The organism is Mediterraneibacter agrestimuris (genome assembly GCF_943193195.1).
In the GTDB taxonomy this organism is placed as follows: domain Bacteria; phylum Bacillota; class Clostridia; order Lachnospirales; family Lachnospiraceae; genus Schaedlerella; species Schaedlerella agrestimuris.
This window is the reverse complement of sequence record NZ_CALPDG010000008.1, coordinates 57672-111589: the sequence shown is the minus strand read 5'-3', so window position 1 is coordinate 111589 and position 53918 is coordinate 57672. Positions and strand designations below refer to the sequence as shown.

Sequence of the window (53918 nt, the reverse complement as noted above, 5' to 3'; positions counted from 1 at the left end):
AAAATGTAAAGCGGTTGAAAACACAGTAACTATACGGGTTTTTCCATAATTGGTACCGCCAGCGTGAATAATTCAGGCTAATCCTGACTTCTCTGAATATTATGATAATGCAATTAGCTTTTTTAATTTTTCCAACGGACATGAAAACTGGTATGAAGAAATAAATAGGGATGGCATTAGCGATATTATTGATTATTATAAAAAGACTGAGGAATGGTTTAAATCTGTTACATAACTTTGCACATTATGAAATGAGCCGGAAATCCTTCTCTTCAATCTCGGCTCTTACTTTCTCATGCAATTCCACCGGGATCTTTCCGCATATGTTTTTCATCTCTGCCATCTGCGATTCCCCTTTCGTTTTGTTATACACAACATACTCCAAAGTTTGAAAGAAATCCATTCACAATACCCACTAAAGAATCCATGTCAAATGTTCCTGAAACCCAAGCATATCCAACAATTCCATATTTTCTGTATCCATAGGCCTCACCCCCTTTACTCCTGTTCCATCTGAAACAAAAAATCTAACATTTGATTCGGAATTTCTTCCCGTTCCTGTGTTGCAGATTGTTCCATTCCGCCACTTTTCAGTTCTTCTCGAACAGTCTCCTGAATCAATTGCCGCAAGGTTTCCCGCTCTTCCTTTTCCAAGATTACATCCACCAGATACTGATTCCTCTGCCCTGCCGGAACATCCATGAGGATCTTCCACGCTTTTTCATGTTCTGGTTTCTTCACATTGGGACGGAAGGAAAAGACTGGGCGGCTCACAGTGTCCTCATCTGCCCCACAATCCGTTCATATCCGGCTACGTTGGCATGGACGTCCGTCAGGTAAATCGGGCGGCACAGGCGGTCCTGTTCGCTGATACGGTGCTGAAAAATAGTCGCACCGCCTCCCATAAAAACGGAAGGAACTGCCCGCAGGTCAAAGCCTGCCTCGGTAATCGCAGACAGAATTTTCTCAATATAAATCCTGCCCTGCTTCTCAATCAAAGACACCACTTCCGCAGGCATACTACAGGGTTTCCCATTTAAGACACGCTCAATCTGTGTCTCTGTCACCGACAGCCCTGCATTTCTCCTTACCTGTTCCATGATCTCATCCATGCACCGAATAATACCCAGTTCCAGACTTCTGCAGGTAGCTGCATTCGGAACAGCATTATCTAACCGCATCAAGTCCACCGTCCAGCCCCCGATATCAACAAGAAGAACAGACGGTTCATCTTTTAAATATTCCGGATAAAGAGCTAGGGCAGAATACCCTTGAGGGAACAGTTTCACATCTTCTATCTGGATTTCATAGCGTTCCCCTTCATAAAGAAAGCGGATCGGCTACTCCTTTCGGAACAGATACTCCTTAAACTTCTGCTTCTCCCTGCCAAACCCGGTAAGAGGAAGCCCGGCTGCAAGAACAACCTTTGCAGTTTTCTCTCCTTTTCGCTTCCTGATCTCCTGTGCCAGTGCCGACAGCGTCAAAAGATAATAATTATCATTGGCAGTCTTGTCCTTTACTAAAGTCTGCCGCCCCGTCCCGCACACATAATAGTTGCCCCCATACTGGAGAACATTCTGCATGGTATAGGGTTCATACGTGTACCGCATCAGCCCCGTTGGGAAACACACCTGTTTTGTTTTTATGGCATAATACCCATGATCGATTCCAATGATCATCACTTACCACTCCCTTCTTTCTTGTTCTGTGAAAATCTCCGGCGAAAGAATCCCGGATCCCAAACAGCGCACCCGCGCACATTTCTTCTTTCCAGCCTGTTATTTCTCTCTGCCTATAATTTCAGAAAAATGCATAGCTGGAAGATAATGCAGATGCCCTTCCAGCACGAGAGCCTGTTTTTGAAAACGCAGGACGCCTTGATTCTGTAAATCAATCAGTTCCAGGTATGCTTCCTTTGTCAAAAAGTAACGATGGTACGCTCCCTTTTCTCCGAACCATTCATTTTCCTCCAATAATAAAAACTCCACCATATGTCTAATATCCGGCAAGAACCGTTTCTCACACAACATGCTATCTCCTTGTACCGCCATCACACCTTCGGATTCCCTGGCTACTGCCAGTAATTCATGAATACTGATACACACGTTTTCTATCACCTCCCTTCGATGCCTTTTCCCTTTTTGATATGTTCATGCTTTCCTTTTCCGTATTTTTCTGCGAAAAAAAGACAGGCGCCTACACGATGTCTGTCTCTGTGGGATCTATCATTCCTTTTTCCTGATACTGCTGTTTTAGAATCCGTTCCAACCGCTTCTGGCTTTTCCTATATATTCATTTCAACATCCACACAATAATTTGTTCTTATTGTATATTTCTTTATTTTATAAATGACTTGAAGAATCCTGCTTTCCAAGTTAACATACAAGCACTTCATATTGAAAGACGAGGGGGTGATAAAATGCGTTCTGCTAAATTATATACTGAGATTTGTCATCTCTTAACTGACTATGATTCTGGCGAACATGATGTTTCTATTGAAGACTTCTATTCTCTCCTTGTAAAAATTCAAAATGACTTGGAATATATAACTGCTTGTGATTATGAAATTTCTTAGACAACGTATGTTTCATCCATACTGCAGCAAGATTTGACACCTGCAAAGATATTAACTGAGACTGTAGATATTTCTTGCAAATATCTCATTGAAGAAAAGAAGAGTCATTTCCGTTCTCGGAACTATGACTCTTCTTTTAGTTTGAATATCATTCTTTCTGTAATTTCGCTACTGATTCCTGAAGTATTAACTACCTGCAACTCGGGACGTACATCTCCAACTTTCTACTTCTATAAAAAAATGGGCGCTTACATAATATCTGCCTCTATAGGATCTATTATTCTGCTATTCGTAATTCTATTCAAATAATCCCTTTAATTTATCGTTGACTTTCACTCTATTCTTAATTCGAAGTTCTCCGCAAAACATATAGCACATTTTTAATATAAACCACCATGTATATAAAGCATTATAAGACTGAAATTGATTATCTGAAAACAAGCCATGGGCAACGCTATTTCTCATATTAAATCCAAATTTAGAACAAAAAATAGTTTTTAACGCTAATAAAAAATCATCATCCAATCTCTCTTTAACGCCCTCTAATTCTAAAATCGCATGCATTGTTTTCAATTCCTCAATTCCATCTTCCTTCAGATTGTAGATCGGCTCACCACATTCTATAGCCAATTCTCTAACTGAATTTTCTACTTGAGGAATTAAAATATATAACGCTGTTAAAAAGTCTCCAGAAAATCCTGACATTATTCCTTTTACATACGCTTCTCTCCGATCCACCGGAACAATAACACTATTTTCAACAATTGTTCGAATATCCGTTTCTTCTACTTTAAACTTTCTCCGAATATAATTTAATGTATTACCTATCATAATCTGAGAAATGCAATTCATATATTCAGCTGTTTCATGCTCTAACTTATTTTGAAGTGCAACTTCATCAATTGCATTATTGCTTTTTTTAATAGATTTACTTTTTGCAATAGTTTTTCCATCATTACCTAAAATTCCTATTGGAAAAAGTTCACTGAACAAATCTTGTGAATTAATTACTGTTTCTTCTCTTCTTTTTTGGCAAAGGTATAAATATAGCAAAATAACAAATAGCTTCTTCTTTGTCCAATATTTCCAATTGTCTAATTAATTGTTGTACTGCTTCACTACTATCTTGCTTTAATTGAATTACAGGCATACCTGCAATTATCCTCTTTTCCAATTCATCTATTTCTTTAAGTAACTCTTTTCTTTCTGACTCTGTACCAGTAATAGTTTTCAATATATTTACAATTTCTTTTAAATGATGAACTCGCCGCATAATATCCGACACATTTGAAGAATTTGTGCAATCTGCAACTCTCATGATGGCTCTAACTTTACGCATACGTATCTCTATCAACTTCGGTTCAGTAATACATTTTTTATTTTTCCACTTATTTTTTTTACAATAAAGAATTTCCAATAAATCACAGAATTTTCCAATAATTGTAAGATCGTAACTGTCGTCTGGGTATGACTCCAACACCTCTTCAGTGCATTTAATCATATAATCTGTTTCAACATTTTCTTTTTCAGCTGTTTTTAATAAAGACAATATTTTCCCATGATCTGTATTATCATATTGCCCTAATATTTTTATGAGTAAACGTTCTCTTGTCGATGAATCTGTCTCTTTGCTATTTATTTTCTTAGATATGTATATCAGTCGATTGATTGCCATAAAATTATGGGCAAATACCTGTGCATTTTCTAAATGTTTCCGATAAGACGCTTCAGCCGCTTTCGCAGCATTATAATCATTTTCTACAACCCATAAAAAATCATTAATTTTTGCTCTATTTATTTCTGCAATCGGATGTTCCAATACTTGTTTAAGCAAAGTCTTATTCCCTTCTACATCTGTTTCTTTCATTTCCCAAATATTTCTAGCAAAACGGAAAGGAATATCTTGTGGGCTATATACCCATCTTTCACAAATAATATCATACAAGTAATTCTCTAATCCAAAACTATCCAAACCATCAACCTCATTTAATTCATCAGCTGCAACCTCAAAATTTTTTTCTTTTAAAATATCCGCAACTTTATCTACTAATGAATTATTCATCGTATCACCTCCTTATCTATTATAAACAATAAAAACTGCTATGGGAACCTCCATTCTCATACCAGCTTTTATTATTTTCTTCCTACTGCATACACGTTATATACACCTATCACATAAGGTTCAGTTTACGTCACACAAAAGCAGACTTGGTGTTGCTGCTATCGCTCTGGCAATGGCAGCTCTCTGCTGCTGTCCGCCGGAAAGAGTTCTAGGAAGCGCCTCCCTTTTCTCTTCTAACTGAAGCACTTCCATAATCTCCTTTACAAATTTCTTATCCACACGTTTCCCATCCAATTCAATAGGAAGTATAATATTTTCATATACGTTCAGATCCTGCACCAGATTATAGCTCTGGAACACAAATCCGATTTTCCGCCGATGGAATATTGCCAGCTGTTCTTTCGTAAGCCCTGCCAGATTCTTGCCTCCCACAATTACTTCTCCGTCTGTAGGCATATCCAGACCCCCGATCATATGTAACAGCGTACTCTTACCGCTTCCCGATTTACCGATGATCGCTACAAACTCCTCTGCTTTTACCCGGAAATCCACTCCATCCAGAGCTTTTACCGTATTCGCTCCCTGCTGATAATATTTTTTCAGATTTTTCGTCTCTACAATCCAAGATTCCATTTTCCTATCCCCTTTCGATACCTCTTACACTTTAGCCAGATGGTATGTTATATAACTTATCATGTACATTTCTAAGCTCATGTTCATCATAGCAAGAAAAAATCACAATCCTGTCACAATCTAACATTGTCACAAAATTGTGATATTCTTTACTGATTCGGAAGAAACATACAAAACTCAGCGCCTTTTCCAATATCGGAACGCACCTCTATATACCCATTCTGTAATTCCAGTATCTTTCGTGTCAGATATAGTCCGATTCCCACTCCGGTCTGCCCATGCACTTCCGGCTCCCGATAAAATCTTGTAAAAATTTCTGCCTGCCGTTCTGGCAGGATTCCTTTCCCGTTATCCTGAACACTGATTTTAGTAAATATCTCCTGTCTCGTTGCTTTCACACGAATTCTTCCACTGGATTCTGTATATTTCACTGCATTGTCCAGCACATTAAAGATTGCCTCTTCTGTCCACTTTCTGTCATGTTCTAACATCAAATCTTCATCACATTCAACATAAAGTTCGATTTCTTTCTGAGCTGCTGCCGGAACGATCTGGCTAACTGCTGTCGTCAACGTCTGATAGAAACTTCTCTTCTCTTTCTTTATCTGAATGATTCCGTTTTCCAATCTTGACATCTTTACCATACTCTGCATGAGAAAATCCAATTTGTCAGTCTGCTCTCCCAGCCGGTTCAAAAACTCCCGTCCTTTTTCCGACAATTCTTCTTCCTGCAAAAATTCCTGATATAGCTTCATATTTGCAAGCGGTGTTTTGGTTTGATGGGAAATATCTGAAATCAGAGTTTTCATCCGCTTTTTCTCACGCAAAGCATCTGTTTCTTTTTGATTCCACCCCTGATACAACTGCCAGAACCGCTCTCCGCACTTTCCCCACAGGCTATCCTCTGTCACTTCCTCGGTTTCTTTCAATTTTTCACCTGACAATATCTGCTTTATCGTTTCTTCTACCTGATTTGCAAACAAATCCACTTCTTGCTTCATTTTCTTTGCTTTCCATACAGCGCCTGCTGCCACAACGATAGAAAGAAGAACGAAAAAACCGCCGGTTCCAGTCACCCAATCCATTGATATCCCATCCCATACACATTTGAAATATATTTATGATCCGCATCCTCCAGCTTACGCCGAAGCCGGTTGATATTCACTGCCAATGTATGCTTATCGACAAACTGACCGTCACAATCCCACAACTGTTCCAGTAAAATATCATAAGTCAGCAGTCTTCCCTGATTTTCCGCCAGTATTTTCAATAAGCGGAATTCCGTAGGCGTTACTGCGCATTCCTTCTGATTTACAGCGATTTTTGCCCGTTCCCAGTCAATTTTCAGATTTCCATCATCATATCCTTTTGTTTGTTCTGGTTGCGTACGTTTTAAAATAAGCTCAATCTTCCGTAGTAATATTTTCATAGAAAAGGGCTTTGTCACATAATCTTCTGCCCCCAAATCATAACCCTTCAGTACATCTTCTTCCAAATCCCTTGCAGTCAGAAAAAGAACAGGAATCTCCTGTTGGTTTTTTATCCACTGACAAAATACAAAGCCTTCTCCATCCGGTAGATTCACGTCCATTATCACAAGCTGTATCGTATCTTTCCCCAGATATTCCTGATATTTCTCCCTTGCTTCCTGTATAGAAAATGCAGCTACTGTCTCATATGCCTGTCTTTTCAGTGCATAACACAGTGCTTCATTTAATTCTCTGTCATCCTCAACAACCAGAATTCTGTACATAATGTTCCGCTCCTCGCCACACGAAAAAAGGTTACAATCCCGTTTTACAGTTATAAAATATGTCCCCACATCATTTCCAGCTATATCGCTTTTGGGTTATACTTCGTTCACCCAGAACCTTATCGCCGCCTCCAGAAATTCCGCACATCCGGCAACTTCCTTATCATAATATAATTTGAACCGCTCATCACTGATATACATATTTCCGATCGCTGTATGCGCTTCCCTCGTATACTGTTTCCAAGTCTTTCCCAGCCATTCTTTATGAAGTATGACAATCCGTTTTCCACATTCACTCTCCGGGTTCTCCCCCGCCAATACTGCCTCTTTCAGCCGGGTTTTGATTTCCTCACCAAGATTCTGAAATCTTTCATACTCCTCTTCTGTCAGATTCAACATCTTCCGGTTCGCGGCATCCATCTCTTCATCTCCATACTTCTCCCTGATTTCTGCCCCGTGTTTTTCTTCATTTTCACGAACAATTCTTTCCTTAAATGCTTGAAATTTCTCTTTATCACTCATTTCATATTCTCCTTTCATTGACCGTATCGTCTGTTCCACTGTCCGGATCAGAGACTCCGTGTGTCTCCTTTTCACTTCTAATTCCTTGAGATGTTCTTGTAAAGCACTCATAATATCAAAATCGTCCTGATATACGATCTTTTGAATCTGCTTCAGATCCAGACCTCTCTCCCGATAAAACAGAATCTGCTGCAACAATGTCAGTTCATATTTTCCGTAATACCGATATCCGGCTCCGCTAACCTCCAGAGGTTTCAAAAGACCGATTTCATCATAATAGCGCAGAGTGCGTGCACTCACTCCGGCAAGTTCTGAAACTTCTCTGATGCTGTACTTCACAATTTTCACCTCCGTCAAAATCTTAAGCTGACAAGCTTTTTATTTTTCTTATCAACTTAAGAGAATCCTATCAATTGACGTTACGTCAAAGTCAAGAGAATTTTTCAAATTTTCCATTTTTCACTTTTTATATCAGTGAAAATGATTTTAGATATTCCGTTATTTCTCCAAAATCAATCGTACATTCCCCACCAAAAATCCCTACCGGTATCATTGAATCCGTACCATAGAGGACAGGATAATTATCATGTTCAAAATCATACACCAGTATCTTCATCTTATCAAAATCTACCATCCAATACTCACGCACTCCGGCATTCATATACTTATTCAGCTTAATAAACATATCCTTCTTCTTTGTTGATTTAGAAAGTACTTCTACAATGAAATCCGGCGCTCCCGTAATCGTATTCCCGGATAATCTGCCTGTATCACACAATACAAGAACATCCGGCTGAACAATGGTCTTATCATCGCAGTCTAACTGTACATCGATAGGAGAATACATCGGCAGACATTTGCCCCTTTTCTTCCGGATATGCTCCCGCAGAACCGCATAAATTTCTCCCCCGACAATCTGGTGAATCCCTGTAGGCACTGCCATATCATACAGAACACCATCGATCAATTCCATTCTCTGATCATCCGGCAGGGCGCGGTAATCCTCTACCGTATATTCCCCTTGCTTCTTCGTACCATAAACCACCGCTTCTCTGACAAATAGCTCTTCCTTCTTCTGAAAAACCTGCTCCAACGCACGCAGCGTATCATAGCGCGGAGACGCAGTTGCTCCACTGAATACCTTCTGTACTGTCCCCAAAGGTACGCCCGAAAGCTCTGCGATCTGCTCGTATGTGTACCCCAGTTCCCGTTTCCGTTCTTTCATCTGCTCAAGATTCATACGACCCTCACCTTTCCAAAATCGTCTTTTGTTTCCTATGAATCCATCCTAGCATATTTTATTTCCATTTTCAATCCTTTCTTTCCACCTTGTTTCTTATTTTCAACCGTTTATGTTATTTTGCAAATTATTGTTTTTCTATTTTCATCCACAAACTCACCTCTCCGCCTCCTGTCTTTGCGGAATTTCGCAATCTCAAGAAACCTCCCTGTGCTTCCACAAACCGCTTCGCAATAGACAGCCCCAGTCCCTGATGGCTTCTGTCATGACGGCTTTCATCCCCACGGTAAAATTCCTCCGTGGCATATCGAAGCTCTTCCTCAGAAAATCCCGGACCGTAATCTGATATCTGCACACACAGATACCAATTTCCGTTTTTTTCTTCCTCGGAAATGTGTACATCGATTCCCTGTTCTTTGTCAGTGTATTCAATTGCATTGCTCAACACATTTCCCCATGCACGCTTTAACTGTTCCAGATTCACCTGCATCGCTCCTTTTGCACCGCGGCACCGAATCATAAGCGGAATATTCTTCGCAGAAGCCATCTGCTCTGCCTGCATTTTCAATTGTTTCTGAAATCCGGTACAGGAGATACCTATTTCTTTATCTGCATCTACAGTCTTTTGATGCTGTAAGATCAAGCGCATTTTATCCAGATACTGCTCAATCTCTCCTACATACTCCAGAATCTGCCGTTGATTACTGTCTATACCGTTCAGTGACCTTATTGCCTTTGTATCTTCCATTTTCTCAGCCGGCTGACTTTTTATTTCTGTACCTCCTGCATGCCCCGTTTCTTCCTCTGTGCCTGATGAAGCTGACATTTCCTTGCACATCATTTCAATATCCTCTGCCGCCAGTTCCGCATTCCCCCTAATAATCGTAAGTGGTGTTTTGATATCATGTACTAAAGCACGCATCTGACGGTTCTGCTCTGTCTCCATATCCCATTGTTTTTTCAAAGAAATCTGCAGCGCTTCCTTCATCTGCCCAAGTGAATAAAACACATCGTTGATTTCTTTAATATCCGATGCCCCTACAGAAAATTCCAAATCATTTTCCGAAATTTTCTGCGTCACATTCTCCAACTGCTCCAATCGTTTTTTCAGATTCTTGGAAAATCTGCCCGCCAGCACAATTGCCTGAATGATAAACAGAACTCCGATTACAAGCGGCAGCAGCATTTCCGGATTGGGCAATAACCTATTTAGTTCCGGGAAAGCATACCGCATACGGAAATAATATTTCACAATACACACATCCCCGTTTTCACGCACAAAAAAGCGATAAAATCCACTTACAGCGGACATATCCTGTTTTTCATAGCCTTCCCATGTCTTTATCCTGTCCTCTTCGGCTATAGTACCGTAGAGCCATTTCCCAACTTTCGTATAAACGCCGTACCTGCTGTCCTCCGGAAACTCCAGATCACTGATATCTTCCAGCGTACGGATCGCAGTTTCATGTTCATTGATCCACTGCTCCGTATAATTTGCCGGAAGAATCTGTGCCATTTCCGATAATGCCACCAAGCCTCCGAAACTAATACCGCATATGATAATTGTATTCACACAGAATATCGCCATATATTGCAGAAACATACTGCGCAGTGTTTTTTCTTTTACTCTGATTTCCATCGATAACCAATCCCCCATACCGTTTCTATCGGTTCCAGTCCCAGATGTTTACACTTTGCACGGATATTCTTCACATGCTCCGTGATCGCCGATGCATCACTTTCCCCGTCAAACCCGTATACCGCTTCATAGATCCGCTCCTTCGAGAACACCTGTCCCCGGTTCACCGCCAGGTACTCACAAATTGCATACTCACTCTTTGTCAGAGGTACTTCAGCATCTTGCCAGGACATTTTCTTAGCCTGCAGACGAAACTGCACTCCGGCCACTTCCACCAGATACTTCCGTTCTCTGCTCTCCCTGCGTAAATGTGCCGCCGCACGGGCACGCAGTTCTCCAATCCCAAAAGGTTTCCTGATATAATCATCACCGCCCACACCAAGCCCTTGCATCAAATCACGTTCTTCGCTCTTTGCCGTGAGGAACAATATGGGACAGTCCACCCTCTCCCTCAGTTCTTTGCACAGGGTAAAGCCATCCATTTCCGGCATCATCACGTCCAGCAGGATTAACTGATACTGCTCTAATTTTTTATTTAAGACTTCCGTAGAATCTGAAATTGTATCTACAAAATAACCCTCATGTTCCAGCGCACGGCGAATCAACTCTAATATTCCCTTATCATCATCTACTGCCAATATATGGATCATTGTCATTCCTTCCTTTCAAAATATGCTCTGGATCTTTGTAAATCCATTATTCACGGTCTGTAAAAGCTACTGTGTCCCCCCACAGATAAAACCATAAGAAAATTATTGCACAGATCCCCATACTGATCAATAAACAGATATAGCCCAGATTTTCCAGAAATATTGTTCCAGACAGGTATCTCCATGTACTCAGATCATATACTGCTCCTTCTGCCATCGCCTTCTCCGAGAATGCAAATGCTTTCATCGTTGTCCATACCAGCCGAATGCTCCACGAACTTGGCACAAACTGCCACAATCCCTCTCCCAGACCGGTGATCAGAAGTCCCGCCATCACAGACTGTGCCACGCCGATTCCCATAGAAACGGATTTTGAGAACCGCATACCAAAGAAAAAATGTATCGGATACAAAACAAGACTTCCCAGCCACAAGGCAGCTGCCGAACTAAAATAAGCAAAGCACGGAATATCGCAATTTCCTAAGAGAACTCTTTCTCCCAGTGCAAAGGAACTAATTCCGATGCTGACTGCTGCCAGTCCAAATAACTGCAAGACTACGCATTTCGCCAGTAAAGAAGGTATCCGCCCCGTATTACCGCCTAAAAATGTCTGGTAATGGTTGCCTTCTTCCAGTTCCACAGAACGGGAAACAATAAAACTTATGAGAACCGGAAACAACAATCCTATGATCTGCGTAAAACCGGAAAGCTGAACCATTCCCGTCCAGTCTCTTCCTTTATAATACAACAGAAATACTGCGCTGCCCAGCAGCGGAATCCCCATATGGATCACGGGGATCATCGTATGCCGCATTTTATACCGCTCCGCACGGCACAACCGTACAAACTTCCTCATACTCTCTCCACCCTTCTTCGATACCATTTTCTTGTAACTCCCCACAACAGCAGCAGCCACAAGGCGGCTGCCAGTATTCCGACCGGAATGCTGGACGGATCGATCAGTCTCGGCGCATATGTCACTTCTCCTGCCTGCGCCGGAAGTCCGTTTGGCATCACTTTTAAAATAACACACATCATCCGCGGCCCAAGTGCCCCCGGAAAAAACATGTATGCCGGTGACAGTGACATAATAACTGCCATCAGACTATAAGCGGTAAAATGAAGAATCAACATGGGAATTCTTCCGATTGTCTGTGCCAAGAATAAACACCACGGAATCTGCCAGCAAAAAGACATCCACAGAAGGACTCCCGCCGCCAACTGCATTGGTACAGAGAGACGGATAATAAAGTCCACATGCATCACTGCTTCCAATAAAAACGATATGATAATTGTTGCTCCGGTGTGTAAAAGCACTGCAGCCCCTGTCATTTTCATTCCATACAATACTTTAGAATCCCAGATCCGTCCCATGTCACAGGGAAGAGACCAGACTGCACGATTTCCGAGTTTCCTGTCCTTTTCACTGATAATCCCACAAAGAAGTGAAATATATCCCGCTGCAAACCCTGTATACCACCAGTTAAAACTGTCTACCGCAAAATATACATGCGTCAGAAATGCCGACATCATAACACAGATTACAGGCATAAGAAGTGTCAGCTTTCCGACTGTTCCATGTTTGTATTTCAATGCCTCTGCATGGAGATAGCCCTGATCTCCTGTCTGCTTCTTACTTCTCATCGGATTCCCTCCCTTCTCTTTTTCCTCACAATATCCATAAATAAAGCTTCCAGGTTCTCACATTCGTGAATGTTTCCTTCAAACTGCACTTCTCCCTCTACAATGATACCGATATGATCCGCAGTATTCTCAATCTCGCTCAAAATATGGCTGGACACAAGCACCGTAATCCCCGCTTTCGGAAACTCCTGTATCAACTCCCGTAACTCCTGAATCCCTATCGGATCCAGACCATTGACCGGTTCATCAAGCACCAGCAGCTTCGGGTGATTTAAAAGTGCAATCGCGATCCCTAACCGTTGTTTCATTCCAAGCGAAAACGCGCCTGATCGTTTCTTATCTGTATTTGCCAGACCGACCAACTCCAGCACTTCCCGAATCCGGCTGTCCGGCACTCCCAGAAGAAGCGCCCGCACCTTCAGATTTTCCCACGCACTTAGATTTTCATAAATAGGAGGCGTCTCCACCAGTGCTCCGATCTCATTTAAATCCTCTCTTGACCACACATGCCCGCCAAACTGGATTTCTCCCTCTGTGGGATTCATCATTCCGGTCAGACACTTCAAAAGTGTAGACTTCCCCGCCCCATTCGGTCCCAAAAGACCGTACACACTGTTTTTCGGTATATGAAGAGATACCTGGTTCAATACTTTCTGTTTACGGAATACTTTGGTGACTTGTTTTATTTCCACCAGATTTGTGTTAGAAATTTCCCTATGTTTTTCCTGCATTGCATTTTCTTGCATTATGTTTTCCTCCTTCTCTTTTCTGATATCAAAGATACAATGAAATAATAAGGAAATTATAAGGAGAAAAAATTTTTATAAAATTTGCAGGAAGGTACAATACCGGAATATCCATATAAAATATCAAAAAAATGTTGGATATGCATAACTACATATCCAACAAAACTCTTAAATAAAGACACGATTTTTACTTAATAACACGATGTGACAGTCATCTCTTATATTTCTTCAATCTTCTGCCATTCCTATCAGATCAAATTTTTCAGTGGAAACGATGATGCTAAACTCCTGTTTTTCTGGCTTTGGACATTTTATCCAAACAGTACGGTCTGACAGATCATAATACCATCCGGCTTCTGCTTCTTCCCAGTTTTCTTTGATAATAAACTGTGGAATCCTCTTTCCGTCTGCCGATACCCAGAATGCACCTTTCTCCTTGCTTACCACCCGAAGAACCAATCTCTTGACAGTCTGTTGATAACTGCCTTCTGTACGAAATGTAATTGCTGTCTGTTCTCCGCTTTCTACTTGAATCTCCGTACGGGCATAGATACCTTCTTTATAATCTTCTGTGTGCCCGTCATCATCATAAAGTGTAAATGACGTGTTTGTTTCCGCTGAAATCAGAAAATCAAGCTGCTCCATTTTATCGCGCAAAATATGTTTTACATCTTCCGTAGTCACATAGACTGCAGAACCACGGAGAAACATCGGAATGGAACCGAGATCCACGGGTATTTCTATTGTCCGCCCGCCTTGATACTCTTTCAAATTATCGTTCATATCATACCATTTGCATCCCGCCGGCAAATAAAGTTTCCTGATTTTTGCACCTTTTTCAACGACACTGGCAACAAGAATGCTTTTTCCGAACATGAACGTCATGTTCGTATCGCTATAACATGCTGTATCCCCCGGAAATTCCATAAACAGCGGGCGCCATACAGGCATTCCGTTTTGGTTTGCCTCGTACATCAGACTATACAGATACGGCAGCATCCGGTATCTTTGGGCATAAGCCTCACGGATATACGGGAGATTTTCCTCATACATCCACGGCTGTGTGACTGTATTATCGTTATTTGCTGAATTCAGGCAAAATCTTGGTTGGAAGATTCCATTCTGGATCCATCTCAGAAGAAGCTCCCCTTCCGGTGCCGAACCTGCAAATCCGCCAATATCACATCCCATGTTTGCACACCCGGACAATCCCATTCCAAGAATAGTAGCAATATTAAACTTCAGTGTACGCCAATCCGTCAGATTATCTCCGCCCCATACCTGTGCATAACGCTGGATTCCGGCAAATCCGGCACGGTTGATAATATACGGACGCTCCCCCGGATAAACTTCCTTCAGTGCCTTTTTTGCAACATAGGCCATCAGGTTGGAATGTAAGATTTTAAGTTCTGCCATGGTGCCTTTTTTGCCTTCAAAATCACATTGTGCATCCCGATCTTCCACACCGTCCATTTCACAGTTATCATTCCATACTGTCTTAGTTCCCATTTTCAGTATGTTTTCTTCTAACAGCTGCTTCCATGTATTACGTCCTGATTCACTTGTAAAATCGATGAATCTACCCGTGCCGCCCCACCAGCGGCCATAGTAATCCCCCTGCCCGTCCGGTGTCTTGATAAAGACATCATTCTTCTCAAACAAATCAAGATACGGATGCCTCTTTAAAATTCCCGGCTTGAGATTTGGGATTACATTGATCCCTCTCCGGTTCATTTCTTCAAAAAATGATTTTGGATCCGGAAACCGTTTTTTATTCCAGTTAAACACATAACGCAGATTATCTTCCTCACCGCTTGAATATCCGGAAGCCAGCCAGAAATTGTCGATCAGAATTTCTTCTTTCTCATGCTTATCTATAACCTTATATATCTCCTGATCACAATTTTTCTCCAATTCCGTGTAGTACATCGTGGAAGCACAATATCCCAGAGACTGCTTTGTTGGCAGAATACTCCGTCCGGTCAGCCAAGTATAATGTTCAAGCACTGCTTTTGTCTTCGGACCGTTCAGCAAAAACAGATCGATATCTCCGCCGTCCGTCTGGTAATAACAATACCTGTCCCAGTAACCTGAAATCTCTTGTCCCATATCAAACACACAATCATAGGAGTTGTGATAAAACAGCCCCAGTGCATGCTTCTGCTCTTCATTGATTCGGATATAAAATGGGATATGCTTATACATCGGATCTCCGACTTCCGGATCATGTCCGATTGCGTCTTTCGGGCTCATGCGCATTCTCCGTCTTTTTTTATCCAGATACCCTGTTTTTTCCCCGAATCCATAAAAATGATCCTGTTCTGTATTGATTTTAGAATAATGGCTCAAGCGTCCCAATTGGTCAATTTCATAGGCTCTTTCCCGTAGATCCTGATAGATGATTTCTCCATCCGCGTTTGTGAGCATAAAGGAAAACGGTTCTTTACACAAGTGCAGACACAGTGTCTTCGTGAAAAAACAAATTTCCTCCTCTGTTTCTTCAAAACGAACCTCCAGCGGGGGAATCCGTTTCCGTTCCCCTGTCAAAAGAGGATCCATCCGGTCTGCCCAAGCTGTGGTAACCAATGTATATGACTCTTCTTCAAATTTACGATCAAAGGATACGCGGATCCGTATTACATCATCACTCATAAAAATCAACATTGCATCTGCTGTATCTCCATGTATCAGATATCCGTTTTCTATTTTTTGAAGAGCTTTATACTCTCTTAGCAACATCCCTTTTTCCTCCTACATACCTATCAAGTCAAAGTCCTCATAGGAAACAATCAAAGTTGTATCCTGTTTCGGATTTGCATATTTTATCAAAACAGCCCGCCTTGTCTGACTGTAATACCAACCGCTTTCTGCTTCTTCAAACTTCCGGCGGTTCAGGTAATGCTCCATCTTCCGTCCACCCAGCTGAATCCAAAACGGGCTTTTATCCCTGCGGATCATTTCAACCTCGATTGTTTCTATATGATCTTCATAAGAACCTTCCGACGTAAAAGCTACCTTAACTACTTCTGTTCCTTCCACATGAATCTTTGTCTTATGGAACACACCGTCACAATATGCATTGCTTACCCCATCGTCATCGTACATTGTATAATCTCGCTCCCCATTCGGCACCAGAATCAAATGTAGTTTCTTCACATGGTCACGCTCCATATTCATCAACTGGTTTTCCGCTATCGGAATCACCGCTCCTTCACGGATGAACATCGGGATGGTGTCGATCTCAACCGGTACTTTGATTGCCTGTCCGCCTTCATAGCAGTAAAAATCATCGTTCCAGTCATACCATTTACAACCAGAAGGCAGGTACACTGTCCGGCTTTTTGCCCCCTTTTCAATAACATTTGCAACCAAAAGATCATGCCCGAACATATAAGTAAAGCTTTCATCATAAACATTTGGATCATTCTGAAACTCATATACAAGCGCACGCATAATCGGTGCTCCTGTCTCCGATGCTTCATGCTCTGCCGAATACAGATAGGGCAGCATCCGATATCTGAACAAAATCGCTTTCCGTATAATATCCGCCGAATTACGGAACATCCAAGGTTCTGTCACCGTATTGTCATTGCTTGCCGAATGAATGGAAAATCTAGGTTGAAAAATCCCCTGCTGCACCCAGCGTACAAACAACTCCTCATCGGGTGCGGGACCCGCAAAGCCTCCGATGTCTCCCCCTTCATTTGGCTGACCGGACAGTCCCATTCCTGTTATGATCGGAATGTTATATTTCAGGCTGTGCCAGCTTGTATAATTATCTCCGCACCATGTCTGTGCATAACGCTGAATCCCTGCACTTCCGCTTCTGCACACCGAATATGGGCGCACATCAGCATGATATTCCTTCACGGCATCATTACTCAGCTTACACATCAAAGTAGACATAATCGGCTTCAATTGTCCGATCGTTCCGCCTTTTCCGTCAAAATCACAAATACAGTCTTTGTCCATCAGACTGTCATATTCACAGTTGTCATTCCAGATGGAATCTGTGCCGACGGCAATTACATTTTCGGTCAGGTATTTTTTCCACACCGTTCTGGCTTCAGGTTTTGTATAATCCCAAAACGCTCCGTCACCGCCCCACCATTTTCCGACTCCATACATATCCGGATTTTTACTGTCCTTTACAAACACATCCTCTGCATCGAATTGATCAAACCATGGATGGCAGAGCAGAATTCCGGGTTTTACATTCGGCACATTCTGCGCACCTTTCTCATTCATTGCCGCAAAATATCCCTCCGGCGATTTGAATCGCTCCGTATTCCACGTAAACACACACCTTTTGTTATCATAACTGGTATATCCGGATGAGAGATGGAAACCGTCAATTGGAAATCCTTCTTCCTTAATGGTATCAATAAACTCCAGAACAGCATCATCACTGTCCTTTTCCAGTTCTGGATAGTACATAGACGAACCCTGATACCCAAGCGCACGTTTCGGTAAAAGCATAGGACGACCTGTCAGAAATGTATAATTATCCAGAATACGCGAAATCAGGTTACCGCCGATTAAAAACAAGTCTACATCCCCGCCGTCTGCCTGCCAATAGGTATATCTGGGCCAGTAGTTACTTTTCTCGCAGCCCATATTGAATACAGACTCATAGAAGTTATGGTAGAACAGACCGACTGCTTTTTGAGAATCCCTGTCAAGACGGATATAAAATGGAATATGCTTGTAGAGCGTGTCCATTTTCTCCGCGTCATAACCGAGAGCATCTGTCGCACGTTCTCTGAGAAACTTCTTATTTTTATTCAGCACACCTGCTTTTTCTCCAAATCCGTAGAAACAATCCTCTTCCTTCATACGGCTGTAAGAAACAACTCTTCCGTTGCTGTCCTTCACAAACGGGCATCCCGGCACACTGCTGTACAATTCTTCTCCCTCTGCATCAAACATCTGTATGCAAAGCGGATCTTTCTTTATAACAAGCTTCAATTCCCTTGTTTCCATTGTCACTGCATTCTCATCTTCCTGTACTTCCGCCAATACCGGAGCCACACGAGTCCGCTCGCCTTCAAATACCCCATCCAGACGATCTTCCCACGCAGTTGTCATCAATACATAAGACTCTTCTGCAAACACCTTATCAAAAGAAGCTCTGATGCGGACAATCTCTTCCGTCACAAAGCAGATTTTTATATCTGCGGCATCCGTATGTGCCACATAAATGCCATTCTCCTGCTTTATGCAGGTCAGTTTTGAACATATATCCATAATCTCTTTTCCTTTTCTTTCAATGATAGCACCGGTATATAAGAGAAATACTTTCCCATACACCGATGCCACTTTATTTATCATATCAGAACTGCAATAATTTCCTGCTTAAATCAAACCGCAGAGCTTTGGTATCAGCAAGGATAACTGCGGGATATATACTACCAGCATCAGGGCAACAACCATTGCACAGAACATTGGTACAATATATTTCGTGACCTTTTCTACCGATACGCCCCCCACATTACAGCCGACGAACAATACTGAACCAACTGGCGGTGTTACAGAACCAATAGCCAGATTCAGAATCAACATAATACCAAAATGTACCGGACTCATTCCGAAGCTGGTGGCAATCGGCAGGAAAATCGGTGTGAAGATCAAAACTGCCGGTGTCAGATCCAAAAACATTCCCAGAACAAGCAGAAATACATTCATGATCAGCAACAGGATATATTTATTATCCGTAATTCCCATCAGCGTACTGCTCAATGCTGCCGGAATACCTGAATAGCTCATTGTATAAGACATAATATTCGATGCTGCGATCAGGAACAGGATAACCGCCGTATCCATCATACAATCACTCATCAGACTCCAGAGCTGTTTTATAGTCAGTTCACGGTAGGCAAATCCAAGAACGATACAATACAGACAGGCTACCACTCCTGCTTCTGTCGCTGTAAACCAACCGAGCAGAATACCGCCCATAACAATAACCATCATGAAGATACTTGGTATCGCATCGATCAGCACTTTTCCGATAGAGTCCTTTTCTTCCACAGTGGAACCTGTATAGCCTTTTTTCTTTGCAAGGAAAATGGCTACTGCCATAACACATACCCCAAGCAATACTCCGGGAATATAACCGGCCATAAACAGTGCGCTGACGGATACACTTCCGGCTGTGATCGAATAGAGAATCAACGGACCTGACGGCGGGATGATAACTCCTGTAGGTGCGGAACATATATTAACGGCTGCAGAATAGGCATCCTCATATCCTTCATCCTTTTCCAATGGTCCCATGATTTTTCCTACAGCGGAAGCCGCTGCAACAGAAGAACCTGAAATTGCCCCGAAGAACATATTTGTCAGAACATTGGTAGCCGCCAGATATCCTGGAATTTTACCCACAAAAAATCTTGCCAGCCGTACAAGCCTCCGGGCAATACCGCCCTTATTCATTATACTTCCTGCCAGCATAAAGAACGGCAGTGCAAGAAGTGCAAAAGAGTCAATTCCTTTAAAGCATCTCTGTGCTACTACATACGCAAGAACTCCCGGCTCGAAGCCTGCGAACAAAACAATGATGGAAGCACATCCGATACTTACGGAAATCGGCACTCCGATAAACATCAATCCAAAGAAAACGAGAAACAACAAAAGTGTTGCCTGCATTATAGTCATGCTTCACTGCCTCCTCTCTCCACCTTTTTCTCTTTATACATCGAAAGATACCGCAATAATTTTGAAAGAATGACAAACACTCCTGAAACCGGAAGACATCCATAGATCAAGCTCATCGGCAAACGCAGTACAGCTGTCAATTGAGTCATGTTTGCACTCATCATCTGCATACCTCCATAGATATACACATAAACAACAAATACAATTACGATAATTTCATCAATTACAGATACTACCATCAGCGGAACACCATGCAGACGGGAAGTCAGCAATGTCAGTTTAACATGTTTATCATGAAAGAAACAATACGCAGCCCCGATCATTCCTGCCCAGATTAACAGATAACGAAGTAATTCCTCTGTAAACGTAGACGGATTATTCAATATCCAACGGGTAAAGATCTGCCATGTACCGAATATAATCAGTACCAGCATAACAGTTGCCATAATCGTGCTCATGGCTACATCTAACGCTTTTTCCAGTTTTTTCAACTTACTGCCTCCTCATTAATATTCGTAGTTTTGAATCTTTTCACATACTGCCCATACATCCGGTTCCTCTGAAGCCAAACGGTCATAGATCGGCTGTACTGCTTCCTGGAATGGTGTCAGATCTGGAGTATAAAATGTAACTCCCATTTCTTCTGCTGCTGCCACAGATTCATCTATAGCCTCGTTCCATGCAACTTTATAAGCTTCTTTAGCGTTGTCTGCTGCTGTCTTTACAGCTTTCTGCTGGTCTTCGGACATGCTGTTCCAAATAGAGGTTGCAATTACGAGAATATCCGGGATCTGTGTATGCATATCGTAGCTGTAGCATTTTGCAATCTCACCATGTCCTCCGGTTGTCAATGCTGTTTCATTGTTCTCTGCCCCGTCAATAACACCGGACTGCATAGCAGTGTACACATCACTGATCGACATTGTTGTTGCAGAACCGCCGAAGCAATCCATCATCTCAAAAGCCAACGGGGAATCCATCGTGCGGATCTTCAGTCCTTTCAGATCCTCCGGTGTATTGATCGGGGTATCCACTGTATAGAAAGAACGTGCTCCAGAATCAAACCATGTCAGTGCAATAAATCCGTCATCAGAAGTAGATTTGTAAACTTCTTCTGCTTCCTCACTGTCCATGAATGCATAGTAATGGTCTTTGTTATCAAAAATATATGGTACGGAAAATGCTTCATATACCGGTGCAAAAGTTTCAAGAGACGCTGCCGATACTTTCGCCATATCCAGTGCACCGATCGGCATCTGCTCCAGATTATCTTTTTCACTTCCAAGAGTTGCATTCGGGTAAATCTCAACGGTAATTGCTCCATCTGTACTTTCTTTTACTTCATCTGCAAACTGCTCCAATGCCGCCTGGATCGGATGCTCCTCAGAGAGTCCATGGCTTAACTTCAATGTAACACCTGATACCCCCTCACCGGAAGCACCTGCACCATTTCCGCCGATCTTTGCGGAACCCGCATCTCCACATGCTGTCAGCATGAGTGCAGACATACCTAATACAGCAGCCAAACGAAAAATTTTATTTGATTTCATCATTTCTTTTTCCTCCATCTCAATTCCATTCTTATCCAATCATCCAGTCCAGTATCTTGTTGATTTCCTTATCCCAATAATCCCAATTGTGCATTGCCCCGGAAGTCTCAGAATATGTAATCTCTGCTCCCATTTTAATCAGCCGCTCTTTTGCATCCAGATTCATCTGATACAGGAAATCCGCAGTTCCACATGCCTGATATAGTTCCGGCACGATTCCCTTTTCTTTACATCGGCGATATAATTCAAAAATATCTTTGTCTGTACCTGCAAGAGAGTTTGGATCAGCAAATGCATCCTTCCACGGAAACGGTCCGTCAATCGTTCCGTCCAGACATCCCTTAGCCAGTCCGTCAATATCCATTGCTGCAGACATTCCGGCAATTTTACTATATCTTTCCGGATGGGAAAGACCCAGATACCATGCACCATATCCGCCCATAGAAAATCCGGCAATATAGGTATCCTCTCTTTTCTTTGAAACCGGGAACAATGTTGTAATATATGACGGCAATTCTTCCGTCATATAGGTAAAATACTGGTTGCCATGCACCATATCCTGATACAGACTGTTTTCAACCGAAGCTGCAACAGCAACAATATTATGTGTCTGGGCATACCGCTCAATATTACTGAAACGAATCCAACTGCTGCAATCTCCGTAAGCACCATGCAGTAAATATACGACAGGCAGTCCTTTTTCATACTCATAACGCTTCCCGGTTCCCTGCTCCGTAATCTGTTCTTTTCCTTCCGGAGTCGGAATTATTACATTGATCTCTGTGTTGTGATTTAAAACTTTACTAAAATAATGACAATTCAATAACATCTTTCTTCTTTCCTTTCTACATATTTATTTTCTGTTCAAAAGTTTCTTTAGTCGCAGCCGTCCACCGTTTTTCCTCCATTTTTTATTCGTTTTTTTCTCCATAAAACTCCGGAAATCATCCAAACGGTTCGGCCGCAATCCTAGTTTCGGCACCATAACCGCCGACTGCCGGTCTTTAAAAATGTAATAATAATCCGTATCCTCTACCAGTTTGTCCACCTCTTGATATGAAAAAATCAACTTGCTGTCTCCATATATCTCCAAATCTGCAAACCTCAAGCTTACATTACTGGAGATGCCGCCACGCTTTTCCAAAACTCCTTCTGCCTGAACCCTGCTCGCAAAATCTCGGCATGTAATCAGCCAGCAGCCTGCAAACAGACATAATACCTTCACCACATCCGGTATTTTCGTAAATACTGCAAGCAAAATCAACACGGCAGCGATGCAAAGCCATGTCAGCCGACGCATAGGTTTATATGTATCATATTCCATACGGAACATCCGGCGAATCGCATCATCATCAAAAACCATAACAGCGCAATAATTTACTTTTGAACTCAATTTCATTCACCTCCTCTTCTTTTTCTTACATATCACATCTTGCATTCTTTTTTTGCACATAAACTTGCACTAGTATTGTGCATATTTGCTAATTTTATTTCATATTTTTTAGCAAATTTGTTCAATATCGCATCGCTTGCTTATATAATACTCATTTTACATTCATTTTTCCTGTCATTTTGCACTGTAAATCTTGCAATTTGTGCTAATTGTGGTACACTTACCTTAAAAATGTATGTGAGGGAATCTTTTATGATAAAAAAATTAGAACATCTTACGGATTTTGTATTGACGCAAGAATATGCCCGGGAACAATTAAACGGGGGGCAGATCGTTGTTACATGGTATACCAATAAAGACTATACCTATTCCGTTGTCCACTCCCATCCCTTTTATGAAATCGTTCTCTCCATCAGCGGTGGTATTGTAACCTACTCTTCCGGCGGAGATTCCTACTCCCTGCATCCAGGCGAAGTGATTATTTTTCCGAAGGAAAACTTCCACTCTGCAAAATACGGGTCCCAGCAAGAGGCTTCTGAGCGCCTCGTCGCACAAATTGACGGTGACTTCTGGTCAACTACAGCGGCAATGCTCGGGATTGGAGATGCCGGTTGGAACCACTCTGTTACAATTCTAAATGCAGATGCAGCAAATGCGTGGAATCTACGCGGTCTGTTAGAGCGAATGAGTTCCAACGCCGCTTTAGAAAAAGAATTTAAGCCTGTTGCATTCCAAAGTAATCTCAGTGAGTTTTTTATGATAATATGTCAGATTGCGGCAAAGAGCAGTGTATATACTCCCACTGCCAGAAATACAATCGTAGAAAAGGCTGTTCAATATATTCAAGATCACTATACAGAGCCTGAATTAAATGTGGCACAGATTCTGGACTACACTTACACAAGCCGCGGTCATCTCTCCCGTATATTTAAAGAATACACTGCCTTAAGCATTCACAGCTACATTACCGACCTGAGAATGCAGCACTGCCGCCGGGCAATCGCCGACGGCAAGTCGATTCTAGAAGCCTGCAATGAAAGTGGGTTTTCAGATTACAGCAGCTTCCTGAAAATGTTTAGAAAACTTTACGGAATCACTCCGTCTAAGTTCCGTGCAAAATGCTCCAAATAATTCAAGATTGATGGTACACATAATTTCAAACTTAAAACAATCCACCGAACTATTTTATCACATTCTTGTCAATAAAAAAGCACCGCAAACCGGTTATTTAAACCAGTCTGCAAGTGCGTCTTTTTAGACATTTCCTAACACAGTGGATATTTCTCTGTCAGCTCTGCTGCCATCATCTTTGCCTTTTCCACATTCTCTTCTCCGGCAATCACAAGCGAAATGATTTCTGCAATCTTCTCCATATCCTCTTCCATCATACCCCGGCTTGTTACCGCAGGTGTGCCAAGTCTGATGCCGCTTGTCACGAACGGAGAGCGTGGATCATTCGGAATGGTATTTTTATTTGCAGTTACATGGGCATCATCCAGACGCTTCTCCAGCTCTTTTCCGCTGATATCTGTTCCGGTCAGATCCACCAACATCAAATGATTATCTGTATCATCAGACACGATCTTAATTCCATGTGCTTTCAAAGCATTGCAAAGCGCCTTTGCATTCTTCACAACTTGCTCCATATAAATTTTGTATTCCGGCTGCAATGCTTCATGAAAACAGACTGCCTTTGCTGCGATCACATGCATCAGAGGTCCTCCCTGGATTCCCGGGAACACTGCCTTATTGAAGTTGAACTTCTGATTCATTTCCTCACTGCACATAATCATACCGCCGCGGGGACCGCGCAGTGTCTTATGTGTTGTTGTAGTTGTCACATGAGCATACGGAATCGGACTTGGGTGAAGTCCTGTTGCTACCAGACCTGCGATATGGGCAATATCCACCATTAAATATGCCCCTACTTCATCTGCAATCTCACGGAATCTCTTGAAATCAATGGTTCTTGCGTAAGCGCTTGCACCTGCAACAATCAACTTCGGCTGATATTCCTTTGCGATTCTCAGAACTTCATCATAATCGATCACACCGTTCTCGTTTACACCATAAAACCGTACCTGAAAATATTTTCCGGACAGATTGACCGGTGAACCATGCGTCAGATGCCCGCCGTGATCTAAGTTCATTCCCATGATCTTGTCGCCCGGCTCCAGCATCGCGAACATTGCCGCCATATTTGCCTGTGCACCTGAATGCGGCTGAACATTGACATACTCGCAGCCAAACAATTTCTTTGCACGCTCACGCGCCAGCTCCTCTACTACATCTACACACTGACAGCCGCCATAATAGCGCTTTCCCGGATATCCTTCCGCATACTTATTAGTCAAAGGGCTTCCCATTGCTGCCATAACCGCCTTGCTTACCCAGTTTTCAGACGCGATCAGCTCAATATGGGAATTCTGACGGTTCATCTCCGCCTGAATCGCCTCTGCCACCTCAGCGTCTACATTCACAATTTCATCAAAATCGTACATTATACCTTACCTCCGTTTCTGATTTCTCACAGACATCTCATATGATTCAAACTATATATTGCATATAGACTGTTTTCAGTCTACCATATGGGCAGTTTAAAGGCAAGTATGCACTTTAACAAATTATCAGTTTAAAGTGTATTAGAAAATATCGATCACAATAACATACTCAATTCATGCATTCAGTATTTCTAATAAATCTTCTTTTGTCAGCTCCGCCGCAGAAATTCCTTCTCCCTCCAGAACCTGACTCGCAAGCTTTTGCTTTTCCTCCTGCATACGTACAATATTTTCTTCAATCGTGTCCTTCACGATCAGTTTAAATACCATTACCTGCTTCTCCTGTCCAATCCGGTGTGCCCTGTCTGTTGCTTGATTCTGCGCTGCTAGATTCCACCATGGATCAAAATGGATTACGATATTTGCCGCTGTAAGATTTAATCCTGTTCCGCCTGCCTTTAATGAAATCAGGAAGACCGGCACATCATTCTGATTGAATTCCTCTGTCATCTGCATACGTTGTTCCTTCGGAGTCTGCCCTGTCAAAATATAATATGATAATTTCATTCGTTTCAGATGTTTTTCCAGAATTGGGAAAACACTTGTAAATTGGGAAAAAATCAAAACCTTATGATTCCCTTCTACTGCCTGATTGATCAATTCCAGACAAGTTTCTACCTTGCATGCATCATACTGATAATCTTCATAGACAAGTTCAGGGGCGCAACATATCTGACGCAGTCTGGTCAGTTCAGCTAAAATCTGCAGTTTTCCTGTCCGAACCTCTTCCTCACTCTGCTGCTTTAGTGTTTCCAGCATTCTGTTTACATGTGCCTGATACAATTTTTTCTGCTCTGTTTCCATCTCAGAATGTACGACCTGCTCAATCTTATCCGGCAGTTCCTTCAACACATCGTTTTTTACCCTGCGAAGAATAAACGGAAGTATCATCTTCTTGAGCTGTTCTGTCTTCTCCCGATCCTGTTCACGCATGATCGGCTGCTCATATTCCTTCCGAAACCGTTCATGGCTTCCGAGAAGTCCCGGCATCAGATAGTCAAAAATACTCCACAGCTCACTCAGCCTGTTTTCGATCGGCGTTCCTGTCAGCGCAAATTTCACCGAAGCCTGAATCTGTTTCACAGCCCGTGCTGCCTGTGTTCCATGGTTTTTGATATTTTGCGCTTCATCAATCACTTCCACATCAAATGTAGTATCCCGATACAACGCAATATCTCTTTTAACCATATCATAAGATGTAATCCAGACATCACCGTTCTGATCCTTTGTAAGCAGCGCTTCTCTCTGCTCTGCATCACCGGCCATCAACTTTACCTGCAGTTCCGGGGCAAATGTTTCCAACTCTTTTTTCCAGTTATACACAAGAGATGCCGGACAGATGATCAGACTTTTTAAAGTTCCCCGTTCTTGTTTTATCGCTAACAAACAAGCTATCGTCTGCAAAGTCTTTCCCAATCCCATATCATCCGCCAGAATTCCGCCGAATCCTAACTTCTCCAATGTCCGAAGCCAGCGATATCCCGTTTTCTGATAACTTCGTAATATAGATTCCAGGCTTCCCGGCACGGCAAAATCACTATCTTCTATATTTTTCATATTTCGGATCATTTCTTTATAATCCGAATTTCTCTTAACTTGGATCTGATCTTTCCTCTGCAAGACCTGGTCGATATATAATGCCCTATATTTCGGCAGTTCGATCGTCTCCTCTAAAATCTTTCCTTTCGCCAGCGCCAGACCATCCAGAAGTTCCGCAGCCGTTTTGGCAGCATCTTCCTCCAAATTCAGAAAATCTCCGCTTTTCAGCCGGTAATATTTCTTTTTCTTACGGTAAGCGTCTAAAATTCCGATCAATTCCTCTCTGGAAAATGTATCCGAATCCACAGACAGTTCCAGCAGTCCGCTGTGCAGCGAAACGCTGACCTGTGTTTTTGAATTTCGGACGATATTCCTCATCTTAATTTTATCTGTTGCAAATACTTCGCCCCACGCTTCCAGCTGCCGGATTCCGGTATTCAGTAATTGATACATGGCATCTTCATCTTTTGATTCAAAATAAAGAATTCCTTCACCGTATTCTTCCTGTTTGAAATATGCCTTCGCTGTACCAATCACGGCCCTTTCCTTTCCCAAATTCCTGCACTGATAAGATGAAAACGGCGTATCCAGTAAATTATTGACTTCCTCTCCATAAACAACTTCGGATTTTAATGTAACATGTCCGGCATCCTCATCCATATAAAAACGAAACTTCGCCTCCTCCGGCTGATACTCATCCAGATTTATCCCTTTTTTATCCACTGCTTTTTCCTGTTCCAACACTTCCAACACTGTACTGCAAAAAGCCGGCATATCTTTCTTGGAAATAATAAGATTCTGTTCCTTTTCCTCCGATGAAAGCTGTGAGATCACATCTGCTGCTTTCTCAAATCCATCTTTACAATAATATACTTTATTCCTGATTTTAATAAACAAATGCGGTCCGCCTTCAATTCTCTCCAAAACCGGAACAGAAAGCTGAAATGAATCCTCCGCTTCTTTTAATTTACACTTGATCGGCGGGTTTTTATCTAAGACTTGAAGCGTTTTATTCCGTTTTCCATTGTACTCGTAATTAATTTCCATTCCAAGGCTTATAAACAGAATACCTGCAAACAAATCCTCATTCAACTCAATTCTTTTTCCCAATCGCTGATAATGTGCATCATAATATGCCGCCGTTCCCATGATATACTGCACATATTTCCACGCCCTCTGCGTAAACGCACTTTTGCAATGCACGAAAGAGAGCTGTTTTCCGTAACTGACCTGACGTTCTTCTGCCACAGCCTCCACAAAGTCTGAAAGATTTTTCAGAACATATTTTCTATCGTTTCCAATACGAAATGACAAATATCTTTTGCGGGGAAAATAATAACCGCCGCTTTCTTCCTGAATCTCCGGAATCAATTCAATAGAACCATCTGCTTCCTGCTCATTCATCCGTTTCTCCCAAGCCAGCATTTCCATCACATCTATGATCGTCTGATCTGTCATGGTTCTTTGTACACCAAGCCGGAATCTATCCTTTTCCTGCGCTGTTTCTTTATGGTCTTCTAAAAACAGCAAGGCTGCTGCCGCACAATGCTTGCACATCCCTTCATAAGATGCATATGCCGGGCATTCACAATAATACTCTTCTATATCATCATTGTCGTCACATTGAATCTGAACTTCATATTCATTCGAATAGGTTCCTTCTGCAACTGCATCAATAACTAATTTCCCCTCTCTGTCACGCCATGCCGATTGAATTTCAACCATACCATATTTTGCAAGTTCTTTTGCTTTTCCATAGGTGGAACTCAATGCACACCACTCTCTGATCTCCTTATTTGTAAACATATTCTGTCTCCTTGCCATTCATATGCAGATTTTCCTGCTTTTCTCTTTTTATCACATGCCCGGTACACCCAAAAACGTCCAAATGACCATATGGCAAGACATCTTTGTTTTTGATATTCATGATTAAAGAGCATACACTTGTTGCAGCTGACCAGTGATTTTTCCTTCTTAAATCTTCCGCCAGCCCTAATGAACATTTAAAAAAGGGAGCTTTTCGCTCCCAAATATGTATTATAATGTACTTCCGAAATCTGTCGCAATGCTCTGTCCGGTAATTGCTCTGGATTCATCACTGGCAAGGAACAATAAGATGTTTGCAACATCATCCGGCATACAAGGCTGTACTTTCAAATCACCATGTTTTGCCATCTGTCCAAACATATCTGCATCCATATTTGCCGGATTCATTCCCGCTACCATCGGTGTTACAATTGTTCCCGGGCAAACAGAGTTACAACGGATATTTGTTCCGGCAAATCGAAGAGCTGTATGTCTGGTAATACCCACAATAGCCGCTTTACTGGATACATATGCAGCTCCGCCGCAGCCCATTAATCCGGCAATAGAAGCTACGTTCACGATAGAGCCATATCCTGTTTTTGCCATTTCAGCACTTACCTCACGGATGCAGTACATAGTACCTTTCTGGTTAATCCCGAGGATCTTGTCCAAATCTTCATCTGTAAAGCGGTCAATCGGCTTCAGACCTTCCTCAAGTACACCGGCATTGTTTACCAAAATATCAATTTTTCCGTATGCTTTCAGTGTTTCTGCAACTACCTTCTTTACATCTTCTACTTTAGAGATGTCTGAAGTCACTCCCAGCACTTCACCGCCTACTTCTTTAATCTTTTCGGCAACTTCAAGAAGCGGTGCTTCTCTACGTGCAGTAATGACTACTTTTGCACCTTCCTTGGCAAACAATACTGCTGTTGCGGCGCCCACCCCAGAATTGCCACCCGTGATGATTGCTACTTTACCATCTAAACGACCCATAATTTCTTACCTCCTACGTTTATGTATTCTTATTGTTTTTATAGTACTATATTACCAGAATTAAATCAATGTAAAATGGACTGAATACTGTTACGCAAAATCAAACAATGACAACTGGTTACTCTGCGGCAGATCTCCAAACATCCCCAAATCCGCCATCAGATCCACCACTGTCTTACTCACCTTCGTCCTCTGGCGGAAATCATCCAACGACAGATACGGTCCATCCTGTGATGCTATCTCTACCGCCTCGGCAGCCTTCTCTCCCATTCCTTCAATACTTGCAAAGGATGGCATCAGCTTCCCGTCGATAATCTGAAACTGCTTTGCTTTGGCTTTGTACAAGTCAATAGGCATAAACTCCAGTCCTCTTGCATACATTTCCTGCACAAGGCGCATATCCTTCAGCGTATCCTGTTCCTTATTCGTCAATGAATCAGCACGCCGCTTATAATCCTTCATATAAAAATTCAGTTTTTCCTTCCCCTGACACATCAGCTCATAGGAAAAGGCATCCGCACGGATACTGAAATATGCTCCATAATAAGCCAGCGGATAATTGATCTTACAGTATGCGATCCGGTATGCCATCATAACATATGCCGCTGCATGTGCTTTCGGGAACATGTAGCTGATCTTCTTACAAGATTCAATGTACCACTCTGGTACGTCTTTCTCCCGCATTGCCGTTTCCCACTCTGGTTTCAAACCTTTTCCCTTACGGACACTTTCCATGATTGTAAAGGACAACGCGCTTTCCACTCCCTGATTGATCAGGTAAATCATAATATCGTCACGGGTACAGATTGCCGTAGAAATGGTTGCCTTCCCCGCTTTGATCAGTTCTTGTGCATTTCCCAGCCACACATTTGTTCCATGGGATAGCCCGGAAATACGGATCAGATCAGACAGAGACTGCGGATTCGCATCCTGTACCATCTGGATAACAAAATCCGTACCAAACTCTGGAATCCCCAGACTTCCCAGCGGGCAGCCGCTGATATCTTCCGGCTTAATTCCCAATGCACTCGTATCGTGGAACAAAGATATTACACTTCGGTCATCCAGCGGAATATTTGTAGCAACAAATGGATTTTCCTCATTAAATTCATTTTCCAGCGCATCGGATGTAATATATTCTTCCAGCATACGGATCATAGTCGGATCATCGTGTCCCAGAATGTCCAGTTTCAACAGATTATGATCTATAGAATGATAGTCAAAATGCGTCGTTGTAATGTCCGTTGTCATATCATTTGCGGGATGCTGTACCGGAGTAAATTCATTGATATTATGACCGTGGGGCAATACAACGATCCCTCCGGGATGCTGCCCCGTACTTCGTTTGATTCCGGTACATCCCATGCTGACACGCTCAATTTCACAGCGGCGCTTCCGCATGCCCCTCTCTTCATAATAATTTTTCACATAACCATAAGCTGTTTTATCCGCCAGTGTTCCAATTGTTCCTGCCTTGAAGGTATGTCCTTCTCCAAACAGTACCTCTGTATATTTATGCGCTTTCGCCTGATAATCTCCCGAAAAGTTTAAGTCAATATCCGGTTCTTTATCTCCTTTAAATCCTAAAAATGTCTCGAAAGGAATATCAAATCCTTCTTTTACCAAAGGTTCACCGCACACCGGACAATTTTTATCCGGCATATCGAAACCGCAGCAGCCTGCATATGTACGCACTTCCTCGGAATCAAAATCGTTATAATGACAATTCCGGCAATAATAATGAGGACTCAGTGGATTTACTTCAGTAATTCCCGCCATGGTCGCTACAAAGGAAGAACCGACTGAACCACGCGAGCCGACTAAGTATCCATCCTCATTGGACTTCCACACTAATCTCTGGGCAATGATATACATCACCGCATATCCATTGGAAATAATAGAGGTCAGCTCCCGCTCCAGCCGCGCCTGCACTGGTTCCGGCAGATTTTCTCCGTAAATCTCATGGGCACGGTTATAACAGATATCCCGAAGCTGCTGATCCGAATTTTCAATGATCGGTGGACATTTGTTCGGATTGACCGGAGAGATCTTCTCGATCATGTCTGCTATCTTATTGGGATTCTCAATGACGATCTCCTGCGCCTTCGCAGACCCCAGATATTCAAACTCCGCCAGCATTTCTTCTGTCGTGCGCAAATACAGCGGCGCCTGATTATCCGCATCACTGAACCCTTTACCTGCCATAATGATTCTTCGGTACACCTCGTCTCCCGGATCCAGAAAATGGACATCGCAGGTGGCAACAACAGGCTTTTTAAATTTTTCTCCCAGACCAATAATCTGCCTGTTAATATTCATCAAATCTTCTTCCGTATTAATATCAGAAAATTTATCGCTTTCCAACATAAACTGGTTATTTCCCAAAGGCTGAATCTCATAATAATCGTAAAAATCCGCCAGTTTGGCAATTGCCTCCGGTGACTTGTGATTCAAAACCGCCTGATACAGCTCTCCTGCCTCACATGCGCTTCCGATGATCAGTCCCTCCCGGTGTTTATTTAGCAGACTCTTCGGAATCCTTGGTCTTCTCGCAAAATAAACCAGATTGGATTCCGAAACAAGCTGGTACAGATTATATCGTCCGATATTGTTTTTTGCCAAAATAATAATGTGGTATGTAGGCAGCTTGCGGATCGCATTCGGATTCATATCACCAAACTGATTCATTTCCTTTAAGGTCGTAATATTCTGGTCTTTCAGCATTTCCACAAATTTAACAAAAATCTCTGCGGTTGCTCCCGCATCATCCACTGCACGGTGATGATTCTCCAGAGAAATTCCCAAAGCCTTTGCCACTACGTTCAGCTTATATTTAGACAACGTAGGAAGCAGCACTCTTGCAAGCGCTACCGTATCCACATAGACAAACTCTGCATCAAGATCCTGATACCGGCAATTCTGCTGAATGAATCCCATGTCAAATCCCGCATTGTGGGCAACCATCACCGCATTTCCTGCAAATTCCAAAAATTGCGGCAGAATCGTCTCGATCGTTGGATAATCCATGACCATCTGATCTGTGATTCCGGTCAACTGCGTGATCTCAAATGGGATCGGACGTTCCGGGTTCACAAAGGTACTGTAAGAATCCACAATCTCTCCATTCACTACCTTCACTGCGCCAATTTCGATAATCTTATCCTTGATAGAACTGAACCCTGTTGTCTCCAAGTCAAACACGATATATGTATCATCCAGATGCTCTGCTCCCGCACCGACTGCAATTTCCGTCAAGTCATCTACTACATAACCCTCTACGCCGTAAATAATTTTAAAAGGATCCGTCTTGTCCAAACGCTCGATGTAATGATTCGCATCTGGAAATGCCTGCGTGATACCATGATCAGTAATAGCAATTGCAGGCATTCCCCAGTCATGTGCCCGGCGTACAATATCCTGTACCTCGGATACACCGTCCATATCACTCATCTTTGTATGACAGTGCAGTTCCACACGTTTTAACGGACTCAAATCCTCTCTCTTCTCAGTAAAGTCTCCAATTTTCTTGATGCCGGTAACAGAGCCGATCGTCAGTTCTCCATCATATTTATCAATGGTCGTAACACCCTTTATTTTTACATAGGCTCCCTTTTTTAAATCTCCCAGAAGCTCCGCAAGCTGGTCGTTTCTTGCAAACATTTTCACCATGATCGTATCGGTAAAATCACTAACTGCAAACATGATGATACTCTTCTCGTTACGGATTTCTCTTGTTTCAAAACTGATGATCTTACCATGAGCAGTAATCTCTCCCATCTCTGTAACAACCTGATCGAGACAGATTGGCTCATCATCAAAATTTCTTCCATATATCAGATTTGGATCGTCTCCCTGTTTTAACGGACGGACAAACTCTTTCTTAAACTCCTTTTTTAATCCTTTCTTGCCGCCCATAGCCGGAGTCTTCTCTTTCGTACTTTCTTTTTTCACCGAACTATCCATACCACGCGCAGGTTCTTTCTCCGTGTTTCCTGCCGCTGCCTCTTCCACATGTACCTCAGCTTCTTCATGAGCCTTTTTATTCCGTGCAAAAATAGCGTCAATCTCTCTCTGTACTCTCTGTTCATCGTATTCTCTTGTCTTACTTTCTTCCTTTTGCTTGTAAATAACGCGGATATCCGTCTGGATTCCAAAACGGTTCTGGTATATATCCTCCAAAAGATTTACAATCTGTTCTTTTCGTCCTGAAGAAACAATCGTGTCTGTCAGCTCCAGACACATCACCGGTCCGTCAAAGGTAATCTCTGCCTGCTGAAACATATTTGCCGCAAGCACACTGATCTTCTTTAATTCCAAAACAATACTGTTTTTATATTCTGCCATCAAAGCTGCTGGCGTGTATTGCTCAGACAGGGCATACCGCTCTATAATACGGATTTTAATATTTGCCGTGCCAAACAACTGCTCTTTCACCTTAAGCTCCATCGCCCACACATGTCTTTTTTGAATTACATGCCTGCTGAAAATATGTATGTGAAGAAAATCTCTTTCTGGATTTGTGGTTACTTTCCTTACTCCCACATCCCCGAACAGCATCTGCATATCCTCATCCACTCTCAGCGTGGGAAAAACATCATAAAATGCTTTCAGTGTTCCTACTTGTTCCAATTTATCAACTCCTGACGAAGTGTCTCTAACAACTCTTCTTCCTTTACTTTTCTTACGATTTCACCCTTTTTAATCAATAATCCTTCTCCGATTCCTCCGGCGATTCCTATATCTGCTTCTCTGGCTTCTCCCGGGCCATTTACAACACATCCCATAACAGCCACTTTGATATCCAGCGGAAATTCCTGTACCATCTGCTCTACCTGGTTGGCAAGCTCGATCAAATTGATTCTCGTTCTGCCGCAAGTCGGACAGGATACCACCTCAATCCCTCCTGTTCTCAGTCCCAGTGTTTTCAAAATCAACTTTGCACTTCGGATTTCCTCCACTGGATCTCCTGTTAGTGATACACGGATTGTATTACCGATTCCTTTATGAAGCATAATCCCCAATCCGACAGATGATTTGATATTTCCAGAATATACCGTTCCAGATTCTGTAATTCCCACATGAAGCGGATACGGACACTGCGGCGCTAACAGTTCATGAGCTTTAATACACATCATAACATCTGAAGATTTGATGCTGACCACCAGCTTATCATAACCAAGCTCTTCAATCATTCTCACCTTATCCAATGCACTTTCCACAATACCTTCTGCAGTCACGCCGCCATACTTCTCTAAGAGCGGCTTCTCCAAAGACCCACTGTTTACTCCTACCCGGATTGGCACGTTGTACTCTCTTGCTTTATCAACTACCGCCTTTACCCGCTCCTTAGAGCCAATGTTTCCCGGATTGATGCGGATTTTATCTGCGCCATTTTCAATAGCTGCAATTGCCATCTTATAATCAAAATGAATATCCGCTACCAGTGGAATATGAATCCGCTTCTTTATCTCCTTCAATGCTTCTGCTGCTTCTATGGTAGGAACAGTACACCGTACGATCTCACAGCCTGCCGCCTCAAGACGAAGAATCTGTTCCACAGTAGCCTCCACATCCTCTGTCTTTGTGTTGGTCATAGACTGAATCGCTACCGGGTGCTTCCCGCCGATTACAACATTCCCAATACGCACTTCCTTCGTTTCATTTCTGAACATACTAATCCCTCACTTTCTTCTTATTATTTATCCTATATCGATTCTGATACTGCTGTGTTATTTCTTTTATTCATATTTTGTAAAAAGAAACAGGGAAAACCTTCCCTGTCTCATTTTACTTCTTCATAAATACCATCTGCTCGCCATATTCCCGCTCTGTCAGCGTCATCTGACGCCGCTCGATATTATAATCATAACTTCCTTCCAAAGATGAGATTACAGAATCAGCTTGTTCGTCAGCTACAACTCCTCCCGATTTTTCAACCGCAGCTTTGACTGCCGCTTCGTCCTTATGCAATGTAAATATCTTTGCATCCTTATTGACATCATACTGCATCTCTATACTCAAATCTGACCCTTCAAATTCATCCGGCCACTGAATTACTGCCGTTCCATTATTTTTTACCTGAATTATCAGATTACTGTCCTCGTATGCCCATTTTCCTTCCATCGGGTTATCAGTAAACAACTTGATAAAGAAAAATGCTGCAATTACAATAATCAGAACTGAAGACACTGATATCGTTGTTCTCCACAGTATACTTCTTTTATGTTCATCGTTTTTTGCCAACATAAATCTATTCCTTTCTAACCGCCTCATACTATTACTGCTCACAGCAACGTACAAAAATTCATGCAAAAACCTTACACTACCTTTATTATAAGAACTTTCTGAAACAGTGTCAATGGATTTTAATCTCTGTAAACAGTAACGCTTAAAAAGTTACTGTTTACACGGCACCTTGCACTGTGCTGCAAGGTGTCCGCCAATGAAGTGATGACAGCAATATATCCAGCCCCTCGCCGAAGGCGATTTAAAATGGGCTGGATACTGTTACTGGAGCACCCATAGGGTGTGAACAGTAACGCTTAAAAAATTGCTCCCAGTACTCCGTAAGACAGCACATTCATCAAAAATGCCGCCAGGAACACACCGATGATAACCGCCGGGAAAGATTTGCGGAAACGGATTCCCAGCAGCGCCGCAATTAGTGAACCTGTCCATGCGCCTGTTCCCGGAAGCGGAATCCCTACAAAAAGTACCAGTCCCCAAAACTCGTACTTTTCAATATTAGCGCTTTTACTGTATGCTTTCTTCTCCAGTTTTTCGACAATCGGTCTTAATTTTTTCGTCCCCTTCATCCAGTCAAAAATCTTTGTGATCAGCAACAGGATAAATGGAATTGGGAGCAGGTTTCCGATAATACAGATAACCGTTGCCTGAAGCTGCGGCAGATTAAACCATGCCGGTCCGGCTGCCAAAAGTCCGCCTCGAAGCTCCAGGATCGGAAACATTGAAATGATAAACACGATCATCTCAGGTCCAACTTTACCTCCCAGATTTTCCGCAAAAAATGAAATTAATGCTTCACTCATAAATTTTAGTTTCTCCTTGTTTCATTTTAAATATGTAATCATTAGCTGCAAATCTTTTCCAACACTGTAAACAGTTTTTCCATCTCTTCCCTTGTTCCTACCGTAATCCGAAGATACTGTGAAATACGCTCGCTGTTCCAGTGTCTCACATATATCTGTTCTTTCTTCAAGGCTTCAAACAATTCCCCTGCATCATATTTCGGATGCTTTGCAAAAATAAAGTTTGCTTTTGCATCAGGAAATTCAAATCCAAGCTGTGCAAGCTTTTGCTTCGCCCACTCTCTTGTCTCGATAATATGCGATGTTGTTTCCTCAAAATATGCCCTGTCTTTCACTGCAGCCACACCGCATACCAAGGAAAGCTGATTGATCGTATAAGAGTTAAAGGAATACTTCACATCATTTAAATACCGGATCAACGCCGGGTTACTGATTGCATAACCAATACGCATGCCCGCCATAGAACGGGATTTGGAAAAGGTCTGCACCACGATCAGATTGTCATATCTATCTATCAATTCTACAGCAGATTTTCCCGCAAAATCGATGTATGCCTCATCTACAATGACAATGACGTCACGGTTATGCGCCAGAATTTCTTCTACAAAAGACACGTCTTCATAGATTGCCGTCGGCGCATTTGGATTCGGGAAGATAATTCCTCCGTTTTCCCGATCATAATCCTCCTTTACAATCCGAAAATCAGAATCCAGCTTGGGACATTCATAAGGAATCCGGTATAACTCTGCCCACACTTTATAGAAGGAATAGGTAATATCCGGAAACAAAATTTGTTTATCCGAATTAAAAAAAGTCAGAAAACACATTGCCAGTACATCATCGGAACCTACACCTACGAAAATCTGATCCTTTCCTACCTGATGCGCTTCTGCCAACACACTTACCAATGTTTCTGCCGCCGGATCCGGATAAAGACGCAGTTTATCTGTATCCACTTCTTTCATCGCCTGTTTTACACCAGGTGCGGGAGGATACGGATTCTCATTTGTATTTAACTTGATCACTTTTGTCTGCGGCTGTTCTCCCGGCACATAGGGTTCCACAGTACGGATATATTTCATAAGTTTCTGATTCAATTCCATCTCTGTCATTTCCTCTCTTTCGATAACTGCGTCATATGACTCTCTATTGTGCATTTTATAAATCTAACACTTCTGCAGTTCCGGATATTCGCCTGCAAGTTCCGCAAACTTCGGAAGAGAGTTCACAACTGTATCATAGGATACACAGTATGCCAGTCTGACATATCCCGGACACGCAAATGAACTCCCCGGTACGATCAGCAGGTTATATTTCTTAGCTGCCGCACAGAATGCCTTCTCATCTGCAACCGGAGATTTCACAAAAAGATAAAATGCCCCTTCCGGCTTAATACACTCGAATCCCAATTTCTTCAATCCGTTATACAATGTCTCTCTGTTTCTATCATAATAAGAAATGTCTGTCTTTTCATTCAGACAGGCTTTCACGATCTTCTGCTGCAGCGTCGGCGCATTGACAAATCCGAGAATTCTTGTTGCAACATTTGCCGCATTGATCAGATTCTCACTGTCTGCCGCTTCGTCCGGAATCACCAGGTATCCGATACGCTCGCCCGGCAGGGACAGCGATTTGCTATAAGAATATCCAATGACTGTATTCGCATAATACTTAGTCAGATACGGAACCTCCGCGCCATCATACACCAATTCTCTGTATGGCTCGTCAGAAATCAGATAAATGTCTGTTCCAAATTCTTTCTGTTTTGCCTCCATGACCGCCGCCATTTTCCGAATCGTTTCCTCAGAATATACAACGCCTGTCGGGTTGTTCGGTGTGTTCACGATCACAGCCTTTGTCTTTGCAGTAATCTTCGCCTCAAACTCATCTAACTTGGGCTGAAAATCAACCGTATTCGGAGAAATCTCCACCAGAACACCGTCATAATTATTCGTATAGCTTCTGTATTCTCCAAAATAAGGAGCAAATGCGATCACTTCGTCTCCCGGATTCAGCAACGCCTTCAAAATCACATTCAGTCCGCCCGCAGCCCCCACCGTCATTGTAATATTTTCATAATGGAACTGTGTGCCGAAACGCTCATTTAGAGAATCCGCTACTGCCTGTCTTACATCCTGATATCCGGCGTTGCTGTTTGTATAACCATGGAGCACTACCGGATCTTCCTCCTCCAGCATATCCATAATTGCCTTCTTAACCGCCCCCGGAGCTGGAACATTTGGGTTGCCCAGACTAAAATCAAATACATTTTCCCGTCCGTAAATCTTTGCCAGACGATTCCCTTCTTCAAACATCGCACGAATCGCCGAACTATTTGCCACCATATTTTCCATTTTCTTTGAAATCATGTTCTCTTCCGCCTTTCTCATATGAATGCCTGTCCTGCGATTGCAGACCATACCGGCACTTATACTTTCTCTGTTACAGTCCCTTTTTCCACAAGAAATGCCGGACGATAGGACAACTTCGCCTTCCGAAGTCCCTCTGCTCCGGTATCTTCTTCCCGATTGACATACTCGTACTCCATACATTCATGCTGTACAAACTGCTGGTTGATCATCGGATAAGCGCCCTCTACATCAGCGAAAGCCTTTTCCACATGAACTACAAAGGTATCCTCACAGACTGCTTCACCGATACAAAATGCTACGATTTCTCCATTGACACGGATGCAGCCTCCAACCATTCCCAGTTCCTTATATAATCGCAGGGAATTGAGTGTAACACACATCTCCGCATTCTTCTGAGTATCTTCCTCACAACCATTTTGACTGCGCCATGCCAGCGCCATCTGAAAGCACTCTTCTACATTGTCATCTGAGAGACTCTCATAACTCCAGTTTTCATAAAGCGCTTTAAACTTGTTGATGTGGTTCCGTTTCCCATGCAGCTTCTTACCGGAAAGTGTAGCCAGCTTCTCTCGCTCGTACACATAATCCGCCTCATCCCGATCGTATTCTACCGTAAACCTTCCCGGATAAAATTCCTCCAACTGTGCAAAATTCTCCTCTGTCACATTGTAGAGCTTAAACGGATTTCCCTTTTCTCTGCTGTATTCCATCAGCCGGTCAAGGGCATTTTTCACAGCTGCAGGCTCTCCCGCCGGGTAAGCATATGCCAGCTCAAATTCATCATCCATAAATACCAGAGCGTTCTCTACAATTGCATATTTTACATGATAATGTCTGGACCAGAGGTATACATTTGCAAAAGTACGCTCACAGCTTCTGCTGGGAGCTTTTGCAAAATAAGTAGAAATAATCTCCTTATCCTCTAACTCCGGTCTTTTAAAAACTATATCTTCCATGAAATAAAACCTTCTCTTTTCTTTCCATTTTCAGAATCTATCGTAAGAATCCAGACACACAAAGAATGACCTGCTTCTCCGAATATACGTTATTGAGTATAACACACAGGCGGCAAATCTGACAACCTTTCAAAGAAAAAAGTCGAAACAGCCATATGGAAAACGCTTTTCCCATACGAACTGTTCCGACTTATCATATTAGTTTATAACAGAGATTTTCCTCCGCAGACATCTTACAAATGGTTACATTCCCTTATGGACGCAGTCCCATTCCGCCTTCCAGTGTGATCGTCTCACCTGTCATATACTTAAAGTCAGGCGATGCAAGCTGAACACAAACACGTCCGATCTCTAATTCCGAATCTCCGTAATGTCCCATAGGCGGCATGTGTACATTAGCCTTAAATGCATCTGGATAAGCTGCCTCAAAGTTCTCCAACTGTGCAGTCCATGCAAGCGGACAGATAATATTAACGTTGATTCCATCCTTGCCCCACTCATTGGCTGCAACTCTTGTCAGCCCGCGGACACCCTCTTTTGCTGCTGCATAAGAGCACTGTCCGAAGTTGCCGAACAATCCTGCGCCGGAAGCAAAGTTAATAACAGAGCCCTTAGATTCTTTCAAATATGGATAGCAGGCTTGCATATAGTAGAAAGTCGCATATAATCCAGAATACATTGCCAAATTGAACTGCTCTGTTGTATGATCTGCCAGTGTCACACCTGACGCAGAAGCCTGGGCGTTGTTGATCAGCACATCAATTCCTCCAAATGCATCCACTGCCTGTTTTACTACATTCTGAACAACCGCCTCGTTGTCTGCACCTGCACTGACATCAGCCTGTACCGGGAGTACCTTTACGCCATACAGACGTTCCAGTTCTTCCTTCGCATCCTCAAGCTTCTTCACGTTACGTCCCGTAATAACGATGTTAGCACCCTCTTTTGCATAAGCTGTTGCAATACCATAACCGATAGAACCACATCTACCGTCTTTGAGAACAGCACGTCCGCCTCCTGTAATGATAACTGTTTTGCCTGTTAAAAATCCCATAACTAAAAATCCTCCTTTGACATATATGTCTAAAATCAAAACCCTAAAATCAATTCTATCAGCAACTTGTACAAACGTCAACACAATTTCCGTCACTTTTCCTACTCTTCCTACTTAATAATAACTGTGTTTCTGTTCACACCCTACGGGTGCTCCAGTAACAGTATCAAGCCCATTTTAAGTCGCCTTCGGCGAGGGGCTTTATATATCGCTAACATCACTTCATTGACCGGACACCTTGCAGCGCAGTGCAAAATGCCGTGTGAACAGTAACATAGCTGTCGCTGCTGTTATAGAATCTGACGCTGACTCCTGCCTTACCGGAATTGCATTTCGTACAATCCAGCATAAATTCCCTGCTGCTTCAGCAGTTCCTGATGGGTTCCTTCCTCTGCAATTCCCGTCTCAGTCAACACAAGAATCCGCTGGGCATTGCGGATTGTAGACAGTCGATGGGCGATCACAAAGGTCGTCCTGTTCTTTGCCAGTTGTTCCATGGACTGCTGTACTACCTGTTCACTCTCGTTATCTAATGCAGAAGTTGCCTCATCAAAAATCAAAATGGGCGGATTCTTTAAAAATACTCTGGCAATAGAAAGACGCTGTTTTTGTCCTCCTGATAATTTTACTCCCCGCTGTCCAATATCGGTATCATATCCATCTGGGAAGCTCATAATAAACTCGTGGGCATTTGCATTTTTTGCCGCGCGCACGACTTCCTCATCAGTTGCATCTGGCTTGCCGTAACGAATATTATCCATAATACTTCCTGAAAATAAGTACACATCCTGCTGTACGATCCCAATCTGTCCACGCAGATCCTCTAACTTGATATCACGGATATCTGTGCCGTCCAGATACACAACTCCTTCCGTCACCTCGTAAAACCGCGGAATGAGACTGCACAGCGTAGTCTTTCCAACTCCTGACGGTCCTACCAATGCCACATAATCCCCGGCATCCACTTTCAAATTGATATGATTCAACACCGGCTGTTCATCATCCTCATAATGGAAAGACACATTCTTGAACTCTACAGCACCCTCTACATCTACCAACCCCTTTGCATCCGGTTTATCTGCAATATCCGGCGCAACAGCGAGAATCTCCAGAAAACGTTCAAAGCCCGTATAGCCGTTCTGGAACTGTTCTGTAAATGTAACCAGCTTCTTCACTGGCTCCGTAAAATTGTTGATATACAGTAAAAAGGTAATCAGATCCGTTACAAGTACTTTGCCCCCAAGCATCATTCCCACACCGGAAATCAGTACGACAACAGTGATCAATGTGCTCATTGCTCCAAGACCCGAATGATAAATTCCCATATATTTATAGCTGGTTTTCTTAGCAGCAACAAAATTGTCATTTCCGGTCTGGAACTTCTTCATTTCCACTTCTTCATTGGCAAAAGATTTCACCACACGGATCCCCGACAGACTGTCTTCAATCTGACTATTGATATCCGCAATCTTCTCCCTGTTCCGCTTAAATGCAGTTTTCATCTTTCCATTATAATAAAAAGCATATGCCCCCATTACAGGAATAAATGCAAAAGCAACCAATGCCAGCTTCACATTGACAGTAAGCAGAATCAAAAAAGAACCGATGATCTTAATAATCGAGATCACCAAATCTTCCGGCCCGTGATGCAAAAGTTCGCTGATATCAAATAAATCGCTTGTAATTCTGGACAGCAGATGCCCCACCTTCTGATTATCATAGAATGCAAAAGTCAGCTTCTGATAATGGCCGAAAATATCCCGGCGCATATCTGCTTCCATCTTCGCTCCCATAATATGACCAAAATAAGCGATATAGAAATTGCAGAACACTTCCAGCAATACCAGTCCAATCATCAGCGCTCCCAACGCTACAATACTTCTGCCCGCCTCATCTGCATCAAAATATACAACCTCATTTGTAATATAACGGACGATCAACGGTATGATCAGGGTAACTGCCGCTCCCAGAACAGCAAAAAGCAAATCGCTGTAAAATAGCTTTTTATACGGTCTGTAATAGGCAAATAATTTCTTCAGTTTCTCTCTCACTTCTCATAAACCTCTCATATTTAATAAATTCTTCTATCCTTTTTGCATTTTATCACTTCCAAAATCATTTGTAAATCTGATTCGGTTCCTGTCTTTGCTTTAGCTTTCTCTCTTCTAGCCATTGCCCTGTAAGACAATGACGTTTCATTACTTTGTGTGGCCGCACACGATTTGGAATACTAGAAATGTTTGGGTAAAAAATGATTTTAGGACAATTCTGCAACATTTGGATGGTATAATACTTTTAAAACAATGGAGAGGACATGAACACATGAAAAAAATCATTATTGTGGAAGATGATACTTTGTTAAATAAAACCCTTGCTTACAATCTTGTATCAGATGGATATGAGGTTGTTTCTGCATACTCGTATTCTATGGCAGTTAGTTTATTAAAGGAAGACTATCATCTTGCTTTGTTAGACATCAACCTGCCTGATGGAAACGGACTTGACTTTTGCAGCAAATTAAAAGAAAAATATCCGGAATGTTACATTATCTTTTTAACCGCCAATGATAAAGAGAGCGATATGCTAAAAGGATATGAAGTCGGTGGAGCTGATTATATAACAAAGCCCTTTTCTGTAGCGGTACTTTGTAAGAAGATAGCCGCTGTATTTGAAACCATAGAACAGCATCGTCCATGCCATGACTTATACGAGGACGGTTTTCTTAAAATTGACTTTTCCGAACAGTGTGCGACACTGGCTGGCACCCCCATAGATTTCACACCGAAGGAATACCGTGCCCTATTTATTTTTACTAAGAATGATAGGTTGATTTTGACGAAAAGGCAGCTTTTGGAAAGACTGTGGGATGTTGACGGCGACTTTGTGGATGAGCACACTCTGACAACAATAATTAGCCGAATCCGTAAAAAAATTGAAGTGGATGGACGCAAATATATTAAAACAACTTACGGTATAGGCTATCAATGGGTTGGTGGTGAAAAGAAATGAAATCAAAAAAGATATCAATCCGAACATTTTTTTGGTTAGTGATAATAGGGCTAATCTCTACTTCAGCATTTTTGCTGTTGATTTTTTATTTATTCACTGGCAACGGCACTCTTGTATTATACGGTTTATTTCTGACAGTTGTTTTTCTGGGATGGGGAATGCTTTTCTTGAAATTCTTTCAAAATAAACTTTCTGAATTTACGGATAACTTATGTCTAACTCTCGATAATATGATAGGCGGAAATGAAAGACCCATTACGGATATGGAAGCAGAAACTGTATTTGCCCGTATTTCATACAGACTGGAACGGCTCTATGATATTATGCAGCAAAGTCGATTAAGAGTAGAAGAAGAAAAAGCAGAAATTCAAGCCCTTGTGTCGGATATTTCTCATCAGACAAAAACACCAATTGCAAATCTCAAAATGATAAACGACACCTTGCTGACGAGAGAAATGTCCAAAGAGAAACAGGCAGATTTTCTACAAGCTATGGGAAGTCAGCTTGATAAATTAGATTTTCTCATACAAGCCATGGTAAAAACTTCTCGACTTGAAACAGGTGTCATTACATTAGGAAAAAAAACAGTTTCTTTCACAGACACTCTTACCGCTGCATTAAATAGTGTTCTTGCACCCCTTGAAAAAAAGCGGATTACTTTATCCGTAGATTGCCCTGATAATCTGACTTTTCCTCATGACAGCCGGTGGACAGCAGAAGCCCTTTATAATATTTTGGATAATGCGGTAAAGTATACCTCTGCGTATGACAGTATCCATGTGGATGTACAGGAATGGGAAATGTATATTAAGATTGATGTTTCAGACACAGGCAGGGGGATTCCAGAAAAGGAGCAGGCATCGATTTTCAGACGTTTTTACCGTGAAGAAGCAGTACATGCCATAGATGGAATAGGCATTGGTCTTTACCTTGCCCGTGAGATTATTACTATGCAAGGCGGCTTCATTAAGGTTGACTCTATCGTTGGAAATGGTTCTACTTTTTCTGTTTTTTTACCAAAAAAGTGAAACATCCTAAAACTGAAACAATTCGAGAAGGAGTTTCGTAGAATTTAGGACATTTCTGTAACATTTGAATCTTATGATATGCTTATCAAATAGCGGCGGCAGCCGCATGAAAGAAAGGCGGTATTCGTATGAGTATCTTACAGACGACAGATTTGAAGAAGTATTATGGTATTGAACCAAACGTCACCTATGCACTTGACGGTGTGACCATTGCAGTAGAGCAGGGAGAATTTGTAGCGGTAGTCGGCACTTCTGGTAGTGGGAAATCTACCCTGTTACACATGATGGGGGGTCTTGATGTTCCAACATCTGGTTCTGTCCGTGTCAGGAACAAGGAACTGGCAGAAATGAATGATGAGCAGCTTACAATCTTCCGCCGTCGCAACATTGGTTTTATCTTTCAAAATTATAACCTTGTTCCTATTCTGAATGTATATGAGAACATTGTTCTTCCAGTGGAATTGGACGGCGATATGGTAGACCAGAAATTCATGGATGAGGTTGTTTCCATGCTGGGATTGGAAGACAAACTTTATAATATGCCAAATAATCTCTCGGGCGGTCAACAGCAGAGAGCAGCCATTGCCCGCGCTCTTGTCACAAAGCCTGCTATCGTATTAGCGGATGAGCCGACTGGAAATCTTGACAGCCGTACCAGTGCTGATGTATTAGGATTACTGAAACGCACAAATACTGAGTTTAATCAAACCATTGTAATGATTACACACAATCAGGAAATAGCACAGCTTACAGACCGAATCATACGAATTGAAGATGGAAAAATTAAGGCATAGGAGGTGGAAAGATGACTTTGCCATTTGAAAATGACACCAGCCGTGTTATAAATAAAATTGTTTCTGCACAATTAAAGAATGATAAATTAAAAAAAGCGCTTACCATTATCGCTATTGCATTGTCAACGTTTCTTATGACGGCAGTATTGATGATTGTTTCAGAGATTATTAACGTAAATCAAAATGGCGGTAATAGTATTACGGGATCCTACCATGCTCTTATCTCTGGCGTGACAAAGGAACAGCATAATAAGATATCCACAGATTCACGCATAGACTTGTCAGGGGTGTCCGCCGCTATAGGGAGTATTAAAGTTGGTGAAAATCGTTTGAATATTTCTTACTCAAATAAAGAAAGTCTTATTTTAAATGGGTTATCTGTTTCAGAGGGGGAAATGCCTAAAGCAGAAAATGAAATCATAATTGAAAAAGAATATCTGCTTAGTCAAAAAATAAATGCCGGGATTGGGGATACTATTTCATTGCTTATTTCTGACAGACAGAAAAAAGTAGATTTTGTCATATCTGGTTATTTAGAAACGGCGGCAAAGGGACTAGAAAGAACTTTATATGCCGCCATCGTTTCGGAAAAGTATTTTGCAGCAATAAATGGATGGGAAAATTTTTCTCCTATAACTATGTTTCGGATAAAGAAAGATGTATTGCAGCGTCATGCGGATATTGAGGGGATTGTAACTCAAATAGCTTCAGACACAGGAATAGAACAGTCGCCATCTGTGAATGAAGCGTATATTAAACTCAGTCAGCCATCCATTTTGATGACTGCTGCAGCAGTTTTCGGGCTTGCAATTATTATTATGGCAAGTATATTAGTTATTTATTGCATCTTTTATATTTCGATTGTCAGCTCAATTAAAAAATACGGTCAATTACGCACGATTGGTATGACAGCGAAACAGATAAGACGACTTGTGTTAAAAGAAGGGGCTTCCCTTACACTGGCTGCAATTCCAATTGGATTAATAACAGGTATTCTTTTATCTTATATTTTAGTTCCGCAAGGATTCAGAATAAATAATCTGGTATGGGTCTGCCCGTTGGCTGCCGTTTTAGTTTATATCACAGTACGCTTATCCATTAAAAAACCTGCAAAAATAGCGTCAACTATTTCACCTATAGATGCTTCTCGCTACGAAGCGGATAACATCTACAAAAACATACGAAAAAAGCGCAGGCTGACCCCATATGCCCTGGCAAAGAACCAAATGCTGCGTTATAAAAAAAAGAATATTCTGACAATAGTTTCTCTTATATTGACAGGGGTTTTACTATTAGGACTGTCATCTGTCCTCTCATCTATAGATGCAAGGGAGATGTCTTTATCTGGGTTTACGAGGGGACAATTCGTTATAGGATTTACAAATCAAGAATTACGGGAAAATGCATTGGAGAATCTTCAAAAAGAAAGCCCGTTTACAGAAGAAACATATCATGTGTTAGCCCATATTTCAGGCATAAAAGAAATTGCAGATGATAAGCATCTGCCTGTGTCCATCGATTTGCAGGCAGCGGAATCGGATGCAGAAATTGTGGGATTTGCATCAGAAGATATGGAGTTAATGCAAAGTTGTGTTTTAAAAGGAGAAATTCCTGATTATCAAGAATTAGCATCCCAAAATGAGCTTATTATCGGCAGACCAAATGATTTTGAGAAAACTTTCGGCGTGCAGCCAGAAGTTGGCGCGTCTGTCACATTAAAAATATTTGATGGAAATCATAGCCGGAATATGCAATTTAAAATAGCGGCAATTCTTGACCAAAGCAAAATAGGAAATTACGGTGACAAGATTGATATGCTATTACTGCCCGTTGATTCTATGAAAAAGTTTTCAGACAGCAATTTAACTTATCAATATGTAATATGTGTTGAAAATGATTTTGAAAAACAGGCGGAAAAGGAAATAGAACAGATTTTAGAAGAAAATCCACATTTAGATGTTATTACCCTCTCGTCTGCTATCGCCCAAAACGAAAATTTTCTGCAGGGGACAAAATTTGCTCTTGCAGCTGCAATCATATTCATAGGTTGTTTTTCAGTAATGAATTTACTGAATACTATTTTGACCGGTATCATAACAAGACGTAAAGAATTTGCCCTTATGCACTCTATAGGAATGTCTAAAAAGCAGATTTCCTCAATGATACATTATGAAGGATTGATTTTGGTATTCACCGGGCTTGTTTTATCGCTTGTTGTTGGAGGAGGTATCGGATACGCTCTTTGTATTTTTTTGAAGAATAGTTTGATGAGTTATTTGAATTATCAATTTCCATTTGGAATTGCCATTCTTTATTGTATAACTGTCATTTTGTGCAGCAGCACTATTACGGAAACAGCATTGAAGTACCAAAATAAATTATCAGTGATAGAATTATTGAGATGATATTTTCTTATTAAGAAAGACAAGATATAGAGATTAAGAGGCAGTCGGAAAATAGACTCCACATACAATATACGGTTATGAGTCTGAATAAACTCCAGTATATATTGTAGTGAATCTGCCTTTTCCCGACAGGACAGCCCCTTTTTTTGAATATGTATTTGACGATTTTAGAGATATTTATGAATTGCTGCAAAACTGAAGCAATTTCACCTGTTTTTAGGTTATCCTTTGAGCGATTAGGATGTTTCTATTACTTTTACAGTTTAACTCCTCATATGATCAACAAACTATGTAATGGAGGCTTTCACTATGGAATTCACATTTTTAATTTGCCGGATTACAATAATCTACGCTGCCGCATTGGCATTTATTGTATCTATAACCCTCCTAATTCCCATCCACATGGTCAAATCAGTGAATATCTCAGCCACACTTCCCCGATCAGTAAATGGTGATTCCTGAAGAACAGAAAGATCTTTCATCATTCCATTATGAACAATATATTCCACTATCTGATTCACAAAGTAAATCTGTCTGCTATCAAGGCTTGTATTTGTCAGGTATTCCGAGAATGCTTCTTTTGCAGCATTCATATCCAATCCTACAATCTCACGGACAAATTCGCCAAGTGGCTTAGTTCCAAATTCATGTTCGTAATCCTGCTTTGTGCCAACTTTATCCCATAGTACTTCTTCTAACGCTGCAACATCTGTTGGTGTCAAAGGTTGATTTGTCTTTAATTTGGCAATTGCAATATTATCCTGATGTTGTCTGATATAATACTCCGCCTTCGCCTTGTAATTCTTAAGTTCATCATTTTCAAGTTCAGATTCTTTCCATTCCGTTGAAAGCAATTCATCTGTAAAATTAGTATCATACCGAACACTTGGATGAGGTAAATATTTCATCAAATCACGAAGTTTTTTTCTAATTTCTTCAAATTCATTAATTCCGGCATTATCAACATAATCTGCATTTAAAATCTTGTTGATCAAATCTGACTGTGCCTGAATTTCAGGGATATTTTCCACACTTGCAATTCCAGCAACTTTTTTGTACAAATCCGTACGAGCTTTTGAATACTTCTTTCCGACTAAGTAAGCTAGTTCAATTCCATACATAAGTGCATCAAACCGAACCGCACTTGCCTCATCTCCATCCGGTAATATCAAAGGTGCAACTTCTTCCCTGACAATTAATGTATCCTCATATGTAAGAGCATTATAATTTGATTCTGAAGAATATAAATCCACATACTTCAGATGCTGACGCACAGCAAAGTTATCCCTTGGTAATTCCTGTACTTTCTCACTCATTTGCTTAACCAATACATTACGATATGCAATCAGTCTGTCAATCTGATATTCGATATCCTGAAGCTTATAAGAAATTTCAAATTTCAAATTAAAAATCGCCCCTTGAGGCGCAATCATATTCGCTGCAGCTTTTCCTTTATTCATTCGGAAAAATTCAAAATTCCCACAAAAATCAAAGATATAAAACTTCTGCTTATTTTCTCCATCAAGTAAACCAGTGCAAAGCCTTGTACCTCGTCCAATCATCTGCCAGAATTTTGCTTTACTCATTACTTTTTTAAAAAATACTAAGTTCAGAACTTCCGGTACATCAATACCCGTATCTAACATGTCTACAGAAATTGCAATCTGTGGCATCTTCTTTGGATCAGAAAACTCATCAATCGCACTCTGTGCATAGGTCATATAATTATCTATTACTTTTGCATAATCCGGAAGATGTGGATACTCCTTGTTAAAAATTTCTAGTATCTTCTCAGCATGACCATGATTCTTTGCAAAAATAATTGTCTTACCAAGTTTCTGGCCATAATCAATCTTAATGCCCTTTGTCATCAATATATTTAAAACTTGTTTTATAGTATCCTCATTGAATATCCATGTGTTAAGAGCTGACGAATCTATTGACTCCGGCAATTCTCCATGTTCATTCTCAAAAGTTTCCTCATATGCCTTTTTATCCTCTTCTGACAATTCATCATATACAATTCCATGCTCTATAAACCTAAGTTTCGATTCCACAGAAACATAGTCAACAAGATACCCATCTTTTACAGCCTGTGCCAAATCATATCCATATGTAGGCACACCGTTCTCTAATTCAAAGACTTCATATGTATTCTTATCAATTTCATCCTTTGGTGTAGCTGTAAGACCAATCAATGGAGCATCAAAATATGAAAAGATGTCTCTGTACTTGTTATAAATGGATCTATGCGCCTCGTCGCATATCATAAGGTCAAAATGACCACATGTAAATAGTTTTCCTTCGTTATCATTTACCGTATCAATACACTTCATCATCGTCTGATAAGTTGAAAAAACACAATGTGCATTATAGTTATCCTTTTCTTCAACAAGATTTGTACACGATAAATTCGGCAACATATTCACAAAACTTCTTTTTGCCTGTGTTACGAGCGAGTTCCTGTCAGCAAGAAAAAGAATATTTTTTACCCAACCAGTTTTCAACAAGCAATCACACAATGCAATTACCGTTCTTGTCTTTCCTGAACCCGTTGCCATAACAAGCAAAGCTTTCCTACGGTTCTTTTCATCTAAACTGTTACATACCGCTTTAATAGCAGATTCCTGATAATATCGCCCGGCAATATTCTTGTCCACTATAATGTGCTTAAGACTTGTTCTCATAGTCAATAAATTGAACCATTTCTCCAAGTCTCTTTTCGAATAAATAACCGAACATTTTCTCTCAGGATATTGTCCATCAATAATATGTGTTTCAAATCCATTTGTAAGAAAAATAACCGGTCTTCTTTTATATTTTTGTTCTAACAAATCAGCATAAAGCTTCGCCTGTTGTCTTCCCCTCGAAACATCTACACATGTTCTCTTAGCTTCAATAACTGCTAATGGGTGATGCATATCATCATAAAGGACATAATCAGCAAAACCAACTCCTGATTTATTGGGCATTCCAGAAAGTTCTACTTCATTCATCCAATCCTTCCCTTCAACCCAGCCTGCATCCATAAGCATAGAATCGATATATAGTTTTCTGGTTTTATACTCTGACAAATCAAGCGGCTTAGGAACATAAGTCTGCTGTTGTTCCTGCCTGCGGACAGATAATTCTTTCTTCAAAGAAGCATTTTCCGCAATTAATTTCTGTAAATCAATCTCTTGTTTCGTAGACTTCTCTTGTTCTTTTGCTAATTGTGCTTTTGTGGCATTAGCTGTCTCTTTTGATTCCCTTGCTTTCTCAATTCGAGAAGTAATGATTGTTTTATCAAAAGAATGTTCTTCATACTGATCTGAATAACAATATGCGATAAAGTCCAAATATATAAACAGATTCTCAAGACAAAGCATTGCCTCGTCTCTTCCCAATTTCTTATTACTGTGAGCTGCATTATTTCCACATCTCCTTATATAATCCATGCGCTTCCACAAATCCATTCCCACAATCTGCCTATATTCCTCTGCATTCATAAGACTTTGCAGATTATCCTGATACGGCATTTCAAGTTCAGAATCCACAGAATACATCCACTTTATCGCAAACTCCATCGCTCGGCGGCTATTGATAATACTAGCTTCTGGATCCATAAGAATAATCTTCTCCGCAGATATAGCAACATCTGCAAATCTCGAAAATTTTGAATCATTTTTTAAGTAATCAAAATTGGTTATCATAGAATGCCTCCCATAAATAATCCTTACAGTTTATCCATCGACATTAATGTACTCTCTTTAGAATATTGATTAATCAAATTATCGTAATTAAAAAACCTGTTTTGTAACATCTATTATCACCTCTATTCATTTAGCAGTATTTAACACAATAATGGCTTATATTCATTACTACAACTTTTGATTTGTCGACTTGTTTGACGAAGTCGGCAAACTGCTCTTGCAATTCTATTGGCGGAATTAATACATCAATATCCTTTAGCAAGAAAATCTTAAACTCAGCAAATGTTGAACCAGAACCAAGCTTTGGATATTCCACCAATGTCTTTACTCTCATAAAATATTCTAAATACTTTGAGTCAAATATCGCTCTGTTTGGTGAAATACATAGCACTCGACCATCCTTATAATAAAATGGCTCATTGGTATCAACCATCCATACTTGTCCTTTATTACAAATAGATGGCATTAATAAATCACCAAGCTGTGGCTTTGTATCATCCTTTGCAAGCCTATTATAATGTTCTTCTGATATATAATATGGCTCTGTCGGTTTTATTCCATTTGCCAACTCACCAATTTCTGTACCTCTATAAAACGGAATACCACTATCAACAAATTCTGTAGTGAAAACTCTATGACTGGAACCCACATCAGCAACATCACCAAGTTTGCGTGTTTCATACTTATAATTACTTGTTGCCACATCCCCAAACAGCTCGACAAATCGTGCTTTGATGAGGTCGTCCAGTTTCTCAAGTTGCTGGTGATGAAGATTAATAATTTGCTCCACACTTTGCAATCTATGCACAATAGCCTGCTGATCTGATAAACATGGTAACTTGATCTCTATCTTCAACAGATCTGATTTCGTCAAACTCGGTATTGTCACAGTTTTATTTAATTGTTGAAAATCATAATGCTTACAAAAATAGTATAAATATCTTGGAAACAATACTTCTCGCTTTGCCTCCAAACCAAACGCAGTATCAACATTCCAAAATGGTTCGTCAACAAAAATAGGTTTGTTGATGCTGCCTTTTCTCCCAATAATTATTGTTTCCGCATTACAAATATAATCCTTTGCATATCCCATTATTCCTCCACTACCATAAATAGGATACCTTCCGTCTGAATCTTCTACTGCTCTCTGATTGCGACCATTTTTTATTTCAAGAACATCATTAAATGTCATTATATCATCCCCCACAAGTCTACGATTTTTAATCTTTTTTTATAAAAATTATTGACATATGGTTTTTCCATCTGTATACTTATTTTCAGAAACGGGTTTTCACCATACTTATTGCTGTGGCTTGCTCGTTTCCTTTTTTATTGCCAAAATATCGTAAAGATATTTCTTACCATTTTCTGCATGATTTATCAGCAACCTTGCATTGAACACATTGTATCTTATCAAAATGCTATTTTCATAAATTGGCAAAGCAAAACGGACGTCATATCTATACCATCCATTTTTTGCATTCTTATTATGCTTTTTCTTGAAGTTTTCTTGAAATTCCTCATTTGTGGCTATCTGAATCAATTCTGGAATTGCAGTTGCAGCATTCGCTTTTGCTTTGGCATTCGCCCCCA

At 41.3% G+C, this 53918-nt stretch carries 40 protein-coding genes and 2 pseudogenes (1 of these 42 only partly in view); 5 read left to right on the top strand and 37 right to left on the bottom strand.

Annotation, left to right across the window (positions count from 1 at the left end; genetic code table 11):
- Positions 1-498 precede the first annotated feature (498 nt).
- The 22 genes and pseudogenes from NFS18_RS06385 to NFS18_RS06280 form a co-directional block, all read right to left on the bottom strand.
- A complete protein-coding gene (locus NFS18_RS06385) occupies positions 499-774 on the bottom strand; it encodes a hypothetical protein (RefSeq protein WP_251389131.1) in 276 nt (91 codons plus the stop codon).
- A pseudogene (locus tag NFS18_RS19700) lies at positions 771-1679 on the bottom strand (ParM/StbA family protein). The gene NFS18_RS06385 and the pseudogene NFS18_RS19700 overlap by 4 nt, the downstream one beginning before the upstream one ends.
- Before the next feature lie 99 nt (positions 1680-1778).
- The gene (locus tag NFS18_RS06375; protein WP_251389129.1) at positions 1779-2105 is read right to left on the bottom strand and encodes a DUF5720 family protein; all 327 of its coding nucleotides are present in this window, start codon (positions 2103-2105) and stop codon (positions 1779-1781) included.
- Positions 2106-2872: 767 nt separating this feature from the next.
- On the bottom strand, positions 2873-3628 hold the full coding sequence (locus NFS18_RS06370) for a DUF4209 domain-containing protein (protein ID WP_251389127.1): 756 nt from the start codon (positions 3626-3628) through the stop codon (positions 2873-2875).
- Positions 3579-4637 carry a hypothetical protein gene (locus NFS18_RS06365; RefSeq protein ID WP_251389125.1) on the bottom strand — a complete coding sequence of 353 codons (1059 nt, stop codon included), beginning with the start codon at positions 4635-4637 and terminating at the stop codon, positions 3579-3581. The genes NFS18_RS06370 and NFS18_RS06365 overlap by 50 nt, the downstream gene beginning before the upstream one ends.
- Before the next feature lie 129 nt (positions 4638-4766).
- Positions 4767-5270 (bottom strand): annotated as a pseudogene (locus tag NFS18_RS06360) (ABC transporter ATP-binding protein); the annotation flags it as partial.
- A gap of 149 nt (positions 5271-5419) precedes the next feature.
- On the bottom strand, positions 5420-6346 hold the full coding sequence (locus tag NFS18_RS06355; protein ID WP_408631552.1) for a sensor histidine kinase: 927 nt from the start codon (positions 6344-6346) through the stop codon (positions 5420-5422).
- Complete coding sequence (locus tag NFS18_RS06350; RefSeq protein ID WP_251389121.1) at positions 6343-7023, bottom strand: response regulator transcription factor; 681 nt, start codon at positions 7021-7023, stop codon at positions 6343-6345. The genes NFS18_RS06355 and NFS18_RS06350 overlap by 4 nt, the downstream gene beginning before the upstream one ends.
- Positions 7024-7119: 96 nt before the next feature.
- Complete coding sequence (locus tag NFS18_RS06345) at positions 7120-7884, bottom strand: MerR family transcriptional regulator (RefSeq protein WP_251389119.1); 765 nt, start codon at positions 7882-7884, stop codon at positions 7120-7122.
- Between the two features lie 127 nt (positions 7885-8011).
- On the bottom strand, positions 8012-8785 hold the full coding sequence (locus NFS18_RS06340; protein ID WP_251389117.1) for a Uma2 family endonuclease: 774 nt from the start codon (positions 8783-8785) through the stop codon (positions 8012-8014).
- Positions 8786-8912: 127 nt separating this feature from the next.
- Positions 8913-10424 (bottom strand): sensor histidine kinase, encoded by a 1512-nt coding sequence (locus NFS18_RS06335; RefSeq protein ID WP_251389115.1) that lies wholly within the window; start codon positions 10422-10424, stop codon positions 8913-8915.
- Positions 10409-11074: a response regulator transcription factor gene (locus tag NFS18_RS06330; RefSeq protein ID WP_251389113.1), complete on the bottom strand. Its 666-nt coding sequence runs from the start codon at positions 11072-11074 to the stop codon at positions 10409-10411. The genes NFS18_RS06335 and NFS18_RS06330 overlap by 16 nt, the downstream gene beginning before the upstream one ends.
- Before the next feature lie 46 nt (positions 11075-11120).
- Positions 11121-11930, bottom strand: a complete 810-nt coding sequence (locus NFS18_RS06325) for a lantibiotic immunity ABC transporter MutG family permease subunit (RefSeq protein WP_251389110.1) — start codon at positions 11928-11930, stop codon at positions 11121-11123.
- Positions 11927-12718, bottom strand: coding sequence for a lantibiotic immunity ABC transporter MutE/EpiE family permease subunit (locus NFS18_RS06320; RefSeq protein WP_251389108.1), 792 nt, complete (start codon positions 12716-12718; stop codon positions 11927-11929). Before NFS18_RS06320 ends, NFS18_RS06325 begins: the two co-directional genes overlap by 4 nt.
- Positions 12715-13464: a lantibiotic protection ABC transporter ATP-binding protein gene (locus NFS18_RS06315; protein ID WP_251389106.1), complete on the bottom strand. Its 750-nt coding sequence runs from the start codon at positions 13462-13464 to the stop codon at positions 12715-12717. Before NFS18_RS06315 ends, NFS18_RS06320 begins: the two co-directional genes overlap by 4 nt.
- A 228-nt stretch (positions 13465-13692) precedes the next feature.
- On the bottom strand, positions 13693-16203 hold the full coding sequence (locus NFS18_RS06310) for a glycoside hydrolase family 31 protein (protein ID WP_251389104.1): 2511 nt from the start codon (positions 16201-16203) through the stop codon (positions 13693-13695).
- A gap of 12 nt (positions 16204-16215) precedes the next feature.
- Positions 16216-18711 carry a glycoside hydrolase family 31 protein gene (locus tag NFS18_RS06305; protein WP_251389135.1) on the bottom strand — a complete coding sequence of 832 codons (2496 nt, stop codon included), beginning with the start codon at positions 18709-18711 and terminating at the stop codon, positions 16216-16218.
- A gap of 108 nt (positions 18712-18819) precedes the next feature.
- The gene (locus NFS18_RS06300; protein ID WP_251389102.1) at positions 18820-20121 is read right to left on the bottom strand and encodes a TRAP transporter large permease; all 1302 of its coding nucleotides are present in this window, start codon (positions 20119-20121) and stop codon (positions 18820-18822) included.
- Complete coding sequence (locus NFS18_RS06295) at positions 20118-20612, bottom strand: TRAP transporter small permease (RefSeq protein ID WP_251389100.1); 495 nt, start codon at positions 20610-20612, stop codon at positions 20118-20120. The genes NFS18_RS06300 and NFS18_RS06295 overlap by 4 nt, the downstream gene beginning before the upstream one ends.
- A gap of 15 nt (positions 20613-20627) precedes the next feature.
- Positions 20628-21674 carry a TRAP transporter substrate-binding protein gene (locus NFS18_RS06290; protein ID WP_251389098.1) on the bottom strand — a complete coding sequence of 349 codons (1047 nt, stop codon included), beginning with the start codon at positions 21672-21674 and terminating at the stop codon, positions 20628-20630.
- 28 nt (positions 21675-21702) lie between these two features.
- Positions 21703-22500 carry an alpha/beta hydrolase gene (locus NFS18_RS06285; protein WP_251389096.1) on the bottom strand — a complete coding sequence of 266 codons (798 nt, stop codon included), beginning with the start codon at positions 22498-22500 and terminating at the stop codon, positions 21703-21705.
- Between the two features lie 24 nt (positions 22501-22524).
- Positions 22525-23064, bottom strand: a complete 540-nt coding sequence (locus tag NFS18_RS06280) for a YcxB family protein (RefSeq protein WP_251389094.1) — start codon at positions 23062-23064, stop codon at positions 22525-22527.
- A gap of 252 nt (positions 23065-23316) precedes the next feature.
- On the opposite strand from NFS18_RS06280, the gene NFS18_RS06275 reads away from it, so the two are divergent.
- On the top strand, positions 23317-24195 hold the full coding sequence (locus NFS18_RS06275; protein ID WP_251389092.1) for an AraC family transcriptional regulator: 879 nt from the start codon (positions 23317-23319) through the stop codon (positions 24193-24195).
- Positions 24196-24329: 134 nt separating this feature from the next.
- On the opposite strand, the gene glyA is transcribed toward NFS18_RS06275, so the two are convergent.
- The 12 genes from glyA to NFS18_RS06215 all read right to left on the bottom strand — a co-directional run bounded on the left by glyA (position 24330) and on the right by NFS18_RS06215 (position 43448).
- Positions 24330-25565: a serine hydroxymethyltransferase gene (gene glyA, locus NFS18_RS06270; RefSeq protein WP_251389090.1), complete on the bottom strand. Its 1236-nt coding sequence runs from the start codon at positions 25563-25565 to the stop codon at positions 24330-24332.
- Positions 25566-25739: 174 nt separating this feature from the next.
- Positions 25740-28970 (bottom strand): SNF2 helicase associated domain-containing protein, encoded by a 3231-nt coding sequence (locus NFS18_RS06265; protein ID WP_251389089.1) that lies wholly within the window; start codon positions 28968-28970, stop codon positions 25740-25742.
- 231 nt (positions 28971-29201) lie between these two features.
- The gene (locus tag NFS18_RS06260; protein WP_251389087.1) at positions 29202-29966 is read right to left on the bottom strand and encodes an SDR family NAD(P)-dependent oxidoreductase; all 765 of its coding nucleotides are present in this window, start codon (positions 29964-29966) and stop codon (positions 29202-29204) included.
- A gap of 90 nt (positions 29967-30056) precedes the next feature.
- Positions 30057-34529 (bottom strand): PolC-type DNA polymerase III, encoded by a 4473-nt coding sequence (locus NFS18_RS06255; RefSeq protein ID WP_408631551.1) that lies wholly within the window; start codon positions 34527-34529, stop codon positions 30057-30059.
- A 53-nt stretch (positions 34530-34582) separates the two neighbouring features.
- Positions 34583-35638, bottom strand: coding sequence for a flavodoxin-dependent (E)-4-hydroxy-3-methylbut-2-enyl-diphosphate synthase (gene ispG, locus NFS18_RS06250; protein WP_251389083.1), 1056 nt, complete (start codon positions 35636-35638; stop codon positions 34583-34585).
- Between the two features lie 115 nt (positions 35639-35753).
- The gene (locus NFS18_RS06245; RefSeq protein ID WP_251389081.1) at positions 35754-36212 is read right to left on the bottom strand and encodes a hypothetical protein; all 459 of its coding nucleotides are present in this window, start codon (positions 36210-36212) and stop codon (positions 35754-35756) included.
- A gap of 296 nt (positions 36213-36508) precedes the next feature.
- Positions 36509-37015 carry a COG2426 family protein gene (locus NFS18_RS06240; protein WP_251389079.1) on the bottom strand — a complete coding sequence of 169 codons (507 nt, stop codon included), beginning with the start codon at positions 37013-37015 and terminating at the stop codon, positions 36509-36511.
- A 41-nt stretch (positions 37016-37056) separates the two neighbouring features.
- Positions 37057-38118 carry a histidinol-phosphate transaminase gene (gene hisC, locus NFS18_RS06235; protein ID WP_251389077.1) on the bottom strand — a complete coding sequence of 354 codons (1062 nt, stop codon included), beginning with the start codon at positions 38116-38118 and terminating at the stop codon, positions 37057-37059.
- 63 nt (positions 38119-38181) lie between these two features.
- Positions 38182-39384, bottom strand: coding sequence for a pyridoxal phosphate-dependent aminotransferase (locus NFS18_RS06230; RefSeq protein WP_251389075.1), 1203 nt, complete (start codon positions 39382-39384; stop codon positions 38182-38184).
- 59 nt (positions 39385-39443) lie between these two features.
- Positions 39444-40343, bottom strand: a complete 900-nt coding sequence (locus NFS18_RS06225; RefSeq protein ID WP_251389073.1) for a DUF2156 domain-containing protein — start codon at positions 40341-40343, stop codon at positions 39444-39446.
- Positions 40344-40596: 253 nt separating this feature from the next.
- Positions 40597-41397, bottom strand: a complete 801-nt coding sequence (locus tag NFS18_RS06220; RefSeq protein ID WP_251389071.1) for an SDR family NAD(P)-dependent oxidoreductase — start codon at positions 41395-41397, stop codon at positions 40597-40599.
- 317 nt (positions 41398-41714) lie between these two features.
- On the bottom strand, positions 41715-43448 hold the full coding sequence (locus NFS18_RS06215) for an ABC transporter ATP-binding protein (RefSeq protein WP_251389070.1): 1734 nt from the start codon (positions 43446-43448) through the stop codon (positions 41715-41717).
- Between the two features lie 271 nt (positions 43449-43719).
- Between NFS18_RS06215 and NFS18_RS06210 the strand changes: the two genes are divergently transcribed.
- The 4 genes from NFS18_RS06210 to NFS18_RS06195 all read left to right on the top strand — a co-directional run bounded on the left by NFS18_RS06210 (position 43720) and on the right by NFS18_RS06195 (position 48633).
- Positions 43720-44406 (top strand): response regulator transcription factor, encoded by a 687-nt coding sequence (locus tag NFS18_RS06210; RefSeq protein WP_251389069.1) that lies wholly within the window; start codon positions 43720-43722, stop codon positions 44404-44406.
- The gene (locus NFS18_RS06205; RefSeq protein WP_251389067.1) at positions 44403-45434 is read left to right on the top strand and encodes a sensor histidine kinase; all 1032 of its coding nucleotides are present in this window, start codon (positions 44403-44405) and stop codon (positions 45432-45434) included. Before NFS18_RS06210 ends, NFS18_RS06205 begins: the two co-directional genes overlap by 4 nt.
- Before the next feature lie 128 nt (positions 45435-45562).
- A complete protein-coding gene (locus NFS18_RS06200) occupies positions 45563-46228 on the top strand; it encodes an ABC transporter ATP-binding protein (protein ID WP_251389065.1) in 666 nt (221 codons plus the stop codon).
- An 11-nt stretch (positions 46229-46239) separates the two neighbouring features.
- A complete protein-coding gene (locus tag NFS18_RS06195; RefSeq protein ID WP_251389063.1) occupies positions 46240-48633 on the top strand; it encodes an ABC transporter permease in 2394 nt (797 codons plus the stop codon).
- 347 nt (positions 48634-48980) lie between these two features.
- Here the strand turns inward: NFS18_RS06195 and NFS18_RS06190 are convergent, their stop codons facing one another.
- The 3 genes from NFS18_RS06190 to NFS18_RS06180 form a co-directional block, all read right to left on the bottom strand.
- A complete protein-coding gene (locus NFS18_RS06190) occupies positions 48981-52325 on the bottom strand; it encodes a DEAD/DEAH box helicase family protein (RefSeq protein ID WP_251389061.1) in 3345 nt (1114 codons plus the stop codon).
- Positions 52326-52455: 130 nt separating this feature from the next.
- On the bottom strand, positions 52456-53517 hold the full coding sequence (locus tag NFS18_RS06185) for a restriction endonuclease subunit S (RefSeq protein ID WP_251389059.1): 1062 nt from the start codon (positions 53515-53517) through the stop codon (positions 52456-52458).
- 108 nt (positions 53518-53625) lie between these two features.
- Positions 53626-53918 carry the 3' portion of a hypothetical protein gene (locus NFS18_RS06180; protein ID WP_331477550.1) on the bottom strand. 112 nt of this gene lie beyond the right edge of the window, so 293 of the gene's 405 nt are visible here — the last part of the coding sequence; the start codon falls outside the window, past its right edge — the gene reads right to left on this strand; its stop codon occupies positions 53626-53628.

Coding starts and splice junctions, on each gene's coding strand:
- NFS18_RS06365 (WP_251389125.1), bottom strand. CDS start 4,637: ATGAATAATTCATTAGTAGATAAAGTTGCGGATATTTTAAAAGAAAAA.
- NFS18_RS06350 (WP_251389121.1), bottom strand. CDS start 7,023: ATGTACAGAATTCTGGTTGTTGAGGATGACAGAGAATTAAATGAAGCA.
- NFS18_RS06340 (WP_251389117.1), bottom strand. CDS start 8,785: ATGAATCTTGAGCAGATGAAAGAACGGAAACGGGAACTGGGGTACACA.
- NFS18_RS06335 (WP_251389115.1), bottom strand. CDS start 10,424: ATGGAAATCAGAGTAAAAGAAAAAACACTGCGCAGTATGTTTCTGCAA.
- NFS18_RS06330 (WP_251389113.1), bottom strand. CDS start 11,074: ATGATCCATATATTGGCAGTAGATGATGATAAGGGAATATTAGAGTTG.
- NFS18_RS06325 (WP_251389110.1), bottom strand. CDS start 11,930: ATGAGGAAGTTTGTACGGTTGTGCCGTGCGGAGCGGTATAAAATGCGG.
- NFS18_RS06320 (WP_251389108.1), bottom strand. CDS start 12,718: ATGAGAAGTAAGAAGCAGACAGGAGATCAGGGCTATCTCCATGCAGAG.
- NFS18_RS06315 (WP_251389106.1), bottom strand. CDS start 13,464: ATGCAAGAAAATGCAATGCAGGAAAAACATAGGGAAATTTCTAACACA.
- NFS18_RS06310 (WP_251389104.1), bottom strand. CDS start 16,203: ATGTTGCTAAGAGAGTATAAAGCTCTTCAAAAAATAGAAAACGGATAT.
- NFS18_RS06305 (WP_251389135.1), bottom strand. CDS start 18,711: ATGGATATATGTTCAAAACTGACCTGCATAAAGCAGGAGAATGGCATT.
- NFS18_RS06300 (WP_251389102.1), bottom strand. CDS start 20,121: ATGACTATAATGCAGGCAACACTTTTGTTGTTTCTCGTTTTCTTTGGA.
- NFS18_RS06290 (WP_251389098.1), bottom strand. CDS start 21,674: ATGATGAAATCAAATAAAATTTTTCGTTTGGCTGCTGTATTAGGTATG.
- NFS18_RS06285 (WP_251389096.1), bottom strand. CDS start 22,500: ATGTTATTGAATTGTCATTATTTTAGTAAAGTTTTAAATCACAACACA.
- NFS18_RS06275 (WP_251389092.1), top strand. CDS start 23,317: ATGATAAAAAAATTAGAACATCTTACGGATTTTGTATTGACGCAAGAA.
- glyA (WP_251389090.1), bottom strand. CDS start 25,565: ATGTACGATTTTGATGAAATTGTGAATGTAGACGCTGAGGTGGCAGAG.
- NFS18_RS06265 (WP_251389089.1), bottom strand. CDS start 28,970: ATGTTTACAAATAAGGAGATCAGAGAGTGGTGTGCATTGAGTTCCACC.
- NFS18_RS06260 (WP_251389087.1), bottom strand. CDS start 29,966: ATGGGTCGTTTAGATGGTAAAGTAGCAATCATCACGGGTGGCAATTCT.
- NFS18_RS06255 (WP_408631551.1), bottom strand. CDS start 34,529: ATGCAGATGCTGTTCGGGGATGTGGGAGTAAGGAAAGTAACCACAAAT.
- ispG (WP_251389083.1), bottom strand. CDS start 35,638: ATGTTCAGAAATGAAACGAAGGAAGTGCGTATTGGGAATGTTGTAATC.
- NFS18_RS06245 (WP_251389081.1), bottom strand. CDS start 36,212: ATGTTGGCAAAAAACGATGAACATAAAAGAAGTATACTGTGGAGAACA.
- NFS18_RS06240 (WP_251389079.1), bottom strand. CDS start 37,015: ATGAGTGAAGCATTAATTTCATTTTTTGCGGAAAATCTGGGAGGTAAA.
- hisC (WP_251389077.1), bottom strand. CDS start 38,118: ATGGAATTGAATCAGAAACTTATGAAATATATCCGTACTGTGGAACCC.
- NFS18_RS06230 (WP_251389075.1), bottom strand. CDS start 39,384: ATGATTTCAAAGAAAATGGAAAATATGGTGGCAAATAGTTCGGCGATT.
- NFS18_RS06225 (WP_251389073.1), bottom strand. CDS start 40,343: ATGGAAGATATAGTTTTTAAAAGACCGGAGTTAGAGGATAAGGAGATT.
- NFS18_RS06220 (WP_251389071.1), bottom strand. CDS start 41,397: ATGGGATTTTTAACAGGCAAAACAGTTATCATTACAGGAGGCGGACGT.
- NFS18_RS06210 (WP_251389069.1), top strand. CDS start 43,720: ATGAAAAAAATCATTATTGTGGAAGATGATACTTTGTTAAATAAAACC.
- NFS18_RS06205 (WP_251389067.1), top strand. CDS start 44,403: ATGAAATCAAAAAAGATATCAATCCGAACATTTTTTTGGTTAGTGATA.
- NFS18_RS06200 (WP_251389065.1), top strand. CDS start 45,563: ATGAGTATCTTACAGACGACAGATTTGAAGAAGTATTATGGTATTGAA.
- NFS18_RS06195 (WP_251389063.1), top strand. CDS start 46,240: ATGACTTTGCCATTTGAAAATGACACCAGCCGTGTTATAAATAAAATT.
- NFS18_RS06190 (WP_251389061.1), bottom strand. CDS start 52,325: ATGATAACCAATTTTGATTACTTAAAAAATGATTCAAAATTTTCGAGA.
- NFS18_RS06185 (WP_251389059.1), bottom strand. CDS start 53,517: ATGACATTTAATGATGTTCTTGAAATAAAAAATGGTCGCAATCAGAGA.